Raw genomic sequence first — 57,671 nt, 5'->3', positions numbered from 1 at the left:
GAGAGATGAGGTGTTTGAATATTTAAATTCTGTAGATGAATTATTATTCGTATTGAATGCGGATTCACCTTTTACTGACAAAGAACGTGACATTCTATTAAGTATCCAAGAACATACACCAAATCTACAAGTTCATTTTTTATTAAATAAAATTGATAACATTTACAATGAAGCAGAAGCAAAAAGAGTTATACAAGATACGCAAGTGAGAATTAACACATATTTCCCTAATGCAAGAGTTTTCCCTTATTCTTCGTTATATACAAATAGTAAACAACTAAACGATTTAACTGAGTTTATTCATTTTAACTTTAACTATAAAAATATCGATGCAGAACGTACTGAAAAGCTATTGTTTTTCATTCGAAAAACAATTACATATCTTTTGGATAAACGCGTCGAGAGGGAAAAAGATCTAGTGGATTCTATTAATTGGAATGAAGATATGTTAGTTAAACTTAATGGTTGTATTAATAACCTTACTGCTTTTGAGAAGGAAAAAATTCATTTAATTACAGAATCATATCGTACGATGAAAAGCGAAATTACTAATGATCTTAAAGAACATATTCCGAAACTATTGCAGAGTTGTTCCGATTTAATTAGTGAAGAAAGCGATTTTAGTCACATTGATATTGAACTAAACACAGCGATGAATGGAAGAGTGCAACAATATCTAGAACAAACTGTATTACCTAATCTTGCTCGCTCTATGCAGAATTGGATTGCGACTTCTAATAACGAGCTCCTTCAAAGTCAATTGTACTTAGCAGAAACCAGTGAAGGACTTAATTCTTTATTTGGAGAAAATCGAATACAGTTAGAATGTGACTTTAAAGTAATTGATGATTGGCGCAGAGATACTGATAGAATGACAACTAGAATACAAATGGAAGAAGTAAATATTTTACGCCGATTTACACCAGCGCAATTTTTACTGAAAAGTGCCGGTAAATTATTTGGAGTTCTTCCTAAAAATAAAGCTATGCTATATAACAAATACAAACAGTATTTAGAAAATGAAGATTATACCGATGTAACGACTTCTATTATGAAGAAGTTTTTCTTGCAATTTGAGCTGTTTGAAAACACACAAGAGCGGGATATTAATATGTTCTTTAGAAATCCATTTGGTGCGTTGGAACAAGCTATAGAAAACACTCATTTAGAAATAAAAGAAAAACAAGATAAATTGCATAAAATGAAATCAAACCCTGAAGTTTACCATGATCCTATAAAGCTCTTTGAATTGAGATTACGTCAATGTGAAGTAATTTTAAATATAGGTGATGATAATACCTATACAGATGTAACTTTAGAAACAAGCGTAGAATAAAAGTAAAATATATCAGGTTTTTTATATAAAATTGCACCATGTGTTATAAGAAAGTAAAAAAGGAGCAACTTTTAATAAGTTGCTCCTTTGCCATATAGATTATTTTTCAGTCTCTTTAATTTTAGTTTTTACTTCGCCAGTTTTAATTTTATTACTTTCTGAGAAGCGTAATAAATCACCTTCAATAATTTTGTCAGACATTCGTAACTCATTTTGTGCACGGTTAATGAGTGCTTGTGCTTCTTTTTTTGGTAAATCTACAATTTCACCTGTTATGCGGTCATAGAAAGTATTGTTTTTGTATGCATACTTGTCTGTAATAAAGCTACCATCACGTAAAACAACAAAACCGGTATATTCATCTGAAAACATATCATGGCCAAAACGGATATCGTTAGTAGTATCAACCCCTAATAAATTTAGAATCGTAGGTTTCATATCGATTTGTCCCGTAGGCTTTGAGATAGTTTGACCTTCTGTTTGGCCAGGGATATGAATATATAAAGGTGTGCGTTGTAAATTTAAAGTATCAAATTCTGTTATTTGATCTTTTTCTAAAAACTGTGCCATTGCGCGATTATGTTTTTCAGAAATGCCGTAATGATCACCGTATAACACAATAATAGAATCATCATACATTCCCTCGGCTTTTAAACGCTCAATAAATTTTTTAATTGATTCGTCTAAGTAACGTGCTGTTACGATGTAACGATCAAATACGCCATTACCAGAGTTGTATGGTTCAATGAATTTTGTATCTTCATCATACGTAAATGGATAATGGTTTGTTAAAGTAAGGAAACGAGCGTAAAATGGTTGATCAACAGTTTTTAATATATCTACTGATTGATCAAAGTATTCGATATCTTTTAATCCCCAATTTAAATTTGTTTCTGGCGTAACCTTGTAATCAAGTTCATTGTAGTAACGATCATAACCAAGAGCAGAGTACATGATATTACGATTCCAAAATGTTGCATTATTCGCATGGAATACAGTAGTGAAATAGCCTTGCTGACGTAAAATTTCTGGAGTCGCAGTATAATCGTTGTTACCGTGCGTGAAGAATACAGCTCCTCGATTTAATGGATACAACGATGTATCTATTAGAAATTCAGAATCTGATGTTTTTCCTTGACCAGTTTGGTGGAAAAAGTTATCAAAGTAATAGCTTTCATTTATGAATTCATTCAAGAACGGTGTAACTTCTTGACCATTGACGGATGCACCTATTAAAAAGGTTTGCAAGGATTCAAGAGTAACGACAATTACGTTTTTTCCTTTCGCTGCACCAAACATATTAGGATTTGGTTCACTTTGGTTTGCTTTTACGTAGTTTTCAGTTTCTTGTAATTTACTACTATCAGCAAGAGCCTTTTGTGATCCTGCTTTTACTTGCAGTGTTAAATCATATACTTGATGAGTATATAGTCCTAAATTTTTAACAAGCATTACGCGGTCGAAGGATCTCGTTAATAATTCAGGTCGCTCTTTTTCTGCAAGATGTAGATTCGCAAAAAATACAGCAATCGTTAAGAGAAAATATAACAAGCGTGCAGAATGAGTTACACGTCCTGTTTTAAAGACTATGGATTTCTTCTTTAACAAAATAAAGAAGAAAATAATGTCTAAGAATGCGAGTATAATTTTGTAGTTTAATATTTCTTTAATACTGCCGCCTAACTGTGTAAAGTTAGATGTTTGTCCAAGTACTGGCAACGTAACAAAATCACTATAAAAATCATAGAACATTACATTTCCAACGAGAACTATAGTTAATAAGACATTAATACATAGCGCTATATAATTTCGTTTTTCACCAGTTGCAAATAATGCTAATCCAACAAATGCTAACGATGCAGCGAGAGGGCTAATAAACAAAATAAGTTCTTGTGTAGAAGACTCAATTTTCAAATCAAAACTGAATCGCGTAATAAGGTATGTTTTTAACCATACTGCTAAAGCAATTATTATAACAAAGCTTATATTTTGCATTTGTAAATTTATTTTATTCTTCATTTTTACACCTTCTTTATATGGATTATTTAACCAATGTTATATATTATATTTTTATAACTATTAGAGTGTGGTGAACCATTTAGATTATATTTTCCTAAAGGTAATAATTTGAAGTATTCATATACATATAATGGAGAATTTTAAAGCGAAGTAACATAAATCCAATTTTTTTAGAAACGGAGCAGAAAAAGTCATAGTTGTAGTAAAAAATACTTATAGACATCCTAACATATTAAACACTACGGCGATGTTACAAAATATCGAACAAATAAAAGTGAAAATGAATAGAGACTTGTAAAACTATTGACATTCAATTTGTTAGAATTGAATGTCAATAGTTTTACATACATGGTTATATTAAATATGTATCTTGTAAAATCCCGATTTTTTGTGGGTTAATCAGTAGCACGGGAAGGATTTCATTCATGCTATTACTACATAATAAAGTACTGGTGAAACTCAAAATGTTTGATTGGTATCTAAATTATAGCAATTAAATGTCAGACAAGTATTTTCCAACATACAGGCCACTTGCAGCTGCTTGAGATAATGAATGAGTGACGCCTGAACAATCTCCAATTAAAAATAGCCCATTCATACTTGTTTCAAAATGGTTATTGATTTTTATTGTAGGAGCGTAGAACTTGCCATCAATTCCATATAATAAAGTATCTTGATCGATAGGTTCTTGGATAAATTGTTCTAAACGTAATAAAAATTTTTTGAGTCCTTCAATATATAGTGGAGGAATTTCTTTATTCAAGTCTCCATAATCTCCGTGTAGTGTAGGCTGTATACGATTATGTTTCATGTTGTTCTCCGCTGTAGGTTGTTTCTTTATTAAGTCCTCTAAACGCTGTATAACAATCCGATCTCGTCCTTGGTTAATGTTTTTAATAATTGAACTTGCGTATACATTTGCTTCTTTGAGAGTTGGAAAATAGCGCGGGATAAATAAAGTGAAATTTAAGTTAGAAGTGCCAGTTTCTTGCTCTCGGAAATTTTGACCGTCAGGCATAATCAAGCCGTCTTCGTACTTTCGAATAATGCGTCCTTTTGGATTCATACAGTAAGTAGTAGCCGTGAAAAGTTCATGCTCATAAGAAAGTTTCGTCTCAAATGTATTTTTTAATATAGAACGTAATTGGTGTTCTTTCATCTCTACTCTAATACCTAAATCTACACGAGTTTGCTCTTGAGAAATATTTAGAGAAGTGCACATTTCTTTTAACCAATCCGCCCCGGAACGTCCTGTTGCAAATACGAGTTGCTTAGATTGAACTATCCCTTGATTTGTATCTATTTTAAAATGATCTTTCTGCCTTATGATATGTTCTACATCTATATGGAATCGGATATTTATTTTCGTAAGTAAAAATTCGTAGAGCTGCTGAAAAATATTACTTGAAAGTGTAGTGCCAAGATGCCTTACTTCTGTTGTGAGCATTTGTAAACCACACGTTTCAGCTCTCTTATTAAGAGTTGGATTTTCTGTAGAATATTTTGAAACAGAATTTCCTCCGAACTGACATAGAATCTCATCTACTTCAGCCATAAGTTGTAAAAAGCCTTCTTTACCGACTTTTTGCTCAAGTTCTCCGCCAAATCCGTTTGTATAATTAAATTTCCCTTCAGATTTTCCTAAACCACCAAACCCGAAATATTTATCACATGTAGTACAATTACACACTTTTCGTTGGTCTAAAGGACAATGGCGATCTTCTAGCGCTTTACCTTTATCAAGAATTAAAACCTTTTTATTACTTTTAGCTAGTGAATAAGCCATAAAAATGCTACTCACTCCAGCCCCGATAATTGTAACATCATACATATTCTTTCACCTGCTAACGAATAGTTTGTTTTTTATTTTCTTAGTGTATAACACTTTTATGAAGTTAAGAAATAGCTTGTATTAATAAAGTCAGAGTTGTGGATTTGATACTTTCTCAATTACTCTAAATGATGAATGAGATACAAGAGTTTTTTATTTGAAAAGAGAGATACTTTTAAACAATCATTTTATCATATGGTTAATAAAAAGCTTAAATATAAAAAGAACAGACCTTTTAAGTAAAGAGGTCTGTTAATCATTTGAAATAGTTGTTAAGTGTATAAATTTGAAGGGAATTATAGTTTTATTTAGCGAAGACGTGGTTACCGATTACTGCTACTGTTTGACGTGTCGTAATCCATTTGTTTGTTGAAGTTTTTGGATTGTAAAAATAAAGCCAATCAGAATGTATTCCATTTGTAGAGATAGCCTCTTCTACTGCCATTTTTGCTTCTGCGCTTGCAGGCTGATTAATTCTACCATCGGTAACAGGAGTAAATGCATATCCGCGTTTAATAGGTTCATAAATAACACCTGTTATTGTATTTGGAAATCCTTTTGCATTTACTCGATTTAGGATAACTTTTGCTACAGCTACTTTTCCTTTATATGATTCGCCACCTGCCTCCGCGGTAACTAAGCGTGCCATTAAGTCTTTTTCTTTTTCGGAAATACTGGAATTAATTTTCAAATGTTGTCCTGTATAAAGCTTGTTACCGACTGTGTTGTTAATTTGTTTTATAGATTGAACGGTTACGTTGTAGCGCTTTGCTATCGTTTCTAATGAATCTCCCGGTTGTACTTGGTAAATAATTTGTCCAGAAGTGTTCGTAGTTTTTTCGTTTTGATGAACTGTAACCTCATTTGATTTCATAGATTCTGGAATATGTAACTGTTCTCCAATAAAAGCTTGATCGTTTCCTTTATTATTCGCTTGTTTAATGGCCTGTATGGAAACGCCATATTGCTTACTGATGCCCCAAAGTGTATCATTCTTTTTTACTGTATGTATGGTGGAAGCTTCAGCTGTACTTTGATTACATACGAATGTAAGTGCTACTGCAGATAAAGGAATTATATGTTTTATTTTTAATAATTTCATTGTAAATCCTCCTAATAAAAAATTAAGTTTTAGCTGTTGAATAATGTAGTTCAGAGTATATAAGGTACGTATTTATATTTTAATATAAGTATATTAGCACGTATGGAATAAATAATCATCATAAGTTTTTTATTTATATCATGTAGGACCCAAATATGAAATATTGCATATGAAAGCCCATTGAAGTTTATGTTGTTGATTACTATAATTTATCTAGTAGAAAGGGACTTTAAATTTTCCTAATGCATTGAGAATATGTGAATGTTTTTTTATTAACTACCCTATATTACATTCAATAAGTTTGATATAAAAACAGAAAAAGAGAGGAATAATAATGAGCAATAAGAAATTTTTTTTGAAATTATTCATATGTAGTACTATATTTAGTACATTTGTATTTGCTTTAAATGATAAGCAAGTAGTTGCAGCTAGCTCTATTAATGAACTTGAAAATTGGTCAAGATGGATGCAACCTATACCCGATAACATACCGTTAGCACGAATTTCAATTCCAGGAACACATGATAGTGGAACGTTCAAGTTGCAAAATCCGATAAAGCAAGTATGGGGAATGACGCAAGAATATAATTTTCGTTACCAAATGGATCACGGAGCTAGAATTTTTGATATTAGAGGGCGTTTAACAGATGATAATACGATAGTTCTTCATCATGGGCCATTATATCTTTATGTAACATTGCATGAATTTATAAATGAAGCGAAACAATTTTTAAAAGATAATCCAAGTGAAACGATTATTATGTCTTTAAAAAAAGAGTATGAGGATATGAAAGGGGCAGAAGATTCATTTAGTAGTACGTTTGAAAAAAATTATTTTCTTGATCCTATCTTTTTAAAAACAGAAGGGAATATAAGACTTGGAGATGCTCGAGGGAAAATTGTGCTACTAAAAAGATACAGTGGTAGTAATGAATCTGGAGGATATAATAATTTTTATTGGTCAGATAATGACACGTTTACGACAACTGTAAATCAAAATGTAAATGTAACAGTACAAGATAAATATAAAGTGAGTTATGATGAGAAAGTAACATCTATTAAAGATACTATAAATGAAACGATTAACAACAGTGAAGATTGTAATCATCTATATATTAATTTTACAAGCTTGTCTTCTGGTGGTACAGCATGGAATAGTCCATATTATTATGCGTCCTACATAAATCCTGAAATTGCAAGCTATATAAAGCAAAAGAATTCTACGAGAGTGGGCTGGGTAATTCAAGATTATATAAATGAAAAATGGTCCCCAATACTTTATCAAGAAGTTATAAGAGCGAATAAGTCACTTGTAAAAGAGTAAAGATTGTCATAGTAAGAAGCGATGAAATACGTCGCTTCTTTTTTGTTTTCTAAAAATTAACATCAAATATAGTTTTACATATCGTACGTTCATGATAGAAAAAAATCGAAACTTAAGCTATAATTACTACATATAAAATTTGTACCTATAAATTTTATATGTAGTAATGAATTTGATTTGTTGTAATGAAACGGAGGTATATATTATGAAGTTTCCACATGATTTTTTATTCGGGGCTGCTTCAGCTTCTTATCAAGTAGAAGGTGCATGGAATGAGGATGGAAAAGGTGTTACGAATTGGGATGAGTTTTCAAAAATTCCTGGCAAAACATACGATGGAACAAATGGTGATGTAGCGGTTGATCATTATCATCGATATAAGGAAGATGTTCGTTTAATGGCTGAGATGGGATTGGAATCGTATCGTTTTTCGATTTCTTGGGCGAGAATATTGCCGACTGGAGATGGAGAGGTAAATGAAAAAGGAATTGAATTTTATAACAATTTAATTGATGAATGTTTAAAGTACGGGATTGTACCGTTTGCCACTTTATATCATTGGGATCTACCATTACCGTTAGAAAAAGATGGTGGGTGGACGAATAAACGAACAGCAGAGGCTTTTGTAAAGTATGCAGAAATTTGCTTTAATGCATTTGGTGATAGAGTGAAACATTGGATTACTTTCAATGAAACAGTAATGTTTTGTGGATTAGGCTATTTAAAAGGTGCACATCCACCAGGAATACAAAATGATGTTCCAAAGTATTTTCAAGCGACTCATTATGTATTTTATGCGCATGCGAAAACAGTTGCGGTGTACAAGCAGCTGAAACAGTATGGGGAGATTGGGATTACACATGTTTTCTTACCTGCTTATAGTGTGGATGATCAAAAAGAAAATATACTAGCAGCAACTCATGCGAATGAATATGAAACGTATTGGTACTACGATCCAGTTTTAAAAGGTGAGTATCCGTCTTATGTTGTACAACAATTAAAGGAAAATGGGTGGACTCCTAATTGGACGGTTGAAGAATTAGAAATCATTAAACAAAATGCCGAAAAAAATGATTTTATCGGCTTGAATTATTATCAGCCAATACGAGTAGAAAGATATGATATGGATATAAAGAGCGAGGAGCATTCTCGAGAAAACTCAACACTTGCTCCAGGTAATCCTTCTTTTGATGGTTTTTATCGAACAGTAAAAATGGATGATAAAACATATACCAAATGGGGTTGGGAAATATCTCCCGAAGGTTTCTTAGATGGATTGCATATGTTGAAAGCGCGTTACGGTGACATAAAGATGTATGTAACGGAAAATGGACTTGGTGATGAAGATCCAATCATTGACGGAGAAATTGTAGATGTTCCGCGAATTAAATTTATTGAAGAGCATTTAAAAGTAATGAAGCGTGCAATTCAAGAGGGAATTAATTTAAAAGGTTATTATGCATGGTCAGTTATTGATTTGTTAAGTTGGTTAAATGGATATAAAAAGCAATATGGCTTTATTTTTGTCGATCATAATGATAACTTAAAACGTAAGAAGAAACTTTCGTTTTATTGGTATAAACATGTGATCGAAACGAGAGGAGAAGAGTTATAACAGATAAAAGAGTATTTTAGGAGAAAGTGTATGAGTGCAAAGTATAAACAAATTGCAGATGTGTTAGAGCAAAACATTCGAGATGGGCTTTTTAATGAAACGAAAAAATTACCTACAGAAGAAGCGTTGATGAATCGATTTGAAGTAAGCCGTAATACGATACGTAAAGTAATTAGTCAACTTGTGAATAGAGGTTATATTTTTCAAGTGCAAGGTAGTGGTATGTTTTTACGTGAAACTTCTGTAACAGATTACATTAATTTAGGAAGTTTACGTGGATTAACGAAAAATCTCGTTTCACAAAATATTGAAACGAAAGTGCTAGAGATTGAAGTAATAGAGGCAAATGAAGAGATAGTAGAACGGATGCAATGTGAGATTGGAACTAGGCTATATTTTTTGAAGCGCTTAAGAATTGTAGATGGTAAGCCATTCTCTATTGAAGTAAGTTATTTCAAAAAAGATATCATCCCATATTTGAATGAAGAAATAGCATTAAGTTCTGTATACAGTTATTTCATTGAGGATTTACGATTAAATATTGGCTTTGCCGATAAAGTTATTAGTTGTGAAAAAATAAATAAAGAAAATGCAAAGCTTTTAGAACTAAATGAAGGTGATCCAGCGCTTCTTATTGAAAATACAGTTTATCTTGTAAATGGAACAATTTTCGAGCTATCTCAATCAATGTTTCATTATGAAAAGACTAAACTTTTAAATCGGATTAATTTTAATTGAAAATGAATATAAGTAGCCTTGTAAAAAAGCAACTGGTCCTAAGTGAGCAGTTGCTTTTTATTTTTAAAGTGGATGAGCAAAAAAACACAAAAGTGGTTGGTCCGTTTTTTATAAACTTCTATTATGATAAGAGAAGAAAGGTAGTATTTTATTCATGCTTTAAAATAGACTGGCCTTAGAGAGGTGGAAGACAATGAGTTTTGCGATTTCACTAGTTGTTATTATTGTAGTTGTATCACTGTTTGGGACCGTACTAGTCGCACGAAATGTAGAGGAGAATTACGGTAAGTCTACAAAGAGGAATGTGAAAAACTTATCCGCTATCTATATCATTCTTCTTTTAGTGCTTCTTGTAGGAGTTACTTGGTATGCGGTCGTTATTTTATAAAGTTTGTATATGATGAAGGAGTTAATATATTGATGAAAAATGAGCGCCACGTTTTAGTTGTTTTCCCGCATCCGGATGATGAGTCGTATTGCGTGGCTGGAACAATTTTGGCTTATACTGAGCAGAAAGTCCCTCTTACTTATGTTTGCTTAACGTTAGGTGAAATGGGGAGAGCGATGGGAAATCCTCCTTTTGCAACACGTGAATCCTTATATGCTATAAGAGAGAAAGAACTAAAGAGCGCTACTAATATTTTAGGGATTAAAGATTTACGTATGATGGGATATCGTGATAAAACGCTTGAATTTGAAACTCCTGGAGAATTAAGAAGTGTAATACAAAAATATGTGGAAGAATTGAATCCTTCGTTAGTCATTTCTTTTTATCCGGGATATGCAGTGCATCCAGATCATGATGCAACAGGAGAAGCGGTAGCCGGGGCGTTAGCTAATATTCCAGAAAATAAAAGGCCAACATTTTATGCTGTAGCTTTTTCAAATAATCATGAAGCAGAAATAGGACCTCCAAGTTTTAAAAATGAAGTAAAAGAATATGTTCCAAAAAAGCTCGAGGCATTGCAAGCACATGCATCACAAGTTGCGACTAAGGTAACGGAACTGAAAAGAGAGTATGAAGATGGTGTTCCAGAAACAGTTGAGTGGTTAGAGAGAGAGCCGTTTTGGATATATCCATTTAAAGATAAGAACATGTGATGCTACATCTGAAGGTGATGAATATGTATTTTGAATATAAGAATCGAAAGGTTTTTTACAATATAGAAGGATCGGGGCCTGTCATATTGTTTTTACACGGTCTTGGAGGGAATTCGAATAATTGGTTATATCAAAGAAAATACTTCAAGAAGACATGGACCGTAATCTCACTCGATTTACCTGGGCATGGGAAATCCGAAGGGATGGAAATTAGTTTTAAAGAATATTCAAATGTTTTATATGAGTTATGTAATCATTTAAAGCTAAAATCAGTAACAATTTGTGGTCTTTCAAAAGGAGCTAGAGTGGGTATCGATTTTGCTATTCAATATCCACGTTTTGTTTCTAGCTTAATTGTTGTAAATGCATTTCCCTATTTAGAACAGGCAGATCGTAAAGAAAGACTTGAAGTATATGATTTACTTAGCTTACAGGATAAAGGGAAAACTTGGGCGGATACGTTATTGAGAGCAATGGGAGTAGAAGATAATGATGCAATTGTCCGAGGATTTCATCAATCCCTACAAACGATTCATCCGATTCATATTCAAAGGTTATTTGCTGAATTAGTTGATTACGATCAAAGACCATACCTGTCTAACATTGCATGTCCTGCATTAATAATACGAGGAGAGAATGATTATTTTGTTCCGGAAAAGTATGTGAGAGAATTTGAAAAACACCTGAGAAACGTGACTTTCGTTGAGTTGAAAAATAGTGGGCACTTACCTTATTTAGAACAGCCTACTAGCTTTAATGTGACGGTAGAGGCATTTTTAAATCATGCGCTTGATTAATACCATTTTTACAGTGAATACTGTTATTAATGAGTTCAGGACACCAGCTTGGAGAGGAGGGAACTAAATGGAATGGCAACCGAATCGTGAAGATAAGATACCAGTTTATAAACAAATTGCTGATTACATTGAAAGAGGCATTTCTACCGGTGAATTCCCTTCTGATAGAAAATTACCTTCCGAGCGTATGTTAGCACAGAATTTACAAGTGAACCGGAGTACGGTCGTAGCTGCTTATGAAGAATTGAAATCACTTGGGGTAGTAGAACGGAAAAAAGGAAGCGGCACCCGGGTGAATACAGATATATGGGGTGTGTCACATAAACGAATACCGAACTGGGGTAGGTACGTTGAGGATGGATCATTCTTACCTAATGTACCACTTGTTCAGCAAATTCGAACGGAAACACAAAAAGATGATTTAATCAATTTAGCGAGTGGTGAATTGTCATCAGATTTAATTCCGAGTGATAGATTTCGAACAATTTTGTCGGAGAAAACATTTATGGGAAATCTCGGTTATGACCATCCGCTTGGAAATGAAATGTTGCGAAAAACCATTGCGGCACATGTCGAGCAATATAAACAAATAGAAGCAGATTCAAGCTCTATTCTTATTACATCTGGAGCTCAGCAAGCACTTAATCTTATCGTTCAATGTTTGTTAAAGCCTGGAGATGCGATTGCAATTGAGGATCCCTCCTATTGTTATTCACTCCCGATGTTTAAATCAGCAGGTTTAAAAATATTCCGTTTACCAGTTGATCAGCATGGTATGAATCCAGATGACTTAATCGATTTGCACAAAAAGCATCGCATTCGTATGGTGTTTTTAAATCCGGATTATCAAAATCCAACTGGAACGGTACTTTCATTGGCAAGACGTAAAAAGGTTTTAGAACTATCTTCTGAATTTGGTATACCGATTGTAGAAGATGATCCGTATAGTTTGACTTCTTTTAATGGAGAAGTGAATCCAACATTGAAATCGATGGATCAAAATGGGAATGTTCTTTATGTGAGCTCATTATCAAAAATTGTTGCATCAGGATTACGTATTGGTTGGGTAATTGGCCCCACGCGCGTAATTGAGAGATTGGCAGATGCGAAGCAGCAAGTTGATTTCGGTCATAGTGTATTTACACAGTGGGTAGCGAACCAATTTTTAGAATCTGAGGATTTTCATACGCATATTACGATGCTTCGTGGACAACTGAAACAAAGAAGAGATGAGTTAATTAGAAAGCTTGAAGAAATATTAGGGGACCAGATTGAATTTTTTGTTCCTGAGGGTGGAATACATTTATGGTGCAAAGTGCAAGGAACGTTTGATGAATATCATTTACTAGGTGAATCTATACAAAATGGTGTAGCATTTGTCCCAGGAAGCGTCCTAGGTTCGAAAAGTGAATATATCCGATTTACTTTTGGCAGAGCGAATGTAGAACAAATTCAGCTTGGAGTTACAAGGTTTGCGGAAACATTAAATGAGATTTCATAATAGTGAAGCGTAATATGGAAATGAGGGAAAGAAATGAAGTACGTGACGCTTTTACTTCAAGTAGGCGTGCTATATGTGTTTAGCTTAGCTGGTACGTGGATTCAAGGAGTATTCCATCTATCTATGCCAGGAAGTTTAATAGGGATGTTAATATTGTTCCTACTCCTTTCTACTCGTATTTTGCCATTAAAGTGGTTTGAGGTAGGTGCAGAAAAGTTAATAGTATTTTTACCCTTATTTCTAATTCCTTCGACAACAGGATTAATGGAATATGGATCTTTTCTTTTAAGTAAGGGGAGTATTATATTCCTTTTAGTAGTTGCAAGTACGGTAGTAACATTGATTGTTTCAGGGTATGTAAGTCAATTATTAGTAACATCAAAAAAATAAAATCGACAAGGTGCGCTATTCAAATGGTCTTAATTTTTATTACTGTAGTAATTTATTTATTGGCGACAAAGCTATATAAAAAATTTGCGTTTCCATTTACGTTACCGGTATTAACAGTTACAGCAATTATGATTTGTTTATTTTTGATATTTGGTATTTCTCATCATGAGTATAAGGAAAATGGGGGAGACATTCTTTCAGGCTTTTTGAGTCCTGCAATTGTAGCGTTAGCCATACCTCTATTTAAAGAGCGAAAGATACTTATGAAAAACTTTTTAGCGATACTAATCGGCGTAGTGATAGGTATAGTGGCTTTAACGAGTATGAATGTAGTGATTGGTGGAATTTTAAATATAGATAAGGAACTCATATTAACAACTTTACCACAATTAGCGACAATGCCCATTGCCATTTCATTAGCGGATCAAATTGGTGGCATTCCATCTATGACTTCTAGTTTTGTAGTTGTTGCAGGAATAACAGGTGCTATTATCGGACCGACAGTACTTAAGTTTTTCCGTATAACAAGTACGATTGGAAAAGGAGTTGGAATGGGCTGTGCATCACATATTATCGGTGTGAGTCGTCTAGTGAAGGAAGGCGAGAAAGAAGCAACTATCGGTTCGGTAACGATGATTGTAACAGGGATACTTATTAGTATATTAGTACCTTATGGAGTGAAAATTTTATTTTGAAAATTAATGAATCGTAATAAAGAGTATAACACTACTCATTTTAGAGCGTAATGGAGATGATTAAAATGACAACATGGTTTATAGTTACATTATTTATTTTTGGTGCTCTTAAAGTACTAGTTTCTAGTATGCCAACTTCTGTTGTAGAATCAATTATTAGTAGATTTGAGTTACACCAAAAACTTGATGAGGAAAATACTACTGTAACGGTAGATGGGGAAAGTATAGAAGGAGAAATGAAACTTCAAGTTATTCATGAATTTAACGAGGCTTTATTTTTAGATAAGCATTATTTTCCACCGCAAGGGAATGGAACACCGATAGTCATGGAGACGAAGAAAGGAAAAAGAGAGATTAGATTTTCTATATATAGCTACGAGGAACACGTTGATGTGGTAAAGCAATATAAGAAGAAAGTAGTTGCATATCGTTTGCGGTCAAAAAGCCTTCAAAGTCGTTCAGTAGCAGTAACTGAAGATTATGCTTAAGGAGAGACCGTTATTATAACGGTCTCTTTATTTTTGCATCCAAGTATATAATTTCCAAATAAGAGAAAAGAAAATGATATATCCAAACAAAGAATAAGCATGATGCCAATTCCCGTTATGTACAAATAAACCTAACCTCTCAGCAACTTGTTCAAAAATACTAGCACAAAGCCCTATTAAAATAATAAATAGAGTTCTAGAAACTGCAGATAATGTTTTTGAAATTTGTATGAAAATGATTGTTAAAATTGGTAGCACAAACAACGTAAAGCCTATGTTAACTGAAAATATAGATGAGAAAGGTCTAACTGGAAAGGAATATATTTGTGTATGCACAAAGAAAGCATCTAAGCAAGTTCCAATAATAGAAGAAAGTAAGACTGTAACTAATAATGCTAAAAAATCATTCTTCTTCTCGAAGGAGGACATTTTTCTTTGCGAGAATTGCGAGTTCAATTTTTTCGAGTGTTTTGCAGTAATCTTCTGTAATTTGTCCATTTATATTTTCCTCCTTATCAACTAAATAATTTACAACTTGCCAATCGTTAAACCAATCTTCATTTTCAACTTCTTCATGTTTCATATCCCGCCATGCATAGATGAGTGCAGGGCTGTATATACGATACGCGTCACTACGTAACTGGCATTTCTTTATTCGGCGTTTATAAAACTCACGCGAAAAAGATTCATTTACACTAGAAAATAAATGAGGCCAGTAATCTTTTCTTGAGCCTGTATGTGGATGGTGATCGACCCAGTTTATTATTTGAGATAAAATATGTGTATCCCGAAATAACAATGAATACAACCGTTTTCCAAGTGAAATTCGTTCATGCAAAGAAGTGAAATGTTTCATTGTATCACCAAATAGTAATACTTTTTGCTTTTTATCATTTTCGTAAAATGGGAAAAGGATATGATTAAACTGAAAAAAATCAAAGAGTTTAAATCCAATACTATTTAATACAGTCTTTTTAAAGTGTGCATTTTGAATAACTCTTTTTTCTAAGTAGTTTTGTTCATTAACAATAGTTGCGATCGCTAATGTTTTTTTGTTACCTGTTTTCCAAAAATCGTTCCACATTGTTTCCATAAATGTAGAAACATTTAAGTGAGTGAGAAGGTGAAATAGCTTTTTTGATTTTTTTACACTTTGCTCATATAGTAAAAATTGAGGATATACATCTTGGAAAATGAGCCAATTTCCTCTTTCTAAAAAAGAGAAAAATGTAATTTGATCTTTCTCGGATAAAAGCCTCGTATATAAATCTCCCTTTAAATCTGTCATATTCCAGCCACCGTTACGTGATACGATATGCCCAAGTAGTGCCCAATGTATTTCTGGATATTGAATGTAAAATTGGTAGTATGCACGTGTTCTTGTGACGTTATTTTTATTTAGTTCTTTTGTCTGAGCTTTAATTTTATCGATGATAAGTTGCTCTTCTTTCGTTAATTTATATATGGTAACAGAAGAGATGAGATCGCTTTTTTGTTGTAACTCGTTTTTCACGTCGAATAGGGAGAGAGGGAGTGCTTTTGAGAATTCTTTAGATGTATTGTTTGAATTGCTTTGGTACATTCCATTACCTCCCTTTGCTATGAGTTTAAATGTGGTATTGGTTATGAATCATTCCATTTATCCCGCTATTAACGAGCAGTAAGACTCCCATCTTAAAAGTCGGCTAAAGCAAAGAAGTTAGGTGAGGGTGGGGCTGCTCGTAAAAGCCCGATTGATTCAACTAATAATCAGTGGGGGATGGACAAAATCCTCACTAATTAAAGTTTCACTTTATTTTATTACGAGTATAAGAAATAAATGAGCGGTGTTTTTTAAACCAGTAATATAGTTATCATTCAAACAGTATAAAGAAAATCTAATTGCTAAGAAGTGAAATGAAAAACAGAAACTATTAAAAAATAGTTTCTGTTTTTTTATTTTGTCAATTAAATGTAACAAACGACGATTATGATTTGAATCAATTGAAAATAATTCAATAACCTTAATAAATACAATTTAAATTGAAATGTATGGTAGGAGGAAAAGGAATGCTTAATAAAATAATTTTAATTACTGGTGGTACAGGTTCGTGGGGACATGAACTTATAAAACAACTATTAGAAAAATCACCGAAAGAAATTAGAGTTTTTTCAAGGAATGAAACGGTTCAGTTTGAAATGCAGCAACAGTTTATAAATGAAGAGAGATTAAAATTTATTATTGGAGATATTCGTGATAAAGAGCAACTAGTATATGCTTGCCAAGATGTACATTATGTATTTCATCTTGCAGCTTTAAAGCATGTTCCAGTATGTGAATATTATCCTTATGAAGCTATAAAAACAAATATACATGGTACGCAAAATGTAATTGAAGCATCTATCCAGAATCAAGTTGAGAAAGTTATATATGTTTCAACTGATAAAGCGGCCGATCCATCAAATACGTATGGGATGACAAAAGCAATTGGTGAAAAATTAATGGTTCATGCGAATGTGCAAACGAAGAAAACAAAATTTATTTGTGTTCGTGGCGGAAATGTTTTAGGAACGAGTGGAAGTGTGGTACCACTTTTTAAAAAGCAAATTAAGCAATCTTCAAAAGTAGGGATTACGGATGCAAATATGACTAGATTTTTCTTAACCATTGAAGATGCTGTTGGATTGTTATTTAAAGCAGCATCTGAAGGAAGAGGAGGAGAAATCTTTGTTATGAAAATGCCAGCATGTAAAATAACGGATTTAGCAAAATTATTGATTGAAGATTCAAAAAAAGAAAACGTGAAGATAAAAGAGGTAGGGATAAGACCTGGTGAAAAATTAAGTGAAATGCTTTTATCTGAGGTAGAGAGTAAAACAAGTATTAGTTTTGATCAAAATTATTTTGTGGTACTACCGACTATACCTATAGAAGGGCTTCAAGAATATTATGCTAGTTATCCGCTTGTGGATGTGAAGAGTTTTAGTTCTCAACAAGACTTACTTACAAAACATGAGGTGAAACAAATGTTAGAAAAAGGAGGGTTTTTACGATGAAAAGAAATGCGAGCCTTTTAATAACTGGTGCAAATGGCTTCACAGGACGTCATGCTTGCCAATATTTTTTAGAGCAGGGCTTTCATGTAATTCCTATGTTTCAAAATCGTTCACATAGAGAAAAAATCGAAAATGGTATTACTTGTGATTTAACAAATAAGAGTGAAGTAATGAAGGTAATTAAACAAATAAAACCAGACTATGTATTGCATTTAGCAGGAAGAAACTCAGTTAATGAGTCTTGGACAGCTTCTCTGGAATATATAGAGATTAACGTAATAGGGACTTTATATTTATTAGAAGCCATTAAGCAGGAAGCCTCGCATTGTAAAACATTAGTTATAGGATCTGCATTGCAAGCAGATAGTATGAAAAACATAAAAGTTTCAAATCCATATAGTTTAAGTAAAACTATGCAAGTCATTATTGCAGAGGCTTGGGGCGGATTAATGGATTCAAATATTATCATTGCAAAGCCCTCAAATTTAATTGGTCCAGGAGTATCGAATGGCATTTGTTCTATTCTTGCAAAAAAAATGATAGATATACAGTTGGGGAAAAGTGAACCAATTATTGAAATAAACAGTTTGAAAGATAGTAGGGACTTTCTGGATGTACGTGATGCAGTTAAAGCGTATCATATGTTATTACGTGATGGTATAAATGGAAAACAATATAATATTGGATCAGGAGTAAACCGTTCTTTATTAGATGTATTGGAACAATATAAAGGATTAACACAGTTGAATTTTACTATAAAAGAAACAGAGAATAGTGAGAGCGGTTCAAATGAAAGTTTAGTATTAGAGGATATAAAAAAGTTAGGTTGGGTTCCAGAAATTCCATTTCAGCAATCATTAAAAGATGTACTTGAGTATGCGAAGTATAGTGAAATCTGCATTCAATAAAAATATAAAAGGATGTAACAAATATATGAATTGTTATGAAGCGATAGATAATCAAAGTACGCTATTTCTTTCGATTGTTGATACGTTGGATTGGAAAGATGAAGAAGCGCATGTGTTGCACCTCTATGAGGCAATAAATCAATATCGAGCGTATGTGGAAGAAAAAAAGGTTGATCGAATAAAGCCAGCACTAGAGACTAGAACTAGGCATGTGATTCAAGTTTTTGCTCAGTATGAGTGTAGTGAGTATGGAAATGATTTTTATGAACTCATCAAAGATCTCTTACAAGATATAGGACTTGAATTAAAGATTAATATAAAGCTAGATTTTTAATGATAAAGGTGGATATAAGTTATGAATAAAAAGATTCTCTTTACTGGGGGCGGTACAGCCGGACACGTAATGATTAATATGGTATTGATTCCTAAATTTATAGAAAAAGGATGGGGAGTTGAGTATATTGGATCTCAAAATGGAATTGAAAAATTATTAGTTCAAAATGTTAAGTATAATAGTATTTCAACAGGAAAACTTAGGAGATATTGGGATTGGGAGAACTTTAAAGATCCTTTTAAAATTATAAACGGTTGTTTACAAAGTTATAAATTAATTAAGAAAATGAAGCCTGACGTTATCTTTTCGGCAGGAGGATTTGTTTCAGTTCCTGTAGTTATAGGGGCATGGTTAAATCGTGTACCTATAATAATACGTGAACCAGATAGTACGTTAGGGTTGGCAAATAAAATAGCATTACCTTTTTCTAAAAAACTATGCACAACATTTCCTCAAACAGGGGGTAATGTAAGTACTGAGAAGAAGGTTTATGTAGGGCCAATTGTAAGGGAAGAAATTGAGAGAGGTAACGTATTACGAGGAAGAAGCTATTGTAAATTTCAGCAAGATAAACCGGTATTGTTAATAATGGGTGGGAGTCAAGGTGCTAAGTGGATAAATGATATGGTAAGGAAAAGTTTAGATACATTATTATTAAATTTTAATATTGTTCATATGTGTGGTAAAGGGAAGGTGGACCCAGCTATTGGAATGGAAGGTTATATGCAATTTGAATATATAGGGGAAGAGTTACCGCATATACTGAATATGGCAAGTGTTGTAGTTTCCAGGGCTGGTTCTACTGCTATTTCTGAATTGTTATTTTTGAAGAAACCGATGTTGCTTATTCCGTTAACTAATGGTTCCAGTAGAGGGGATCAAGTTTTAAATGCTGACCATTTTGCACGACAAGGATATGCGGAAGTTTTACTTCAAGATAGAGTAAACAGTAGTACATTTACACATGCAGTAAATAAGTTGTATACAAATAAGAAGAGATATATTCAAAACATGAATGGATATATGAAAACAAATGATGAGGGGATTCATCAATTAATAGATATAATAAATGAAGTGGTGAAGTAATAGAAATTTAAATAGAAATACAAAAGGAAAGAAGGTATCTTCTTTCCTTTTTACTATAGTTGCTCAAATTCATTATTACTTATACCGATTAGTTATGTACTATTGGTGAATACCGATTTCTAATAGCTCAGTAAATGCATTAGTATGAATAGGTTTACTGTAATAGTAACCTTGAATAAACTGACATTTATTTTTTTGAAGGAAATTTACGTGTTCTTTCGTTTCTACGCCTTCAGCAATGACAGACATTCCTAATGTATTTGCTAATGTGATGATTGTTTTAATGATTTCCATTCCATCTTCACACGTTTCAGACATTGTAATAAATTCTCTTGGGATTTTTAACGTATCGATTGGATATAAAGGTAAGTAGGCTAGGGAAGAATAGCCTGTACCAAAGTCGTCGATTGAAATGTGAATCCCTAAACTTTTTAGTGTACGCAGTTTTATCAATGTTTCTCTCTCATCCATCATTGCAATTCGTTCTGTTAATTCTAGATCAAGGGAACTTGCTGGTAAGCCTGTAGTTGCTAAAGCAGAAGAAATAGATTTTACAAAGCCGTCTTGTTCAAATTCTTTAGCAGATAAATTTACCCCTATTTTTAAATGCGAATATCCGAGTGCGTGCCAACGTTTCATTTGCTCACAAGCCTGCTGTAATGTCCATTTTCCTATTGGAATAATTTGTAGTGTTTCTTCTGCAATCGGAATAAACTCGTATGGAGAAATAACACCTAATTCAGGATGATTCCACCTGATTAAAGCTTCTGCACCGATAATTTTATTAGATTCACTATCAACTTGAGGTTGATACAAAAGGAACAATTCTTCATTTTGTATTGCGTTTGGTAAATCTTTTTCTAATCGTAATCGTCTTTCGATTTTTTTAGCGATTACATCGTCATAAATAGAGACAGAGTTGAGCTCTTTTGCCTTTGCATCATACATTGCAACATTAGCGTTTTTCAGAAGTGTAGCGGTATCGATTCCGGAATGTGGATAAATGGAGATACCGATACTCAGTGATAAAGTTAATTTATGCTCATGTATGACAAATGACTTTTCCATGCTTTCAAATAATTGGTTACATAACTCGAATAAGGAATCTTCGTCAGTATAGTTTTCAATTAAGATTGTAAACTCATCACCACCGATTCTTGACAGATGAGTATGTGATGGAAGACATGATTGGAAACGTTTTGCTACTTCTTCTAATATGTAATCACCTGACGAATGTCCAAGTGTATCGTTAATTACTTTAAAGCGATCTAAATCTAAATATAATAATGCAAACTCACTTTGTGTTGTTTGAGCATTTTTTATAAATTTTCTTAGCTTCCTATGGAAAAAGGATCGATTCCCAATTTTCGTTACAGTATCGTGGAATGCTAAATATTTTATTTCTTCTTGTTGTTTTTTTAGTGCGGTAATATCCTTTACCATAATATAGCTTCCTGAAATTTGTCCATCTATCATAATAGGAACGATGGTAACGTATAAAAAATAAGTAAAGCCATCTTTATATTGAGAACTAAGTTGTAAGGATGCTGATTCTTGTTGTTTAACTTTTTCTAATGCAGATATCAGTTTATGTTTATCTGCATCTAAAATAATAGAAAAACATGTCTCACCAAGTAACTCGTTCGTTGGTGCTCCAAGTAGTATGCTTCCTGCTTTATTTACATTTAAGAATATTCCATTTAAATCAATCGTAAAAATGGGATCAGGATGATATTCATATAATGATTTGAATTTTTGTTGTTTCTGAGATAGGGCCTCTGATTTATGGACTAAATCAGAAGTTCTTAAAGTAACTTTTTCTTCTAGTTGAGCATTAAATACTTGTAAACGTTTTGTTAGGGTGTCGTTTTGCATACGCACAATAGAATGGCGAATAAGTACGAAAACAAAAGCGATACAATTTCCTGTAATGAGAGTTGAAGATGATGTTTGTTCTTTTAACGTAAACCCGATTAGTATTGCAACAGCAAGATAGGGAAATACGACTAAAACTTTCTTTCCTAGTATAGGGTTTACAATGAAATAATTTTTATGGCTATTATCATCTTCTGAAATAGACCCAGCTATTGCGATAAGCAATATAGGTATTCTATATAAAAGACGTAAAAATGTTATAGTGTCAGTTGATAAATGGGTATTTAAGTAAAAATAAATATAGTTAAAAGTTGCAGAACTAATTAATACAAAAATAAAGATATAAATTTTCCGCTTGGACTTAAAAATTGTTGGGCGGAAAAAGAGACTAACACCTAGTAGAAGAAATAATAGATCTGCAATTGGATATAGAAATGAAAGGAAAATATCTGCGAGTGAAAGTGAGAATATATTTAAATTTGGCTGATTAAATAAATACCATTCTAATGTGAATATGGAAGTAAGTACTATACATATATCACAAATAAAGAAAGCTTTTTCCCATTTATTGCATTCTTTTAAGATCTTATAGCAAAAAGCGATAAGGCAGAAGAATAGAAAAAACATGTAAAATACATCAGAAATAGTAAAATGATGTATTGGAAGTTCGAAAAAGGTATCTTGATACGTATATACTACTTTTCCTAATAAAAAACTACCAATTGCAATTGTAATACATATCCAAAAAGGATTTGAACTAACTTTTTTAGAGTATATAGAGTAAATTAGCGATATAAATGTAATGACTTCAACGATGAGTGAAGCGAAGCGTACATTGAAATTTGAAAAATTAGTAGGGAATAGAAAGAAAAACATAAAATAGATTGAATAGCATATTAATGTTGTGATTAATATACATAGCTGTAAATTTTTATTTAATTTCAAAAAAATCACCTTCTTTAAGTATGTACTATATTCGTAATATCTATACATAATAATATTACTTAAGGATTGTATCAGATTTCCTTATAAAAAGCATGCTTATAAGGAAAAAATGAAGAATGTAATACTTCTTAAAATTGAAAAAGTATTGAGTTCAATGATTTTTCAATTTATAAGGAATGCAGATAGAATTTGTATATTTAGTCATCCTTTAGATTTTAAAGGTTTTTTAGTGATTTGCAAGCGGAGATGTAAAATTGCATATAAAGTGATGGGAACTTCTCTCTAGATGAGGGGAGTTTTTCGTTATTAAAGTGTATTAAGTAAAACCTTTGTATGTACCTATTCTCATACTAATGAGGGATTAAAGAAACGTGTTGATTATATACAATAATATGTAATACAGTAATTGATTTTTAATATGGGGGGAAAATCACGATGAAATGGGTGAAGTTTAGAATAGCACGTCCAACTGATAAATTTGAAGAGGTTATTGCATTCTATGAAGAAGGATTAGGTTTAAAACGTATAGGTGAGTTTTATGATCATGATGGTTATGATGGAGTCATGTTTGGTCTACCGGATGAAGAATATCATTTAGAATTTACAAGACATATAGATGGAAGCCCATGTCCAGCCCCAACAAAAGATAATTTACTTGTGTTTTATATAAGAGAATATAATGAAATAGAAAAAGTGAGTAAAAGGCTGCATGCAATGGGATACGATGAAGTAGAACCAGAAAATCCATATTGGAAAGAAAAGGGGATTACTATAGAGGACCCAGATGGTTGGAGAATTGTATTGATGCAAATAGAAGAATGAGGCTAGAGAAATTTCGAATTTTGATAGAGTTAGTGGATTATTGTTAGTATGTCCTGTTGTTGTAGCGCAACGAGAAAAAAGGCTTCTCCCAGATAAACAGGTAATTGTAAGAGAGGAAGAATTTTTAAATACGCTTACTTCAACCGAAAGGGAAGAATTTTGTGAGTTAGCAGTGGTTGCGAATGAGTATACATATAAGCGTTTCAAAGAAGAAATTAAGCCAGGGCTAGATATTGCTAATGATGGGTTTATTGAAAGATTACAAAAGAATTACTCTCTTACTTTGGACTTCCAGCATAAAAAATATGAGAAACCCGTTCTTTTATTAGCTGGAAGACAAGATACATCGGTAGGTTATCAAGATATTGTAGGAATCATTGAAGATTACCCAAGAGCGACATTAGCGGTATTAGATATGGCGGGACATAATTTACAAATCGAACAGCCTGAATTATTTGAGAGTTTAGTTTCGGAGTGGGTTAGACGAACTGCTCAGCAGAGTTCATAAAAAAGAATAAATTAATATTTTGATTGTATTCAAGTTTTGATACAGAAAAGATTAAAGTAAGTAATTAACTTATAAAAATTTTCAAGGAGGAATTATGAATACATATATCTATATGGTTAGGCATGGTGAATCACCAAAATTAGAAGGAGATGAAAGAACACGTGGATTAACTGAGAAGGGAATTTTAGATGCTCATAGAGTAACTGAGATATTAGAAACAGAGGGAATTGATACTTTCATTTCAAGTCCGTATAAGAGGGTTATGTTAACGATAGAAAGGTCAGCTAATTACTATGAAAAAGAAATAGTAGTATATGAAAATCTCAAAGAGTGTAGGTTTTTAAGTGAGGATAAGATTATATCAGATAAGGAAGTGTATCCACTCGTAAAGAAGATGTTCTCTAATCCAGATTTCACACTAACTGGAGGAGAATCGTATGTGGATTGTCAGAGAAGAGTAGTGAAAATATTAAAAGAAATATTAATGGATTTTCAAGGACATAAAATTGTAGTTGGTACACATGGGCTTGTAATGACATTGATGATGAACTATTTTGATAATCAATATGGACTTGAATTTTTAATGAATACATCCAAACCGGATATATATAAGCTAGAATTTAAAGAAGAGCAATTAATGAATGTAGAGAGATTATGGAGAGAAGAATGAAATGGGGTATATGGAGTGTGTTTTAAAAATTACTTTTAAAACACACTCTTTTGCATTAAGTTGAGTTTTAAATATTTTCACTAATACGTTCTTTGTTTTTGTTATTTAAAGTATGTAAGAGTTTTTGAAATACCTTAAATGAATGCTGGAATATTGGACTTTGAATAAAAGTGTATAGAAAAGTTACGATAAAAACAGGACCTCCTAGCATATATCCAATAACTAGTACAACGCATTCTACAATAATTCGAGCACGACTAATAGATAACCCAGTTTTGTCAGAAATGGTAAGCATGAATCCATCGCGGGGTCCAGCACCAATGCCAGCCGCAACGTACATGCCGCCCCCAATGCCTGTAATTGCAATACCAGAAAATAAAATGAGTAAGTTTATCCATAAATAATCACTAGCGTTTGGAAGGATTTTTGATTGTAAGAAAAAGTCCATAATAGGACCGATAAGTAGTGCATTTAAAAATGTGCCCACGTTTATATATTTTCGATCTACTAGTAAAGAGATAAGAACGAGACATAATCCACATATGACACTCCAAGTGCCAATTGTCCACCCAAATCGTTGGTAGAGAGCCATATTTAAAACTTCCCAAGGGTGTAAACCGAGGAATTTAACTTTGACTGCGAGAGCATTTCCAAGTCCAAAAAAAATTAATCCTAGGAAAAATAGAAAATAGCGAAAGAGAGTTAGCCTCATCTTTAAAACCTCCCAATATATAATGATGTATATTACATGTTTGAATTTAAATGTACAAATGTTATGTCTTTTTATGATTTATTAAAAATGTAAATGGATATATATTTTCACAGTCAAAAAAGTTAAAATATTTCGTTATAAGGATTATAATAGAGAGAGAACTATAAAAGGAGTGAACGAATTTGAAACAAGAACTTATTGAAAGATTTACGAGATATGTAAAGATTGATACACAATCAAATGAAGAAAGTCATACAGTGCCTACAACACCAGGGCAAATTGAGTTTGGTAAGTTATTAGTGGAAGAGTTGAAAGAGATTGGGTTATCAGAAGTGACGATGGATGATAATGGTTACGTAATGGCAACACTGCCTGCTAATACAGATAAGGATGTTCCTGTAATCGGCTTTTTAGCTCATTTAGACACAGCAACAGATTTCACGGGGAAAAACGTAAAACCACAAATTTATGAAAATTTTGATGGAAAAGCAATTACGTTAAATGAAGAGTTAAATGTTGTGTTAACACCTGAACAGTTCCCAGAATTGCCATCATATAAAGGCCACACAATCATTACAACTGATGGTACAACACTTCTAGGAGCTGATGATAAAGCTGGTCTAACAGAAATCATGGTAGCAATGAACTATTTAATACATAATCCGCAAATTAAACATGGGAAAATAAGAGTAGCATTCACACCAGATGAAGAGATTGGCCGTGGACCATCGCATTTTGATGTAGAAGAGTTTGGTGCATCCTTTGCCTATACGATGGACGGAGGTCCATTAGGTGGTTTAGAATATGAAAGTTTTAACGCTGCAAGCGCTAAGTTAACTTTTAAAGGGACAAATACACATCCTGGAACAGCGAAAAACAAAATGCGCAACGCAAGTAAACTTGCTATGGAATTTGATAGATACTTGCCAGTAGAAGAGGCACCAGAATATACAGAGGGATATGAAGGGTTTTATCATTTACTTTCTTTAAATGGTGATGTTGAGCAAAGTAAAGCTTACTATATTATTCGAGATTTTGAACGTAATCATTTTGAAGCGCGTAAAAATACCATTAAAGATATTGTGAAAAACATGCAAGAGAAGTACGGCGAAGAGGCAATCGTTTTAGAGATGAATGATCAATATTATAATATGCTTGAAAAAATTGAACCGGTGAGAGAAATTGTTGATATTGCTTATGAGGCAATGAAAAGTTTAAATATTGAACCAAATATTCATCCGATTCGCGGCGGGACAGATGGATCTCAATTATCATATATGGGATTACCAACACCAAACATTTTTACTGGCGGTGAAAACTACCATGGTAAATTTGAATATGTTTCGGTAGATACTATGGAAAAAGCTGTTCAAGTTATTGTAGAAATCGCAAGACGCTTTGAAGAACAAGCTTAAAAAGAGAACCAAGTAGTAATGAAGTGCTACTTGGTTCTTTTCTATAGTAAAACATACAAAGTGAAACTTGTTACAAGACGTTTGTAAAAGGGGGAAATGTTATGAGTGAAAATCAGTATCATGGTTATATAGGGACATATACAAAAGCAGAGAGTAAGGGGATTTATAAATTTATACTTGATACGAACATCGGAGAACTTAAAGGGATTGAATTAGCAGCTCATATAGGAAGTCCGACATATGTAACAATTAGTCATAACAACGAGTACCTTTATTCTGTTGCGAAAGATAATGGGTTAGGTGGAATTGCTAGTTTTTCCATTCATAATAAATCCGGTAATCTAAATTCGATTAACATGCAAGTTTTAGAAGGGGTATCGCCGTGCTATGTAAGTGTGAATCGGGAGAATAGTATAGTAGTAGCAGCGAATTATCATAAAGGAACAGTTGAATCTTATATAGTGAAAAAGGGTAGTGGAAGTATAAATACTGCTACGACAATTGTAGAACATAAAGGTTCAGGACTGAATAAGGAAAGACAAGAAAAGGCGCATGCTCATTATGCGAATTTTACTCCTGATGAAAAATATGTAGTAGCAGTTGATTTAGGAATAGACAAGGTGATTACATATAAAGAAAGTGACGGAGGATTAATGGAAGCTGCTTGTTTATCTGTTAAACCTGGTAGCGGTCCGAGACATCTTGTATTCCATCCCAATAAACATCTTGCATACGTTATGACGGAACTAAGTTCAGAGATTATTGTACTGCAATATGATGCACATAGTGGTAGTTTTAAAGAAAAACAATATATCTCTACATTACCTGAAGATTATGGTGAAGAAAGTTATGGAAGTGCAATTTATATCTCTTCAGATGGCAAATTTGTTTACGCAGCAAATAGAGGGCATAATAGTATCGCAGTTTTCCGAGTAAATGAGCATAATGGAGAGCTAACTTTTATTGAAACAGTATCGACAGAAGGAGATTGGCCACGGGACTTTTCTTTAGATCCGACAGAAAGATTTTTAATTGCTGCGAATGAAAAATCTAATACATTGACTTTATTCTCTAGAAATGAATTAACGGGGAAATTAGTGCTCTTACAGGATGGAATAAGTGCGCCAGAACCGGTATGTGTGAAGTTTTTGCATGTGAAAAAGTAGATAGGAGAACATTTATGAATTTCAAAGATTATAAGGTCTGTCATATATATGGACAACAAATGTGGCATGATCAAGCTATTATTATTGGAAATAAAGAAGGGTTAGAGCAATTAAGGGATATGATTGATTTGGCAATAAATGAAAATCAAAGTGAAGAAGTTTTCTTTCCAGTTGATTTCGAAGGATATACTTTAAAAGTCATGTGTGTAGAAGACGATGAGAAGTTAGAACACTTATCTTTACCATATCATGATGAAAACTATTATACAAAAAGCGATGATGAAATATCACCTGAAAATATATTAAAAAAAAGCACTTAAAAATGCTTTTTTTTAATATAGAACACGCCACAAATAAAAAGTCGCGTAAGACTCCCAATGTATCCAATTTACTGCAAATTCTTTTATTTCATTTTTAGTCGGTTTCTTTTCGGAACCTGTTATAAATTTAATTGCATTATGCAAACCAACATCATCAATTGGAAAAGCTGAAGGGAATCGTAAACAACGCATCAAAACATAGTGAGCTGTCCATGGCCCTATACCGCGAATGCTAGTTAATTGTTTTTCAGCTTGCTTCACATCTTGTATTTGTAATAGAGATTCTTTTGATAATTTACCTTCTGTAATGAGCTGCGCGACGTCAATTAAGTATTCGCACTTTCTTGTAGTCATTTTTAACATTGCGAGATCTTCTACACGTAGATTTGCTATTACTTCAGGTGAGGGGAATATCCAATGTTTTCTATCGTTCCAATCTACATAATCGCCAAAATTTTCGACTAATCTTCTTTTTAGAGTATAGGCATATGTGAGGTTGATTTGTTGACCTAGAATCCCCCAGCATAGTGCTTCAAATAAATCCGGAATTCCCAAAGTACGAAGACCGTAAAATTCTTTAATGGGTTTTTGAAGGAGTGGGTCGTGTTTAGCTAATTTATAGAAGGGAGCTAAATCAGTAGTTAAATCAAACCACTCTTTTACATAGTTAGATACGGCATCGTGTGCCCATTTTTCAGAGACATATGATTCTCCTAAAAAACGTATTTGAATATTACTATCGGCATTCAAACCAATTTCAACTAATGGATTTATGTTTTGAACAGGAATGACTTTATAGATTTTATTGTTTTCAATATGAAACATATATTCATTTTTAGAACGCGATAGATAGCGTAAGTTTTCTTGAAAACTAAATTCTTTTGGAACGACTAAAGACAATATTTCATTACAGCCCTCTGTCATATTTACTCCTCCCGAAGCGCTTCTAATTTGAGCAATTCTTTTTTCATTTCTAAACCACCTCTAAAACCGGTAAGTTTACCATTTTTCCCAATAACGCGGTGACAAGGAATAGTGATAAGCAGAGGATTTGCCCCAACGGCAGTCCCAACTGCACGTACAGCGTTAGGTTTTTGAATTCTTTCCGCAATCTTTGAATAAGAATGTGCCTCCCCATAAGGAATTTCACGTACTGTATTCCAAACAGCTAATTGAAATGCAGTTCCGTAAACATCGATAGGAATTGTAAAGGTTTCTAGTTTGGTTTCCAAATACTCGATAAGTTCTTTTGTATATGTTTGCAGATGATCTGGATTTTGGATGAATGTATGTTGTGGCAGTTTTTTGCTAGCCCACGTATTTAGTTCTTCAAAAGTTTCATTTTGCGATCCGATGAAGCATAATCCATTTGAAGTAGCTGCAATATGCATACGCCAATGTTTATGAATAAGCAATGTCCAATATATAGTTTTATTTTCATATGGTTTCATTATTTCATACCTCTTTTATTCCGTTCTTTTTTCGATATTCAGTAGGGGTAAATCCTGTCTTCTTTTTAAATAAAGTCGCGAAATACTCCGGATTTTCTATCCCGACATCAGTACTAATTTCCATAATGGATTGATTTGTATGTGAAAGGTATTCTGTCGCTTTTTTAATTCTGAATTGCTGTATATATTCTATTGGACTAATCCCTACAATTTTCTTGAAAGTGCGTTGTAGATGATAAGGGCTACCATGGCATATTTCTGCGAGTAAGTCGAGGGTTAACACGTCACAATAATGTTTTTGGATATATTCTTTAATTTGCTCTACCCATTCTTCATTAGGTAAAGTTAGCCCGTTTGGTTTACAACGTTTACACGGACGAAAATTTTCATGTAATGCTTGCTCTGCCTTAAGAAAAATACGTACATTGTTTTTATTCGGTATTCTCGATTTACATGATGGTCGGCAAAAAATACCGGTTGATTTTACAGCGTAAAAGAATTTGTCATCATATGTGGAGTCATTATGAATAATTGCTTGCCAATACTCATTTGTTACTGTGAACTCTTCATTATGCACAGAACATCACCTCTGGCATTAGTATAACCTGAATAAAGTACGTATGTACGTATTTACGAATGTAAGAGCAAGATTACAAAGATGAAACTATGATAGGGTATCTATTTTGTGTTAGCATGAAAATTGAAAATGCACATCAAGAGGAGGAACATAGATGAAGTTGATTTCATGGAATGTAAATGGTTTGCGAGCAGTTATTGCAAAAGGTGGATTTCTAGAATATCTAGAAGAATCTAATGCAGATATATTTTGTTTACAGGAAATTAAATTACAAAGTGGACAAATTGATTTAAATCCCGAGGGATATTATACATATTGGAATTATGCTGTGAAAAAAGGCTACTCAGGAACGGCTATTTTCACGAAAAAAGAACCGATTTCTGTTACATATGGTTTAGGGATTGAAGAGCATGATCAAGAAGGGCGAGTTATTACGTTAGAATTTGATGATTTTTATATGATAACGCTGTATACACCAAATTCTAAACGAGGATTAGAACGTTTAGATTACAGAATGGAATGGGAAGATGATTTCAGGGCCTATATTAAGCGATTAGATGAAAAGAAACCAGTTATTTTTTGTGGAGATTTAAATGTTGCCCATAAAGAAGTAGATTTAAAAAATCCGAAAAGTAATCGGAAAAATCCTGGTTTTTCGGATGAAGAAAGAGAGAAATTTACATGTGTTTTAGAGGCGGGATTCATTGATACGTATCGCTATCTTTATCCCGATCAAGAAGGAGCGTACTCATGGTGGTCATACCGTATGGGTGCAAGAGCGAAAAATATCGGTTGGCGTTTAGACTACTTTGTGATTTCTGAAAGGCTAAAACATAAAATTACCGATGCGAAAATTAATAGTGAAGTGATGGGATCGGACCATTGTCCAGTTGAATTACATATAGATTTCTAAAAAAAGAAGTATCTTCCTGAAAAAAGGAGATACTTCTTTTTTGTTCAGTTTGTTAAAATTTTTCAAATCATTCTTGAAATAATCTGATATTAAATATATACTTAATAACGATAATCATTATCACTGATAGTGATTATCGTGGGATGAGGGTTGTAAAGAATTTAATACTAGGGGAAGTGAACGAGAATGGCTCTCCATTTTACGTAGATTTATTAATGATGTGAAATATAGATGAGGATTATGTTTCATATAATTAAGTTTCATTGTTGAAATAATATATTTGAAGATTTCGAGAGGAGATATATAAAGATGAACAAGAAGTTATTTACATTAGGGATGGTTACAGTTTTAAGTGTTGGTTTAGCAGCATGTAATAGTGCAGACAAAACTTCTGGGGAACAAAAACAACAGACAAAGGCTACGGAAACGAAAAAAGACGAAAAGCGAAAGATTACATATTTAGGTAAAGAATATACAGTACCAGCAAAAGTAGATAAAATTGCGACAGCTAGTTTAGAGTCAATGGAAGATGCGGCAGTACTTGGAATTAAACCGGTAGGTGCAATTACGGTTGGTGGGAAATTACCAGGGAACGTTGCAAAAGATTTAGAAGGTGCGAAATCTGTCGGTGAGAAAATGGAACCCAACTTTGAAACATTACTTCAATTAAAACCTGATGTTATTACATCAAGTACGAAATTCCCAGCAGAAGCGGCTGAGAAATTTACGAAGGTAGCTCCAACAATCCCAATATCACATGTTTCTACAGATTGGGAAGAAAACTTAAAATTAATGGGAGAACTATCTGGTAAAAAAGACAAGGCAGAAAAAATTATTAAGGATTATAAAGCAGACGCTGAAAAAGCGAAAGCAAAAATTGGAGATAAGTTAAAAGATAAAAAGGTACTTGTAATAAGATTAAGAGCGAATACATTATTCGTTTATCCAGAAGGAGTATACTTTAACCCTGTAATTTATAAAGACCTTGGATTAACTGCTCCAGAACAACTTAAAAATGTAAAAGCGCAAGAGAAACTCTCTTTAGAACAACTGGCTCAAATAAATCCAGATTACGTATTTTTACAATATGAAGCAAGTGAAAATAATAAACCAAAAGTACTAGAAGAAATAGAAAGTAATCCAATTTGGCAAAGTGTAAATGCTGTAAAAGAGAAGAAAGTATTTGTAAATACTGTAGATCCTATTGCACAAGGTGGTACTGCTTGGAGTAAAACAGTATTTTTAAAAGAAGCAGTGAAAAATTTGACTAAATAATAAAATTAGTAAGGTGCGTTGAATGATATGCGGAAAATAAATTCACTTCCAATGATAATTTTATGCTTAGCACCCATATGTATTTTACTTACTGTTATTTTATCTATCTTATATGGGACAAAAAATATCGATTTTGAAACGACGTGGAATGCATTGTTTCATTTTGATTCGAGTAATGTAAATCATAATATTATTGTTACATCTCGTTTACCAAGGGTAATTGGAGCTCTTTTAGTTGGAGCTTTTCTAGCCATATCAGGAGCACTTATGCAGGGGATGACAAGGAATTATCTTGCATCCCCTTCTATTATGGGTGTGACGGATGGTTCTGCTTTTGTTATTACAATGTGTATGGTATTCCTTCCGGGAATGTCTTCAGTCAACATGATTTTATGTTCTATGCTGGGTTCAGCATTAGGTGCGGGAATTGTTTTTGGATTTGGTTCACTGCTTAGAAACGGATTGTCACCTGTAAGATTAGCAATTATAGGAACCGTGATAGGGACATTCTTAAGTAGTCTTTCTGCCGCAATTGCTTCTTATTTTCAAGTCTCTCAAAATATTAGTTTTTGGTACAACGCGAAATTAGATCAAGTAGATCCCAATATACTTAAATTAGCAATTCCTTTTGGTATAGTTGGTATTATTTTAGCACTTCTCATTTCAAAATCTATTACAATCCTTTCACTGGGAGAAGAAGTGTCTATTAATTTAGGGCAGCGTACGAAAATTATAAAAGTGACTGCAATTTTATCTGTTGTATTTCTGACTGGTACAGCAGTTGCTTTAGTAGGGAAAATAGGTTTTGTAGGACTAATTATTCCTCATATTACCCGCTTTTTAATCGGTGTAGATTATAAATGGATTGTGCCTTGTGCTGGAGTAATTGGTGGTGTGTTTCTTGCTTTATGTGATGTGTTAAGCAGATTTGTAAACTATCCATTTGAAACACCAATAGGCGTTGTTACGTCTCTAATTGGAATTCCTTTCTTCCTTTATTTAATTCGTACAAGAGGGGGAGAGAGACATGCTTAAAGGCTCAAATCAGCGTTTTGTAATGACTATGGGGACTATGATACTTTTAATTTTATGTATCATTTATATTAGCTTAACGAATGGTACATTTGATATTACAATTATGGACGTCTTTCGAACAATTTTTCGGATTGATCCAGTCCCAGAACATGATTTAGTTATATTTGATTTTAGACTGCCGCGAATCATAATTGCTGGCCTAGTAGGATTAGGTCTAGGGATAGCTGGCGCTGTTATTCAAGGGATTACGAGAAATGGTTTAGCAGATCCGGGTATTTTAGGAGTAAATGCTGGTGCAGGAACTGCAATTGTAATTTTTATGTTCTTTTTCCAAGGACAAATAAAGAGTACGGATTGGATTTCTATAATGATGATGCCGATGTTTGGCTTAGTGGGAGGGTTAGGCGCGGCTATATTAATTTATATATTTTCTTGGCGAAATGGAAAGTTAGATTCACAGCGTCTGTTACTAACAGGGATCGCAATAGGGTCAGGTTTCGGAGCGTTTTCTATGTATTTATCATTGAAAATGAAAGCAACTGACTTTGAAATGGCAGCTGTCTGGGTTTCAGGTAGCATATATAATGCAAACTGGAAATACATTATTGCAATGTTGCCATGGCTTATTATATTAATTCCAATTATAAAAAAGAAAGCTTATTTGCTAGATTTATTTCAATTGGAAGAAACGAGTATTACAAGTCTAGGTGTTTCAGTAGAAAGAGAGAAGTCTATTCTATTATTAAGCAGTATTGGACTTGTAAGTGCATGTGTTGCTGTTTCAGGAAGTATTGGATTTATTGGTCTAATGGCGCCACATATAGCCAAAAGACTTGTTGGCATTCAACATAAATATGTAATTCCTACATGCGGAGTAATTGGGATGTTACTTGTAATTGCTTCAGATTTTATCGCAAAAACAATTTTTATGCCTGCAGAATTGCCTGTAGGGATTGTTATTGCTATTGTCGGTGTACCGTATTTCTTATATTTACTTTATAAGGCGAAAGCGTAAGAGGAGGAAACATAAGTGAATATTTTAAGTGCAAAAAACTTGGAAGCAAATTATGAAAAACTTACAGTGTTTCGCGATTTAAATGTGGAAATACAAAAGGGAAAAGTAACGACAATTATAGGTCCAAATGGATGCGGAAAATCGACATTATTAAAAACGATGGGAAGAATTTTAAAACAAAAAAGCGGTAAAGTATATTTACAAGGACAAGATTTAAATACGATTTCAACGAAAGAAATCGCGAAACAGTTAGCTTTGCTTCCGCAAAACCCGATTGCCCCGGGAGAGATTAAGGTAGAAGAGTTGGTTTCTTATGGGCGTTATCCACATCGTAATAACGTGAATAAGTTAACTTCAAAAGATAAAGAAATGATTGATTGGGCATTAGATATTACCAAAACATCAGCGTTTCGAACGAGACAAATTGCGAATTTATCAGGTGGACAAAGACAAAAAGTATGGCTAGCAATGGCCTTAGCGCAAGAGACGGAAGTTTTATTATTAGATGAGCCAACGACATACCTTGATATGTCACACCAATTAGATGTACTGCAAATCGTTGAGAAACTGAATAAAGAACATAATTGTACGGTCGTAATGGTATTACATGATATTAACCACGCAGCTAGATTTTCAGATAAAATTATCGCAATGAAAGAAGGAAACATTATTACAACTGGTAGTCCTATAGAAATTATTACAAACGAGGTGCTAAAAGAGGTATTTCATATCGATGCGCGTGTCATGATAGATCCATATAACGGAGCTCCCGTTTGCTTCGGTTATGATAGTGTATTTCAAGAGGAAAAAGTAGAGATGTATGTAACGAGTTAAGGGGGGATGTGCATAATGAATACTGCTATTGAAAAACAACAAATTATTGTATCTAATACCGAACAGTGGAAAATGTATTCGAAATTAGAGAATCGTGAGTGTCAAATTCATATTTCAAAACCGAAGCAGCCAGCACCGGATTCTGGTTATCCTATTATATATGTATTAGATGGGAACGCCTTTTTCCAAACGTTCCATGAAGCTATTAAAATACAATCGGTAAGAGCAGAAAAAACAGGTGTGTCACCAGCAATTATAGTAGGTATTGGTTATCCAATTGAAGGCGCATTTTCAGGAGAAGAAAGATGTTATGATTTTACACCTTCTGTAGTTTCAAAAGATGCACCTTTAAAACCAGATGGTAAACCGTGGCCTAAAACAGGGGGAGCACATAATTTCTTTACTTTTATTGAAGAAGAATTGAAACCACAAATTGAAAAAAAATTTGAGATTGATAAAGGAAAGCAAACGTTATTTGGACATTCTTTAGGTGGTCTATTTGCTTTACATATACTATTCACAAACGTAAATGCCTTTCAAAATTATTTTATAAGTAGTCCATCTATTTGGTGGAATAACCAATCCGTGCTTGAAAAAGAAAAGAATCTTATAAATGAATTAAACAATGCTAAGGTTGAAACGGGAGTATTCCTTACAGTTGGGTCATTGGAACGAGAGCATATGGTTGTAGGTGCAAACGAATTATCAGAGCGCCTTCTCCAAGTAAAACACGATCAGTTTAGATTTATGTTTTATGAAGCTGAAGGGGAGAATCATGCATCTGTTGTGCCGACTTCTTTAAGTAAAGGATTGAGATTTATTAGTCAAGTGTAGAAGATGTATATGAAAAAAGGTAAGCAATTGCTTACCTTTTTTCATTATTGTTTTATTGCTACGTATCCATCAATTAAAAGGCTTGTGAAAAAGCGATTGATTTGAGTAAATCCACATTCCTCCATGATAGCTAGTAGATTCGTTTCGGAAATAGGAAATATTTCTGTTTCAAAAGAATTTTCAAATCGGTTCCAATCTTCTAATGGAATTTTATTTTGCATCATGTGGTTGCGCCAAGCATTCAATTATGCAGAAAACATACTTGTATGGGGTACACCATTTATTGTAGAGAGAAAGAATGGAGCACCAGGTTTTAAGCGACTACTAATTTCATTAAGAAGCTCTTTTTTCTCCTTAATAGTTGGGATGAAATGAAGAACAAGCATACAAGTAGCAGCGTCAAATAATGGATTGGTTAATAATGAATGGACAGTTCCATGTACAAAGTGAATTTGATTTTGTATGCCTTCGCTTTCAATTCTTTTTTTAGCTAGCTGTAGCATGCTTTCAGATGGATCAACACCTGTAAAAGATAAGTTGCTATTTTGTTTGCCTATTGAGAGAATTTCTTGTCCACCACCAGCACCTATAACTAGTAAATTTGGATTCATATTTTCTTTAGGGAGTGTAGTAAACAAGAAATGATTCATCATTTCATATAGGTTGTAGTAGCCTGGGATTTTACATGGAATTCTTTGTTCATATGAATTTACGGTAGTATCATTCCAATTCATTTTTAACCTCCTAAGTATGTGTATTATAGGTTTATTATGGAATGAAATTATGAAGGGAAACAATCCCGTAAATCTGGGGGGAAGAGGATGTATGAAAAAATAACGAAAGAAATTACAATGGTAGCGAATCGTATAAGTTCTATAAGGACATTTCAAGAGTCATTTCTCCACTTAATACGTAAAGTCATTGATTTTGACGCCGCTTGTTTTACAGCTATAGACCCAATTTCTTTTTTATCTACTGGGGCATTTACGGATGAAAGTGTTGAAAAGATTCATCCACAATTGTTTATGAATGAATTTCTAGAAGATGATTTTAATAAATTTAAATATTTATCAGAACATTATCCTCATGTTGCTTCTCTTAGTATGGTGACAAATGGTGAACAAAAGAAAAGCTCTAGATACCGAAATATTTTAAAACCAGCAAGTTTTGGAGATGAATTAAGGGGCGTTTGTATGAGTAAGGGGAACTGTTTTGGGCATCTTAGTTTATTTCGAGGGAGTACAAGTCCCGCTTTTCATATAGATGATTGTAAGTATTTGGCAACGATAGTCCCAATTGCTGGAGAGGTTTTAAAAAAGGCATTTCCTAAACCTTTTTCAGAAGAGAAGGTAATAGGGACAGGCACGATTATATTAAGTGAGGATTTTAATTTATTATATTGGAATCAAGATGGCAGCGATTGGCTCTCAAATCTTAGAAATTATGAACAGTTAAATATAAAAGAAATACCAAGGCCAATACGTGCGGTTTGTTCGAAAGTAAAGGCTAACGAATATAATGTAGGTTGTATGAATAGAGAAGAAAAAGTTTGTATACCTTTAGCCTATGGACATTTTTTAATCATTCGGGCCAGTAAGTTAGAACGTACAAGTAGTTTTCAGGGTGGTTATGTTGTTCTATTCGAAAGAGCAAGACCGGAAGAAATCTTTCCGCTTATTACGGAAGCGTATAGTTTTACAACACGTGAGAAGCAAGTAATAAGTAAAATTCTTACAGGTATGTCGACAAAGGAATTAGCCTATGAATTTTGTATATCTATATACACGGTACAAGATCATTTAAAATCCATTTTTGAAAAGACTGGGGTAAGTAGTAGAAATGAACTCGTGTGGGAGGTTTTTTCAAGATTTTGTTTTGATGTTGATGAATAAAAATAAAATAAGTCTACAAAAATCACATGAAGTACGGTGGATGAGTTGTAGAATAGGGCTGAAAAAAGGTTATGGATGAAACATTCCATAACCTTTTTTATAAGTAGAATTGTCCTTTTTGAAAGTTTTGTTTCAACTTTTCGTCTAAACAGACAAAAAGTTGTCACAATTCGGTCACAATTAGCATAAACATAAAATAGACGAAATGAACTTACTTCCAAAAGGGCTTGGTTAATTCAATTTATGATTAGTAAAGCTGAAAAAGCGCGGATTTAAAGTTCACTATATTCTCAAGGAGGTAGATCGTATGAAAACTATTCTTGCTATCGCTGGGCTTATTTGGGTTTTATCACATGGCATTCCAATTTATGAAGGAGAACAAATTCGCAGTGCTCTAAATAAAAATTTTAATGAATATCATATCATTGATCGGCAAGATAATGTTGTGACAGTTCGAGTAAATGACTGTTTTCATACGGTAACCGTTGAAGGAACTTCAGTAGTGAATGATACAAAAGTATGTGACCAGCAATAATTATATATAGGAAGAAAAAAGCCTCGATTTAAATGTGTGAAGATTGAGGCTTTTATATTTGTGGGCGAATAATAAGTGGGGAATGGACAATCCCCGCTTATTATTGTTTCATTTTATCCCGCATTAGCTACCCGTAAAAGCTCGATTGGTGAGGGGTGATTAAAGTTTCACCTTATTGAGTTTTGATGGGAGATGAAATGTTTTTTTGAAAAAAAGAAAGGGTATCATATTAATTGAGATTGAGAAGCTAATGATGTGTTAAGAATAATCATAAAGCGAAAATATACTCATATGGGGTATCCTACATAGATATTTGATGATATAATTGGTATACTCATAAAAGCAATTGTTTTATTGGATGAAGAGAAACTTTAAGAAGGTGATAATATGGATCATAAGGACCATGAATCAGTAACACATAGATCAGAAAAAGAAAAAGAACAAATTATAAATAGATTAAAGAGAATTGAAGGCCAAGTCCGTGGTATTCAAAATATGATTGAAAATGATCGTTATTGCGTGGATATTTTAGTTCAAATTTCTGCGATAAATGCAGCGATGAAAAAAGTAGGAATGGGTGTCTTAAAAAATCATACGAGTCATTGTGTTTCAGGAGCTATTAAAAATGGTAATGGTGACGAAGCAATTGAAGAATTAATGACAGTATTTGAACGTTTTTCAAAAGCATAAAAGCCAAGCTAGTATTTGACTAGCTTGGCTTTTGTTTATATAGGAGAAGATATATAAATTCATAATTGGAGCAAAAAAATAAAGATTTCAGAAAAGAATTAAAATCATGATACAAAACCATTGATTACCTTAGGGGGGTATGGTAAGATGTAGTTGTGATTAACAAACAATGAAGAAACAAGAGGAGGATTTTAAATGGAACAGTTAACATTACAAGTTGAAGGTATGTCTTGTGGACATTGTGTAAATTCTATCGAAGGCAGCGTGAAAGAACTAAACGGTGTTGAACAAGTGAAAGTTCAATTATCAGAAGGAACTGTTGAAGTTACTATCGACTCATCAGTTGTAACGTTAAAAGATATCGTTGCTGTAATTGAAGATCAAGGATACGATGTTCAATAATTATTTTTAGATACGGAAATAAATCGTACTTTAAACGAAGTACGATTTATTTTGCTAATAATTATACCTTATAAGGGTATATAGAGGTGAGAGACATGAATGAACAAAAAGAGGCCAATCTTCAAATATCAGGAATGACATGTGCAGCATGTGCAAATAGAATTGAAAAAGGTCTTAAAAAAGTAGAAGGTGTTCAAGATGCAAATGTAAATTTTGCACTTGAAAAAACAAAAATTATATACGATCCAACTAAAACTAATCCGCAACAATTTAAAGAAAAAGTTGAATCGTTAGGATATGGAATTGTAAGTGATAAAGCTGAGTTTACTGTTTCGGGAATGACATGTGCAGCATGTGCGAATAGAGTAGAAAAACGTTTGAATAAGCTAGAAGGTGTGAATAAAGCAACAGTAAATTTTGCTTTAGAATCGGCTACAGTTGACTTTAATCCTGATGAAATTAATGTAAATGAAATGAAGAGCGCGATTACAAAGTTAGGATATAAATTAGAAGTAAAATCAGATGAGCAAGATTCATCAACAGATCACCGCTTAAAAGAAATTGAGCGACAAAAGAAGAAATTTATTATTTCGTTTATTTTATCATTTCCGTTATTGTGGGCAATGGTGAGTCATTTTTCATTTACATCTTTTATTTATTTACCTGATATGCTTATGAACCCTTGGGTGCAGCTAGCTCTTGCAACTCCAGTTCAGTTTATCATTGGTGGGCAGTTTTATGTTGGAGCTTATAAAGCGTTACGTAATAAAAGCGCCAATATGGATGTTCTCGTGGCACTTGGAACGTCTGCAGCATATTTCTACAGTGTGTATTTAAGTATTAGGTCGATTGGTTCTTCGGAACATATGACAGACTTGTATTTTGAAACGAGTGCAGTACTTATTACATTAATTATTTTAGGTAAATTATTTGAGGCGAAAGCAAAAGGACGCTCGTCAGAAGCAATTAAAAAATTAATGGGACTACAGGCGAAAACCGCTACTGTTGTACGAGATGGAACAGAAATAAAAATTTTAATCGAAGAAGTGGTAGCCGGTGATATCGTTTATGTGAAACCAGGGGAAAAAATCCCGGTAGACGGGGAAATTGTAGAAGGAAAGTCAGCAATAGATGAATCGATGTTAACAGGCGAGAGTATTCCGGTTGATAAAACAATTGGGGATGTAGTAATCGGTTCTACAATAAATAAAAATGGCTTTTTAAAAGTGAAAGCAACTAAGGTAGGAAGAGATACTGCATTAGCTCAAATTATTAAAGTAGTAGAAGAGGCTCAAGGTTCAAAAGCTCCTATTCAAAGGGTAGCAGATCAAATTTCAGGTATTTTCGTACCGGTTGTAGTTGTGATTGCTATTATCACATTTGCAGTGTGGATGCTATTTGTTACACCTGGTGATTTTGGCGGAGCACTTGAGAAAATGATAGCAGTACTTGTTATCGCTTGTCCGTGTGCTTTAGGTCTTGCGACACCTACATCTATTATGGCTGGATCAGGAAGATCAGCTGAATACGGTATTTTATTTAAAGGTGGAGAGCATTTAGAAGCAACGCATCGATTAGATACGATTATTTTAGATAAAACGGGTACAGTGACAAATGGAAAGCCGGTATTAACGGATATAATTGTAGCAGATGGATTTGAAGAGAAGGAAATATTAAAATTAGTCGGTGCAGCAGAAAAAAATTCTGAACACCCACTTGCAGAAGCGATTGTAGAAGGAATTAAAGAAAAGAAAATTGTTATCCCAAGTTCAGAAACATTTGAAGCGATTCCGGGATTCGGCATCGAATCAGTTGTAGAAGGGAAACAATTATTAATTGGTACACGTCGATTAATGAAGAAATTCGATATTGATATTGAAGAAGTTTCTAAATCGATGGAAGCGCTAGAACGAGAAGGAAAAACAGCAATGCTTATTGCGATTAATAAAGAATATGCTGGTATAGTGGCTGTTGCGGATACTGTAAAAGATACTTCAAAAGCAGCTATCGCAAGACTTAAGAAAATGGGTCTAGACGTTGTTATGATTACAGGAGATAATACACAAACTGCTCAGGCAATCGCTAAGCAAGTTGGTATTGATCACGTAATTGCAGAAGTATTACCAGAAGGAAAAGCAGAAGAAGTGAAAAAACTGCAAGCGCAAGGTAAGAAAGTAGCAATGGTTGGAGATGGAATAAATGATGCTCCTGCACTGGCTACGGCGGATATCGGTATGGCAATTGGAACCGGAACGGATGTAGCGATGGAAGCGGCAGATATTACGTTAATCCGTGGTGATTTAAATAGTATTGCTGATGCAATTTTTATGAGTAAAATGACGATTAGAAATATTAAGCAAAATCTATTCTGGGCGTTAGCTTATAACGGCCTAGGAATTCCAATTGCGGCGCTCGGTTTCTTAGCACCTTGGGTTGCAGGTGCAGCAATGGCATTTAGCTCTGTATCAGTCGTATTAAATGCATTAAGATTACAAAGAGTTAAATTGAAATCTTAAACACTTTTAGCTATAAAGCGAATTTAATATGCTTTTTTACAATAAACAATACTTTGTATAAGTATTGTTTATTGTTCGTTTAGAAGGAAAAGTCGATATAATATAGAAAGAGCAGAAGTAGAATCATATATAGTGGAAGAAACTGCTTCGAAAATAAACACGAAATAATTATCCGGATAACCGAAATAAAAGAGTTAGTTTGATAAGGAGTTTTACATATGTTTAAAGATATTAAAATTAGAACATTCCAGAAAGAGGATTTAGAGCAAGTATTACAATTGTTCTATGAAACGGTTCATACGGTGAATGCAAAAGATTATAACGAGTTACAGCTACAGGCGTGGGCCCCAGAGCGACTAGATAGAGAGAGATGGCTACAGTCTTTAGAAAAGAATATTTGTTACGTTGCTGATTATATAGGTGTGATAGTGGGATTTGGGGATTATAATGATGATCATTACGTAGATCGCTTATTTACGCATAAAGATTATCAAGGAAAAAGGATAGCATCATACATACTACAGAAGTTAGAAAAAGAAGCAGTGAACTTGCAGCATAGGGATATATATACAGAGGCGAGTATTACAGCAAAACCTTTCTTTGAAAGCAAAGGTTTTATTTGCATAAAGGAACAAAATAAGCAGCATAATGGTCAGATTTTTATTAATTATGTCATGAAAAAAATAGCCTTCTCATAAATGAGAAGGCTATTTTTCATTATTTTACAGCTTCTTTTAGTTCTTTACCAGCTTTAAAAGCAGGTACTTTAGAAGCTGCGATTTGCATTTCTTCACCCGTTTGTGGGTTACGGCCTGTACGAGCAGCTCTTTCACGAACTTCGAATGTACCGAATCCGATAAGTTGTACTTTTTCGCCAGCAGCTAAAGAGTTAGTGATTGATTCTACTACAGTTTGTAAAACTACAGTAGCTTCTTTTTGAGAAATCTCAGCGTTTTGTGCTACGTTTTTAATTAATTCTGTCTTATTCATGTTTTTCACCTCATATGTAAATAATGCTATTTAAGTTGTTATTATAACGTATAAAACATTCGAGAACAAGTGTACGTACATATATTCGCAAAAAAAATGAAATTTGTAATATTTTTTAGGACCAATTTATAGACATTCAATTTAAGCGGATACAGATTTTTTCTTTAATGCAGTTTGCTCTTTATTGGAAGGTAGTTTCTTATTATAAGACATGAAATAAGGTAATGCTACAAATAACATACCCCCTACTAAGTTTCCGAAGAAAACAAAAATGAAGTTTGGAAAATATTCAACCCAAGTTAAATGACCAGAAAAAATTGCAGCTGGGATGACAAACATATTGGCTACAACGTGTTGAAATCCAATCGCAACAAAAGTCATAACAGGGAACCAAATACCGACAATCTTTCCGATAAATTCTTTACTTCCCATACTGAGCCAAACCGCTAAACAAACGAGCCAATTACACCCGATTGCAGAAATGAAGGCTTGCAGTGGTGTATCTTGTAGTTTAGCTTGTGCAATAGAAACTGTTTTTGCTAAAAAAGCTCCCTCCGTTAAGCCGACGATATGACCAAAAAAATAAGCGACGAATATAGCACCTATGAAGTTGCTAAACGTAACAATAACTAAATTTCGTATGAAGTGAAATAAGTCGATTTTTTTGTGAAGCCATGCCATTGAAACGGTCATCATGTTGCCAGTTACTAATTCACCGCCTGCAAGGATAACGAGTATAAGACCGATAGGGAATACGGCAGCACCTAAAAAGCTAGTAAATGATCCCCAAGATTTTGGCATTGTTCCGATAACATGGATATCAAGTAAATATCCTAATGCTATGAAAGCACCACCAAAAAAACCGAGAATTAGCATAGGGAGCAATGATAAATGAGCTTTTTTTCTTCCAGAATTAGCAGCAAGTTCCGTAATTTCTTCTGGTGTAAATACAGACATGAATAACCTCTCCTTAATAGAATGATGGAATGAATAGAAGAAACATTTTAAAGAATCTATGTATGATAAAAAAATGATATGACTTCTGTATAAATTTGTCAAAGTGAATGGGGATGAAATTGGATATAACGAACATTGTTCATGTTGTCACATTAATGTAACAATAAGGATTTAAAGTGATTTTAGAGGTGAAAACATGAATACGCATCATGTAAAAAAAGAACGAAAAAAATCAATCGTAAAGATATTTATTATTAGTTTCATAAGTATATTAATGATACCAGTAAGTTTGTATTTCTATGCGACTGAAATAGAAAGAAGACTAGTAACAGTTACGTGGAATGAAATAGAAGCTCCTACAATTCCTAAAGAGTTTAATAATAAAAAAATATTGCAGTTCTCAGATTTACATTTAGGACCAGATTTTACATTGAAACAACTAGAAAATTTGGTGGAGAAGATGAATGAATTACATCCAGATATAGTAGTTTTTACAGGAGATTTAATAGATAAGTTTGGATCCTATAGTGCGGAAAGAGAAGAAGCAAAGGTTATTTTGCAGAAAATTAAAGCTCCCCTAGGAAAATATGCTGTGTTTGGGAATCATGATAGAGGTGGGGGCGGTAGTTTATTTTACAAAAAGTATATGGAGGAAGCTGGTTTTTCTGTGTTAGTAAATGAAGTGCAGAAAATTAAAGGGGAAAACGGCAAGTATATTACAATATCAGGTTTGGATGATTTTTTATTAGGGAAGCCACAAATAGACTCGACTTTAAAAAACTTAAGACAACAAGATTTCAATATGCTATTAATACATGAGCCGGATGTTGTAGATAAAGTATCTCGTTATCCAGTCGATTTTCAAATGTCAGGACATAGTCACGGAGGACAAGTTCAAATTCCTTTTGTAGGTCCTTTAATTACTACAAAACTAGCTGAGAGTCATGTTGAAGGTATGTATGAATTAGAAGGGAAGAGTAAGCTGTTACATTTATACGTAAATCGTGGTATTGGGACAACCCGAATGCCTGTTAGATTTTTGAGTGTACCGGAACTTTCACTATTTGTATTGAAGCAAAGTAGTGACTGAAGTAGAACGTTTAATATTTTGAAGAATTAAGAGTACTTTTAAAGAAAGTTCTCTTTTTTTATTGATTAAATACAGAATATTATGTATTTTTTTATTTAAACTGTTAAAAAGAAAGGGGAATTTCTATGATAGAAACATGGCATAAAGAATTGGAAAGTTTATATAATCAAATGGTTTCGTGGCGAAGAGATTTTCATCAATACCCAGAGCTATCGTTTCAAGAAATAGAAACACCGAAAAAAATAGCTGAAATTTTAAAAAGTTTTCATATTGATGTGAAAACAGATGTCGGGGGAAGAGGGGTAATCGGCGTAATTGAAGGTGGAATACCTGGGAAGACGATGGCGCTACGTGCTGATTTTGATGCACTACCTATTCAAGATGAAAAGAAAGTTTCATATAAATCAAAGGTTCCTGGTGTAATGCACGCTTGTGGCCATGATGGACATACAGCAACACTTTTAGGAGTTGCAAAAATATTAAGTGATAACAGAGACCAACTTTCAGGAAAAATAGTCCTTATTCATCAACATGCAGAAGAGAAAGAGCCTGGCGGAGCAATTGCCATGATTGAGGATGGTTGTTTAGAAGGAGTAGATGTTGTTTTTGGTACACATTTATCTTCTCAGATGCCTTTAGGAATTGTTGGAACGAAAGCTGGAGCAATGATGGCGGCAGCTGATACTTTTGAAGTGAAGATTCAAGGGCGAGGTGGTCACGGCGGTATGCCACATCATACTGTAGATGCTATTATCGTTGCAACACAAGTTATTAATCAGTTGCAACTTTTAGTGAGTAGAAAAGTCGATCCACTTCAATCAGCAGTTTTAACAGTTGGTACATTCCATGCCGGGCAAGCCGATAATATTATTGCGGATACTGCTACGTTTACAGGAACCATTCGAACGTTAGATCCTGAAGTGAGAGAATATATGGAGAAGGAATTTAGACGAGTTGTTGAGGGGATTTGTCAGTCCCTTCATGCTGAAGTTAATATTCAATATAAACGAGGCTATCCAATATTAATAAATCATGTAGCTGAAACACGTCATTTTATGACGGTTGCGGAACACGATCTTGGCAAAGAAAGGGTCATGGAAGTACCACCTATTATGGGCGGAGAAGATTTTGCATACTACTTAGAACATGTTCCAGGAGCATTTTTCTTCACAGGTGCCGGTAATGAAGAAATAGGGGCAACATATCCACACCATCATCCTCAATTCGATTTTGATGAACGTGCGATGTTGGTTGGTGGGAAGTTGCTTTTAAGTCTTGTGAATAGTTATTCAAGAGATGGAAAAGAATTTCTTCATCATGTAGAAGTGAAAAAGTAATTTACATAAATAAAAAACAACAATAGGTCATATAAAACCTATTGTTGTTTTTTATTATTTTTGCAAGGAAAGACTATCAAAATATGTTCTATAGTTATTAGAGAATTCAAAGTTGTTTTTTGCATCCCAATTAATAGACCAAGACATTAGGCCACGGAATGCAGGATAGCCACTCTGATTTGAAAGTTTATACTTTCCTCCGAAAGGAATTCCTTTAATGATATAATCTAAAGCTTTTTTCATTTCAGTTGGAGAAATATATCCGCCACTTGGAGCGGCCGCTGGTGCTGCAGGAAGTCCAATCATGACTTGATCCGAACGAAGAGGCGGGAAAATGTTATTTGCATTACCACCTACAGGAAAACCATGTAAGAGCATATCTGCCATAGCGACTTCGTAGTCTGCAGTACCTTGATTGTAGTTATTACCGTCCATTCCAATCCCGCTACCAGCGTTGTAGTGTTGAACGTGAATGTATGTTAGTTTGTCTTTCACTCCGTAAATAATCGGTAAATATGCACCCCAGATGCTTCCATATGCGCTATAGCCGCCTTGAACATAAGCTGTTTCAGGAGCCATGCTTAATAGGAAATCTGGACCGTAATGGTCTGAAATCGTTCGAATTGCTGAGATAAGATTCACGATTTGAGGAGTTGTTGGGTTTTTAAAATTAGTGTCATTACCGTTTAAGTAAATACCTGATTCAAGGTCAATATCTATTCCATCAAAACCGTATTTATCGATTAGAGATTGTATGGAATTAATAAAACGTTGTTTAGCAGCATTGTCAGGAAGTAAAACGACCCCATTTTGTCCACCTATTGAAAGAACTACTTTTTTTCCTTTACTTTTTAAATAGGAAATATCAGATTTGAATTCTGCATCTGTACCATACACAGGGGAAAATTCAACAGTGGAACGATCACCACCAGTTTCACCGAAAGATACATTTATTACATCCCATTTTGGTGAAACATCTTTTAATTTAATAATGCCAGTACCGTTATCAAAGTTATGCCAATATCCAACGAGTAATTTTGACCCTAAATTGTTTGCTGCTTGTGCTTGAAAGGGAGCTAGCGGTAGCAGTAAGAAAATTACTAAAGTACAACAAATGAATTTAAACTTGTTTAACATATCAACACTCCTATACAAAAAGTTGTCTAGATGTATAATCTTGTTTATTTAATAATATCTGAAAATTCATTCTTTTGTAAGGTGACTATAATTTTCTCAACAATTGTGTATGGGAAATTATTAAACCTAATGAAATAATTTTTGAAGGAGGTCGAATTACGATTGTTAAATTCAGAATATTTTGATATATTTTAAAGTATAGGATAAGATTTTTCGCATAATACTCTTACATAAATTTCAAAATTAAGTTTGGAAGGGGATGTACAAGAGTTGGATAAAAATCTTAAGAAAGACCTCAAAATACGCCACATTACAATGATTTCCATTGGTGGCGTAATAGGAGCTGGTTTGTTTGTTGGAAGTGGTGCGGTTGTGCATTCAGCAGGTCCAGGTTCTATCGTTTCATATGCATTAGCAGGACTTCTAGTTATTTTCGTTATGAGAATGCTAGGAGAAATGGCAGCTATTAATCCGACAAGTGGTTCATTTGCAACATATGCAAGAGAGGCAATTGGTCCATGGGCAGGTTATACAATTGGGTGGCTATATTGGTTTTTCTGGGTAATTGTTATTGCAATAGAAGCTACAGCAGGTGCTGGTATTATTCAATACTGGATTCCAGAAATCCCACTCTGGTTATTAAGCTTAATATTAACGATTTTATTAACGTTGACGAATGTTTTCTCGGTGAAATCATTTGGAGAATTTGAATATTGGTTTTCATTTATTAAAGTAATAAGTATTGTTTTGTTCCTTTGTCTTGGACTAGCTGTTATTTTAGGATTTGTACCAGGAACGGAAGCGCCTGGCACTTCGAATCTGGTAGGTCAAGGAGGATTTATGCCAAATGGTATAAGTTCGGTGTTACTTGGAATCACCGTCGTTATATTTTCATTTATGGGATCTGAGATTGTTGCAGTGGCCGCTGGAGAGTCTGCCGAACCTGTAAAGGCAGTCAAAACAGCAACAAATAGTGTAATTTGGCGTATTCTCGTATTTTTCATTGGATCGATCGCTGTAGTTGTTACACTCCTTCCTTGGAATTCGGCGAACATACTAAAAAGCCCATTTGTAGCGGTACTGGAACATATAGGGATACCAGCGGCAGCGCAAATTATGAATTTTATCGTTTTAACAGCTGTACTTTCTTGTTTAAATTCGGGTTTATATACGAACTCAAGAATGCTTTTTTCAATGGCAGAAAGAGGAGATGCGCCAAAGGCATTTTTGAAATTGAATAGTAGTGGTGTTCCAGTTCGGGCGGTTTTATTTGGAACTTTCTTTGCTTACATTGGAGTTGTTTTTAGTTACATATCTCCAGATAAAGTATTTTTATTTTTAGTGAATGCATCTGGCGGGATTGCGTTACTCGTTTATCTCGTTATAGCAGTTTCACATTTCAAGATACGTAAAAAAATGGGGAAAGCGGAACAACAAAATTTGAAAGTGAAAATGTGGCTTTTTCCATATGTAACATATGTTACAATTGCTGCGATTATAGCAGTTTTAGTTGTCATGCTCGCAATTGAATCTTTACGTTCACAAGCGCTTTTAACAATGCTTGTTACTGTTCTTATAATAATTTCTTATTTTATTTTTAATAGAAACAAAAATAGTACATTGTTGAATCCTAAAAGTAAGAATGAGGAATCTGTTCGATTCTAATTTCTTGTTTTAGAAGAGAGTTACACCCAATCATTGCTATAAAAGAATCATATATAATCATAGAAACAAGTAATTACTATTGTCATAGTGAATATAAACTTTTTTCTTGACTTTTTATATAAAGGCGAGCAAAATGGTAAAAAAGGAAGGGGGGATGACGATGGAAGAGTACGTATTAGAGCTGTATAACTTTTTATATACGACAGAATGGCAAGATATTGTTTCATTTCTAGGAATAATGTTTTGTATGAAAATTGTAATTGTATATATGGAAGAGCAAGGTATGTTCTATTCCTTCTCATCTCCGTTCGATGTGCAGCGCGAGCCGTTGCCAAACTATGCCAAGGTAAATTACGAACAATTTCCTTTTGTGATTTTCTTTATGATTCGATTTATAACAGCAATTGTAAAGAAAAAGGAAAGTGACGATGAAGAGTGCCACTCAACTTGTAATATAGCGACTGCTTTTTAAGCTAAATACAAGGAGGAGATTTATATGTGGTTTCGATTTCTTATGATTGGTTTCTTTTCATTAACGGCAATTTCATTAATGGGATATCAAGTGTCTGAAATATATCAAGCGTATAGCAGTACGTTTTTTAACAAAAACTAATCGCATTGCTATTTGAATAATAAAGCGATAAAATCCCTCTTAAGAAGTATTGTTAAGAAGGATTTTTTCTTTGCCCTGTCTTACTGTGTCAAACTATTGTCACATTTACACCGTGAATAATATGTTAAAATAGTGAGGTTAATTATACATATTTGAAAGAAGAGGAGTGACCAATTTGGTGGATCAATCAACGAATCAGAAAAGCTATGCTCCTATTGTGATAACGCTTTCTGTAATTGTAAATGCGATTATTTTGTTTTTGTTCTTTGGACCTGTTGGCTATGAAGGGGAAGTACATTTTGATGTAACTATCTTACCAATGTTAAACGCAATTTTTAATAGTTTTACGTTTGTATTTTTATTAGCAGCTTTATACTCTATTATTAAAAAGAATGTAAAGATGCACCGTGGTTTTATTCTTGCAGCATTTACAACGACTTTATTATTTTGTGTGTCATATTTATCGTACCATTACTTGGCACCGGCAACACATTTCGGTGGAGAAGGATTCATTAAATATGTGTATTTCATCATTTTAATTACACATATTATCCTTGCGGCGATTATTGTACCCCTTGCATTGTTCGCACTTGTATTTGGTTTTACGAATCAATTAACACGTCACCGTAAAATTGTACGTTGGACGATGCCGATTTGGTTATATGTAAGTTTATCTGGTGTTATTGTTTACTTAATGATCTCACCTTATTATCAATAAAAAAATCTCAGCCTGTAGGCTGAGATTTTTTATTAGGCAAATATTTTTGTGAAATGAAAAAATTGTGGTATACCAAAGTATAGTTGCTTTTTATATAGAAGGGATGGTAAAGGTATATGCAAAATTTTGTATTTCGTAATCCGACAAAACTTATTTTTGGTAAAGGACAGTTAGAGCAGTTAAAAACGGAAATTCCACAGTTCGGTAAAAAAGTTCTTCTCGTGTATGGAGGAGGCAGCATTAAAAGAAATGGTATTTATGATAATGTAATTTCTATTTTAAAGGATATAAATGCGGAAGTATTTGAATTGACAGGTGTTGAACCAAATCCACGTGTATCAACTGTAAAGAAAGGGATTCAAATTTGTAAAGATAATGGTATTGAATTTATTTTAGCAGTTGGTGGGGGAAGTGTAATTGACTGTACGAAAGCAATTGCAGCTGGTAGTAAGTACGATGGAGATGTATGGGATATTGTAACGAAAAAAGCATTTGCTAGCGAGGCGTTACCATTTGGTACTGTGCTTACGCTTGCAGCAACAGGATCTGAAATGAATGCAGGATCTGTAATTACAAACTGGGAAACGAATGAAAAGTACGGCTGGGGCAGTCCAGTTACATTCCCTCAGTTTTCAATTTTAGATCCACTACATACTTCGTCTGTGCCGAGAGATCAAACGATTTATGGTATGGTCGATATTATGTCGCACGTATTAGAGCAATATTTCCATCACGGCATGAATACAGAATTACAAGATCGTTATTGTGAATCTGTTTTAAGAACAGTAATTGAAACAGCTCCTAAGCTTTTAAGTGATCTAGAAAATTATGAGCATAGGGAAACAATTTTATATTGCGGTACTATGGCGTTAAACGGCATTTTAGCGATGGGAGTAAAAGGAGACTGGGCAACTCATAATATTGAGCATGCAGTTTCTGCTGTTCATGACATACCGCATGGGGGCGGACTCGCGATTCTATTCCCAAATTGGATGAAGCATGTTATAGATGAAAATGTGAGTCGCTTTAAACAGTTCGCTATTCGTGTATTCGATGTAGAAACAGATGGGAAGACAGATAAAGAGGTTGCATTAGAGGGAATTGAGGTGTTACGTCAATTTTGGACTTCAATTGAAGCTCCAGTAACATTAGCTGATTACGCTATTAGAGAAAGTGAAATTGACTTAATGGCGGATAAAGCGATGGCTTATGGTGAATTCGGTAACTTTAAAAAATTAAATAAAGACGATGTTTTAAGTATATATAAAGCTTCTTTATAAGTGAATCGAAAAAAGAAACCCATTTGATATAACAATCAAATGGGTTTCTTTTTTGTTGTCTATAACCGTTTGTGACTGGTTTTGATTATTTATGAATGTTTATGGTTGATTTTTGTGATCGTTTTCATTATACTGTAATCAAAGAAGAGGTGAATAAAATGTTAACTCCTGAACGTCATCAAATGATATTGCAACTTGTAAAAGAGCAGAAGGTTGTTAAATTACAGCAATTAGTGGAAAGAACAGAAAGCTCTGAATCAACAATTCGTCGTGATTTAGCGCAATTGGAAAAGCAAAGGTTATTAAAAAGAGTTCATGGTGGTGCCTCTGTTTTAACAGGAAAAGGACAAGAGCCAACGATGGTTGAAAAATCATCCAAAAACATTCAAATAAAACAACAAATTGCCAAGTATGCCGCTAGCATTGTTGAACAAGGTGATTGCGTTTATTTAGATGCAGGAAGTACAACATTTGAAATGATTCCATTTTTAATAAACAAAGATGTTACTGTCGTAACGAATGGACTTATGCATATTGAAGCTTTAGTTGAAAATAATATTCGTGCGTATTTACTAGGCGGGATGATGAAGAGTAGGACGAAAGCTTTAATTGGTGCTATGGCACAGGAAAGTATGCAGAAGTATCGCTTCGATAAATCTTTTTTAGGAGCGAATGGTGTACACGAACAGCTTGGTTTTACAACACCAGATCCAGAAGAAGCGCTCTTGAAGCAACTGGCATTAACATTAGCAAATGAAGGATATTTCTTAATTGATGAAAGTAAGTTTTCAGAAGTTGCATTTGCAAAAATTGCAAATGTTGAAGATGCAAGTATTATTACAAACCATTTAGAAATTGATTTAGAAAAATATAGAAGACAAACAAATGTGATTGAGGCTGATAAACAATGATCTATACAGTTACTTTAAACCCATCTATTGATTATGTAGTACAAGTTAATTCTTTCGATTTAGGAACAGTAAATCGAGCAGAGAAAGATATGAAGTTTCCTGGAGGGAAAGGGATTAATGTTTCTCGCGTTCTTCATCGTTTAGGTGTCGAAAATGTAGCGCTTGGATTTACGGGTGGATTTACCGGTCAATTTATTAAAGGTGTATTACATGATGAAGGTGTAACAACAAACTTCGTCCAAGTAGGTGGAGATTCTCGAATTAATGTGAAAATAAAAGGGCAAGAAGAAACGGAGTTAAATGGACAGGGTCCTATTGTGACAAATGAGCAATTTGAACAATTGATGAAAAAAATCGAAAGTATGCAATCTGGAGATTGTGTTGTACTAGCTGGAAGTGTACCAGCTTCTATTCCAAATACCTTTTATGAATCAATCGCAGCGTTTGGAGCCGAAAAAGGTATTCGTGTAGTAGTAGATGCAAGTGGAAGTGCACTGCAGCATGTAACTAAAAATAAGCCATTTTTAATAAAGCCAAATCATCATGAACTTGGTGAGTTATTCGGAGTGGAGCTTTCAACAGTAGAAGACATTTTACCGTATGGAAGAAAATTAATCGAACAAGGTGTAGAGCACGTTATCGTATCAATGGCAGGAGATGGAGCTTTATTATTTACGGCAGAAGGTATATATGAAGCAACTGTTCCAAAAGGTGTTGTTATTAATTCGGTTGGGGCAGGAGATTCTCTCGTTGCTGGATTTGTAGGTAAATATGAACAGACAAAAGATATTGAAAAAGCATTTCAATATGGTGTTGCAACAGGAAGTGCAACAGCATTTTCGGCGGATTTATGTACAAAGGAAAAAGTAGAAGAATTATTGTCGCAAGTAATTGTAGCTAAGCGATAGGGGGAAGCAACATATGAAAATTACAGAACTATTAAAAAGGGATACAGTCATTATGGATTTGACAGCTTCAAATAAAGAAGCTGTCATAGATGAATTAGTTGAGAAATTAAATGGTGCTAATCGTCTAAATAGTAAAGCTGAATTTAAAGAAGCTATTCTAAAGCGGGAGTCACAAAGTACAACTGGAATTGGTGAAGGTATTGCTATACCTCATGCGAAGACGAATGCCGTTAAACAACCATCGATTTGTTTTGGTAGAAGTGTAAGCGGTATCAACTATGAGTCGCTTGATGGACAGCCTGCACATCTGTTTTTTATGATTGCTGCAAGCGAAGGCGCGAATAATACGCATTTAGAAACGTTGTCTCGTCTTTCTACATTATTAATGGATGAAGGGTTTCGTAAGCAATTATTAGAAGCAAAGGATGAAGAGGAGCTACTTCGTTTATTTGATGAAAAAGAGAATGAAAAAGAAGACGAAGTTGAAGTAGCAAAGCCGGAAGGGAATGAGCCATACGTATTAGCTGTTACAGCTTGTCCAACTGGTATCGCTCACACATATATGGCTGCGGATAGTTTAAAAGCAAAAGCAGCAGAGTTAGGAATAGCGATTAAAGTTGAAACGAATGGATCAACAGGTGTTAAAAACGATTTAACGAAAGAGGACATTGAACGCGCAACGGCTATTATTGTAGCTGCAGATAAACAAGTAGAAATGAATCGTTTTGCTGGGAAGCATGTCATTCAAGTACCAGTCGCCGACGGGATTAGAAAAACTGAAATCCTTCTTAATCGAGCTATAAAACAAGATGCACCAATCTTTAAAGGTGTAAAAGAGGATGGGAAGGCAGAAAATGTAGAGAAAGAAAAAGGGCTAGGAATTTATAAGCATTTAATGAGCGGTGTAAGTAATATGCTTCCATTCGTTGTTGGTGGCGGAATTTTAATTGCATTAGCATTTATGTTCGGTGGAATTAAGGCGGAAGGTCCTATTGCTGAAATATTAATGAATATTGGCGGTGGAGAAAAAGGAGCCTTTTTATTCCTTGTACCAATCTTAGCTGGATTTATTGCGAGTTCTATTGCTGATCGACCTGGTTTTATGCCTGGCGTTGTTGGTGGATTTTTAGCAGCACATGCGAATGCTGGATTTTTAGGTGGATTAATTGCTGGTTTCTTAGCTGGATATGTTGTTTTAGGATTGAAAAGATTATTTTCAGGATTACCAGTACAGTTAGAAGGAATTAAACCTGTTTTGTTATATCCAGTCTTTGGATTATTGATTACAGGAGTTGTAATGCAAAAAGTAGTAAACCCGCCTGTAGTAGCATTAAATGAAATGTTAACAGGATGGTTAAATGGTTTGAACGGTACGAATGCTATATTATTAGGTCTTATTTTAGGTGGTATGATGGCAATTGATATGGGTGGTCCAATTAATAAAGCGGCATTTACATTTGGTATTGCTGCAATAGAAGCACAGAATTTTGGAGTGCACTCAGCAGTTATGGCTGGTGGTATGGTACCGCCACTTGCGATTGCATTCGCAACCACATTCTTTAAAACAAAATTTACAGAAGCAGAACGTAAATCTGGTTTAACAAATTATATTATGGGAGCATCGTTTATTACAGAAGGTGCGATTCCATTTGCAGCTGCCGATCCGGTTCGAGTAATAGTAAGTTGTGTTGTTGGTTCAAGTATCGCGGGTGCCTTATCTATGTTATTCCAAATTACATTGCCGGCACCGCATGGTGGATTGTTTGTTATCGCATTAGTGAATAAACCGTTGCTATACATTTTCTCTATATTAATTGGGACGATTGTTTCAGCTATTATGATAGGTGTTTGGAAGAAGAAAGTTAAATAAAAGATAAAAAGGGACAGCTAATAGGAGTTGTTCCTTTTTCGTTACAAAAAGTAATTTAATAATTGGATTATGATGGATTTTGGTAAAAGATGTAATGAAAAGTGATTTTTTTGTAACAAAAAAGTAATACTGTAATTTTTTCTGGAAAAAAATTCTTATGCTAATTTGTGAGAAATATATGAAAACTATTGCTGATTTTGGTAGAAATACAATTCTTTAATATGGAAATTTATGTTACAAATCATTAATCGTTTATTACGAATGCTTTGTAATTGTGTGATTTTCGAAATTCTACAAAAAACTGTTGCTATAATGAGAACACGAAAACAAAGCAAATGGAGGCTATTCATGAAAAAATTATTAGGTATAGCAACAGCAGCAGTTTTTGGTCTTGGGATTTTTGCAGGTTCTGCTAAAGCGGAAACGATTGTAACAACAGATGTATTAAACGTTAGAGAAAACCCAACTGTAGAATCAAAACTTGTAGGTAAAATGTTAAGTGGAAATAAATTAGATGTTATAAATACAGAAAACGGATGGTCCAAAATTAAATTAGATGGTAAAGAAGCTTTTGTAAGTGCCGAGTTTACGAAAAGTTCTTATTATGTAACAGCAAACGTATTAAACATTCGTGCTGGAGCGAATACTGATTCAGAAATTCTTGGCACGCTTAAAAAAGATGACTTGATTGAAACGACAAATCAAGTACAAAACGAATGGTTACAATTCGAATATGGCGGGAAAGCGGTGTATGTTCACATACCATTTTTAACAGGTACAGCACCTGTTATTGAAAGAAAAGAAGTTCCAGCTCAAGATGAAGCGCCAACTAAGGTGAAAACGGCGGTTAAAAATGATACATCAGTTAAGGAGAAAGCGCTGGCTAAAAATGATACGGCAGTTAATGGAAAAGAATCAGTTAAAAGTGGAGCATCAAGTAAACCAGTAGCGCAAGCGAAGCCGGCAACTAAGCCAGTGGCGAAATCTACTGAAACAAGTGAACCTGCTGGTCGTGAAATAACAGTAGAAGCGACAGCTTACACAGCTCACCCGAGTGAAAATGGCACATATGGTGGTCGTGTGTTAACAGCGATGGGGCATGATTTAACAGCGAATCCAAATATGAAAGTTATTGCTGTTGATCCGAAAGTAATTCCTCTCGGATCAAAAGTGTGGGTGGAAGGATATGGAGAAGCGATTGCTGGAGATACTGGTGGCGCGATTAAAGGAAACCGTATTGATGTTTTAGTTGGTTCAGATAGCACTGCTGATAGTTGGGGTCGTAAATCCGTTAAAGTGAAAGTTATAAAATAATTTATTAAAATAAAAAACGGCTGCTTGAAATGAACTGTACCCTATAAAATGGACAGTTTAATAAAAAAGCCCTGAAAAATCAAGCACTTAAAAGGTGGTTCCGATATTCGATCGGAGCCATCTTTTTTAATGTCCACTGATAACGATTATAATTATACTCCTCCATATAATCCTTTAT

56 protein-coding genes and 2 pseudogenes (1 of these 58 running past the window's edge) are annotated in these 57,671 nt (G+C 33.8%); 43 read left to right on the top strand and 15 right to left on the bottom strand.

Annotated elements, in window-relative coordinates; genetic code table 11:
* On the top strand, positions 1–1,336 hold the 3' end of the coding sequence (locus AC1DKZ_RS00290) for a dynamin family protein (protein ID WP_476995501.1). The gene continues 1,448 nt to the left of window position 1, outside the view; the window shows 1,336 of its 2,784 coding nt (coding positions 1,449–2,784); its start codon lies beyond the left edge, outside the window; its stop codon occupies positions 1,334–1,336.
* A gap of 99 nt (positions 1,337–1,435) precedes the next feature.
* On the opposite strand, the gene AC1DKZ_RS00285 is transcribed toward AC1DKZ_RS00290, so the two are convergent.
* The 3 genes from AC1DKZ_RS00285 to AC1DKZ_RS00275 all read right to left on the bottom strand — a co-directional run bounded on the left by AC1DKZ_RS00285 (position 1,436) and on the right by AC1DKZ_RS00275 (position 6,288).
* The gene (locus tag AC1DKZ_RS00285; RefSeq protein WP_476995500.1) at positions 1,436–3,355 is read right to left on the bottom strand and encodes an LTA synthase family protein; all 1,920 of its coding nucleotides are present in this window, start codon (positions 3,353–3,355) and stop codon (positions 1,436–1,438) included.
* A 493-nt stretch (positions 3,356–3,848) separates the two neighbouring features.
* Positions 3,849–5,186, bottom strand: coding sequence for an NAD(P)/FAD-dependent oxidoreductase (locus tag AC1DKZ_RS00280; RefSeq protein ID WP_476995499.1), 1,338 nt, complete (start codon positions 5,184–5,186; stop codon positions 3,849–3,851).
* 304 nt (positions 5,187–5,490) lie between these two features.
* Positions 5,491–6,288 carry a cell wall hydrolase gene (locus AC1DKZ_RS00275; RefSeq protein ID WP_431183007.1) on the bottom strand — a complete coding sequence of 266 codons (798 nt, stop codon included), beginning with the start codon at positions 6,286–6,288 and terminating at the stop codon, positions 5,491–5,493.
* A 334-nt stretch (positions 6,289–6,622) separates the two neighbouring features.
* Between AC1DKZ_RS00275 and AC1DKZ_RS00270 the strand changes: the two genes are divergently transcribed.
* The 10 genes from AC1DKZ_RS00270 (at position 6,623) to AC1DKZ_RS00225 (ending at position 14,937) form a co-directional block, all read left to right on the top strand.
* Positions 6,623–7,612: a phosphatidylinositol-specific phospholipase C gene (locus AC1DKZ_RS00270; RefSeq protein WP_431183006.1), complete on the top strand. Its 990-nt coding sequence runs from the start codon at positions 6,623–6,625 to the stop codon at positions 7,610–7,612.
* 205 nt (positions 7,613–7,817) lie between these two features.
* Complete coding sequence (locus tag AC1DKZ_RS00265) at positions 7,818–9,227, top strand: glycoside hydrolase family 1 protein (protein ID WP_476995498.1); 1,410 nt, start codon at positions 7,818–7,820, stop codon at positions 9,225–9,227.
* 30 nt (positions 9,228–9,257) lie between these two features.
* Complete coding sequence (locus tag AC1DKZ_RS00260) at positions 9,258–9,965, top strand: GntR family transcriptional regulator (protein WP_002033710.1); 708 nt, start codon at positions 9,258–9,260, stop codon at positions 9,963–9,965.
* Between the two features lie 193 nt (positions 9,966–10,158).
* Positions 10,159–10,353: a hypothetical protein gene (locus AC1DKZ_RS00255; RefSeq protein ID WP_002066705.1), complete on the top strand. Its 195-nt coding sequence runs from the start codon at positions 10,159–10,161 to the stop codon at positions 10,351–10,353.
* Positions 10,354–10,385: 32 nt separating this feature from the next.
* Positions 10,386–11,066, top strand: a complete 681-nt coding sequence (gene bshB2, locus AC1DKZ_RS00250) for a bacillithiol biosynthesis deacetylase BshB2 (RefSeq protein WP_476995716.1) — start codon at positions 10,386–10,388, stop codon at positions 11,064–11,066.
* Positions 11,066–11,863 (top strand): alpha/beta fold hydrolase, encoded by a 798-nt coding sequence (locus AC1DKZ_RS00245; RefSeq protein ID WP_404491798.1) that lies wholly within the window; start codon positions 11,066–11,068, stop codon positions 11,861–11,863. The genes bshB2 and AC1DKZ_RS00245 overlap by 1 nt, the downstream gene beginning before the upstream one ends.
* A gap of 67 nt (positions 11,864–11,930) precedes the next feature.
* Complete coding sequence (gene pdxR, locus AC1DKZ_RS00240; RefSeq protein ID WP_002088019.1) at positions 11,931–13,364, top strand: MocR-like pyridoxine biosynthesis transcription factor PdxR; 1,434 nt, start codon at positions 11,931–11,933, stop codon at positions 13,362–13,364.
* A gap of 33 nt (positions 13,365–13,397) precedes the next feature.
* Positions 13,398–13,754, top strand: coding sequence for a CidA/LrgA family holin-like protein (locus AC1DKZ_RS00235; protein ID WP_002088017.1), 357 nt, complete (start codon positions 13,398–13,400; stop codon positions 13,752–13,754).
* Between the two features lie 23 nt (positions 13,755–13,777).
* A complete protein-coding gene (locus AC1DKZ_RS00230; RefSeq protein WP_476995497.1) occupies positions 13,778–14,449 on the top strand; it encodes an LrgB family protein in 672 nt (223 codons plus the stop codon).
* Between the two features lie 65 nt (positions 14,450–14,514).
* The gene (locus AC1DKZ_RS00225; protein ID WP_002088014.1) at positions 14,515–14,937 is read left to right on the top strand and encodes a YfmQ family protein; all 423 of its coding nucleotides are present in this window, start codon (positions 14,515–14,517) and stop codon (positions 14,935–14,937) included.
* A gap of 27 nt (positions 14,938–14,964) precedes the next feature.
* On the opposite strand, the gene AC1DKZ_RS00220 is transcribed toward AC1DKZ_RS00225, so the two are convergent.
* Together AC1DKZ_RS00220 and AC1DKZ_RS00215 are read right to left on the bottom strand one after the other, a co-directional pair.
* Positions 14,965–15,366 (bottom strand): CBO0543 family protein, encoded by a 402-nt coding sequence (locus AC1DKZ_RS00220; protein WP_044442960.1) that lies wholly within the window; start codon positions 15,364–15,366, stop codon positions 14,965–14,967.
* The gene (locus AC1DKZ_RS00215) at positions 15,341–16,519 is read right to left on the bottom strand and encodes a DUF2515 domain-containing protein (protein ID WP_219303385.1); all 1,179 of its coding nucleotides are present in this window, start codon (positions 16,517–16,519) and stop codon (positions 15,341–15,343) included. The genes AC1DKZ_RS00220 and AC1DKZ_RS00215 overlap by 26 nt, the downstream gene beginning before the upstream one ends.
* Positions 16,520–16,986: 467 nt before the next feature.
* On the opposite strand from AC1DKZ_RS00215, the gene AC1DKZ_RS00210 reads away from it, so the two are divergent.
* From AC1DKZ_RS00210 to AC1DKZ_RS00195, 4 genes are read left to right on the top strand one after another with little or no spacing between them, the layout of a single operon-like run.
* A complete protein-coding gene (locus tag AC1DKZ_RS00210) occupies positions 16,987–17,973 on the top strand; it encodes a UDP-N-acetylglucosamine 4,6-dehydratase family protein (RefSeq protein ID WP_476995496.1) in 987 nt (328 codons plus the stop codon).
* Positions 17,970–18,881 carry an NAD-dependent epimerase/dehydratase family protein gene (locus AC1DKZ_RS00205; RefSeq protein WP_476995495.1) on the top strand — a complete coding sequence of 304 codons (912 nt, stop codon included), beginning with the start codon at positions 17,970–17,972 and terminating at the stop codon, positions 18,879–18,881. The genes AC1DKZ_RS00210 and AC1DKZ_RS00205 overlap by 4 nt, the downstream gene beginning before the upstream one ends.
* A 25-nt stretch (positions 18,882–18,906) precedes the next feature.
* Complete coding sequence (locus tag AC1DKZ_RS00200) at positions 18,907–19,215, top strand: DUF6572 domain-containing protein (RefSeq protein WP_060752180.1); 309 nt, start codon at positions 18,907–18,909, stop codon at positions 19,213–19,215.
* Positions 19,216–19,236: 21 nt separating this feature from the next.
* Positions 19,237–20,301, top strand: a complete 1,065-nt coding sequence (locus AC1DKZ_RS00195) for an undecaprenyldiphospho-muramoylpentapeptide beta-N-acetylglucosaminyltransferase (RefSeq protein ID WP_476995494.1) — start codon at positions 19,237–19,239, stop codon at positions 20,299–20,301.
* Between the two features lie 99 nt (positions 20,302–20,400).
* Here AC1DKZ_RS00195 and AC1DKZ_RS00190 read toward each other — a convergent pair whose 3' ends face one another.
* Positions 20,401–23,121, bottom strand: a complete 2,721-nt coding sequence (locus AC1DKZ_RS00190) for a putative bifunctional diguanylate cyclase/phosphodiesterase (protein ID WP_476995493.1) — start codon at positions 23,119–23,121, stop codon at positions 20,401–20,403.
* Positions 23,122–23,556: 435 nt separating this feature from the next.
* On the opposite strand from AC1DKZ_RS00190, the gene AC1DKZ_RS00185 reads away from it, so the two are divergent.
* From AC1DKZ_RS00185 to AC1DKZ_RS00175, 3 genes and pseudogenes are all read left to right on the top strand, one after another.
* The gene (locus AC1DKZ_RS00185; protein WP_113936867.1) at positions 23,557–23,943 is read left to right on the top strand and encodes a VOC family protein; all 387 of its coding nucleotides are present in this window, start codon (positions 23,557–23,559) and stop codon (positions 23,941–23,943) included.
* A 19-nt stretch (positions 23,944–23,962) separates the two neighbouring features.
* A pseudogene (locus tag AC1DKZ_RS00180) lies at positions 23,963–24,451 on the top strand (alpha/beta hydrolase); the annotation flags it as partial.
* A gap of 94 nt (positions 24,452–24,545) precedes the next feature.
* The gene (locus tag AC1DKZ_RS00175) at positions 24,546–25,121 is read left to right on the top strand and encodes a histidine phosphatase family protein (RefSeq protein WP_476995492.1); all 576 of its coding nucleotides are present in this window, start codon (positions 24,546–24,548) and stop codon (positions 25,119–25,121) included.
* Positions 25,122–25,188: 67 nt separating this feature from the next.
* Here the strand turns inward: AC1DKZ_RS00175 and AC1DKZ_RS00170 are convergent, their stop codons facing one another.
* A complete protein-coding gene (locus AC1DKZ_RS00170) occupies positions 25,189–25,833 on the bottom strand; it encodes a YczE/YyaS/YitT family protein (protein WP_476995491.1) in 645 nt (214 codons plus the stop codon).
* A 182-nt stretch (positions 25,834–26,015) separates the two neighbouring features.
* On the opposite strand from AC1DKZ_RS00170, the gene pepT reads away from it, so the two are divergent.
* The 3 genes from pepT to AC1DKZ_RS00155 all read left to right on the top strand — a co-directional run bounded on the left by pepT (position 26,016) and on the right by AC1DKZ_RS00155 (position 28,734).
* Positions 26,016–27,248 carry a peptidase T gene (pepT, locus tag AC1DKZ_RS00165; protein WP_404457369.1) on the top strand — a complete coding sequence of 411 codons (1,233 nt, stop codon included), beginning with the start codon at positions 26,016–26,018 and terminating at the stop codon, positions 27,246–27,248.
* 101 nt (positions 27,249–27,349) lie between these two features.
* On the top strand, positions 27,350–28,414 hold the full coding sequence (locus tag AC1DKZ_RS00160) for a lactonase family protein (protein ID WP_476995490.1): 1,065 nt from the start codon (positions 27,350–27,352) through the stop codon (positions 28,412–28,414).
* A 14-nt stretch (positions 28,415–28,428) separates the two neighbouring features.
* Positions 28,429–28,734: a hypothetical protein gene (locus AC1DKZ_RS00155; protein ID WP_016362105.1), complete on the top strand. Its 306-nt coding sequence runs from the start codon at positions 28,429–28,431 to the stop codon at positions 28,732–28,734.
* 12 nt (positions 28,735–28,746) lie between these two features.
* Here AC1DKZ_RS00155 and AC1DKZ_RS00150 read toward each other — a convergent pair whose 3' ends face one another.
* From AC1DKZ_RS00150 to AC1DKZ_RS00140, 3 genes are read right to left on the bottom strand one after another with little or no spacing between them, the layout of a single operon-like run.
* Positions 28,747–29,658: a DNA-3-methyladenine glycosylase 2 gene (locus tag AC1DKZ_RS00150; protein WP_476995489.1), complete on the bottom strand. Its 912-nt coding sequence runs from the start codon at positions 29,656–29,658 to the stop codon at positions 28,747–28,749.
* Positions 29,659–29,660: 2 nt separating this feature from the next.
* On the bottom strand, positions 29,661–30,185 hold the full coding sequence (locus AC1DKZ_RS00145; RefSeq protein WP_476995488.1) for a methylated-DNA--[protein]-cysteine S-methyltransferase: 525 nt from the start codon (positions 30,183–30,185) through the stop codon (positions 29,661–29,663).
* Between the two features lie 4 nt (positions 30,186–30,189).
* Complete coding sequence (locus tag AC1DKZ_RS00140; RefSeq protein WP_002014656.1) at positions 30,190–30,762, bottom strand: bifunctional transcriptional activator/DNA repair enzyme AdaA; 573 nt, start codon at positions 30,760–30,762, stop codon at positions 30,190–30,192.
* A gap of 154 nt (positions 30,763–30,916) precedes the next feature.
* On the opposite strand from AC1DKZ_RS00140, the gene AC1DKZ_RS00135 reads away from it, so the two are divergent.
* From AC1DKZ_RS00135 to AC1DKZ_RS00110, 6 genes are all read left to right on the top strand, one after another.
* Positions 30,917–31,675, top strand: coding sequence for an exodeoxyribonuclease III (locus tag AC1DKZ_RS00135; RefSeq protein ID WP_193665083.1), 759 nt, complete (start codon positions 30,917–30,919; stop codon positions 31,673–31,675).
* A 309-nt stretch (positions 31,676–31,984) separates the two neighbouring features.
* Complete coding sequence (locus AC1DKZ_RS00130; RefSeq protein WP_002087985.1) at positions 31,985–32,950, top strand: iron-hydroxamate ABC transporter substrate-binding protein; 966 nt, start codon at positions 31,985–31,987, stop codon at positions 32,948–32,950.
* 27 nt (positions 32,951–32,977) lie between these two features.
* Entirely contained in the window at positions 32,978–33,985 is a 1,008-nt protein-coding gene (locus tag AC1DKZ_RS00125; protein WP_002087983.1) for a FecCD family ABC transporter permease, read from the top strand.
* Positions 33,978–35,000 (top strand): FecCD family ABC transporter permease, encoded by a 1,023-nt coding sequence (locus AC1DKZ_RS00120; RefSeq protein ID WP_476995487.1) that lies wholly within the window; start codon positions 33,978–33,980, stop codon positions 34,998–35,000. Before AC1DKZ_RS00125 ends, AC1DKZ_RS00120 begins: the two co-directional genes overlap by 8 nt.
* 15 nt (positions 35,001–35,015) lie before the next feature.
* Complete coding sequence (locus AC1DKZ_RS00115; RefSeq protein ID WP_219303370.1) at positions 35,016–35,834, top strand: ABC transporter ATP-binding protein; 819 nt, start codon at positions 35,016–35,018, stop codon at positions 35,832–35,834.
* A 15-nt stretch (positions 35,835–35,849) separates the two neighbouring features.
* Positions 35,850–36,668 (top strand): alpha/beta hydrolase, encoded by an 819-nt coding sequence (locus AC1DKZ_RS00110; protein WP_476995486.1) that lies wholly within the window; start codon positions 35,850–35,852, stop codon positions 36,666–36,668.
* A gap of 44 nt (positions 36,669–36,712) precedes the next feature.
* Here AC1DKZ_RS00110 and AC1DKZ_RS00105 read toward each other — a convergent pair.
* A pseudogene (locus AC1DKZ_RS00105) lies at positions 36,713–37,402 on the bottom strand (class I SAM-dependent methyltransferase).
* A gap of 87 nt (positions 37,403–37,489) precedes the next feature.
* Between AC1DKZ_RS00105 and AC1DKZ_RS00100 the strand changes: the two are divergent.
* The 6 genes from AC1DKZ_RS00100 to AC1DKZ_RS00075 all read left to right on the top strand — a co-directional run bounded on the left by AC1DKZ_RS00100 (position 37,490) and on the right by AC1DKZ_RS00075 (position 43,401).
* Positions 37,490–38,560, top strand: a complete 1,071-nt coding sequence (locus AC1DKZ_RS00100; protein ID WP_476995485.1) for a helix-turn-helix transcriptional regulator — start codon at positions 37,490–37,492, stop codon at positions 38,558–38,560.
* Positions 38,561–38,867: 307 nt separating this feature from the next.
* Positions 38,868–39,095 carry a hypothetical protein gene (locus AC1DKZ_RS00095; RefSeq protein WP_000849103.1) on the top strand — a complete coding sequence of 76 codons (228 nt, stop codon included), beginning with the start codon at positions 38,868–38,870 and terminating at the stop codon, positions 39,093–39,095.
* A 387-nt stretch (positions 39,096–39,482) separates the two neighbouring features.
* Positions 39,483–39,785: a metal-sensing transcriptional repressor gene (locus tag AC1DKZ_RS00090; protein ID WP_002014668.1), complete on the top strand. Its 303-nt coding sequence runs from the start codon at positions 39,483–39,485 to the stop codon at positions 39,783–39,785.
* A gap of 195 nt (positions 39,786–39,980) precedes the next feature.
* Positions 39,981–40,187, top strand: a complete 207-nt coding sequence (gene copZ / locus AC1DKZ_RS00085) for a copper chaperone CopZ (RefSeq protein WP_002066751.1) — start codon at positions 39,981–39,983, stop codon at positions 40,185–40,187.
* A 95-nt stretch (positions 40,188–40,282) separates the two neighbouring features.
* Positions 40,283–42,703, top strand: coding sequence for a heavy metal translocating P-type ATPase (locus AC1DKZ_RS00080; RefSeq protein ID WP_476995484.1), 2,421 nt, complete (start codon positions 40,283–40,285; stop codon positions 42,701–42,703).
* A 218-nt stretch (positions 42,704–42,921) separates the two neighbouring features.
* Complete coding sequence (locus AC1DKZ_RS00075) at positions 42,922–43,401, top strand: GNAT family N-acetyltransferase (RefSeq protein WP_476995483.1); 480 nt, start codon at positions 42,922–42,924, stop codon at positions 43,399–43,401.
* Between the two features lie 19 nt (positions 43,402–43,420).
* Here AC1DKZ_RS00075 and AC1DKZ_RS00070 read toward each other — a convergent pair whose 3' ends face one another.
* Positions 43,421–43,693 carry an HU family DNA-binding protein gene (locus AC1DKZ_RS00070; protein WP_002033657.1) on the bottom strand — a complete coding sequence of 91 codons (273 nt, stop codon included), beginning with the start codon at positions 43,691–43,693 and terminating at the stop codon, positions 43,421–43,423.
* Positions 43,694–43,834: 141 nt separating this feature from the next.
* Positions 43,835–44,650: a formate/nitrite transporter family protein gene (locus tag AC1DKZ_RS00065; protein WP_476995482.1), complete on the bottom strand. Its 816-nt coding sequence runs from the start codon at positions 44,648–44,650 to the stop codon at positions 43,835–43,837.
* 196 nt (positions 44,651–44,846) lie between these two features.
* On the opposite strand from AC1DKZ_RS00065, the gene AC1DKZ_RS00060 reads away from it, so the two are divergent.
* Positions 44,847–45,740: a metallophosphoesterase gene (locus AC1DKZ_RS00060; protein WP_002087972.1), complete on the top strand. Its 894-nt coding sequence runs from the start codon at positions 44,847–44,849 to the stop codon at positions 45,738–45,740.
* 125 nt (positions 45,741–45,865) lie between these two features.
* Complete coding sequence (locus tag AC1DKZ_RS00055) at positions 45,866–47,077, top strand: M20 metallopeptidase family protein (RefSeq protein ID WP_002167780.1); 1,212 nt, start codon at positions 45,866–45,868, stop codon at positions 47,075–47,077.
* Between the two features lie 54 nt (positions 47,078–47,131).
* Here AC1DKZ_RS00055 and AC1DKZ_RS00050 read toward each other — a convergent pair whose 3' ends face one another.
* On the bottom strand, positions 47,132–48,214 hold the full coding sequence (locus AC1DKZ_RS00050) for a chitinase (RefSeq protein WP_002087965.1): 1,083 nt from the start codon (positions 48,212–48,214) through the stop codon (positions 47,132–47,134).
* 270 nt (positions 48,215–48,484) lie between these two features.
* Here AC1DKZ_RS00050 and gabP point away from each other — a divergent pair, with 270 nt between their 5' ends.
* From gabP to AC1DKZ_RS00010, 8 genes are all read left to right on the top strand, one after another.
* Positions 48,485–49,879 (top strand): GABA permease, encoded by a 1,395-nt coding sequence (gene gabP / locus AC1DKZ_RS00045; RefSeq protein ID WP_404448084.1) that lies wholly within the window; start codon positions 48,485–48,487, stop codon positions 49,877–49,879.
* 133 nt (positions 49,880–50,012) lie between these two features.
* Positions 50,013–50,351 (top strand): hypothetical protein, encoded by a 339-nt coding sequence (locus tag AC1DKZ_RS00040; RefSeq protein WP_078175321.1) that lies wholly within the window; start codon positions 50,013–50,015, stop codon positions 50,349–50,351.
* Between the two features lie 316 nt (positions 50,352–50,667).
* Positions 50,668–51,210 carry a DUF420 domain-containing protein gene (locus tag AC1DKZ_RS00035; protein ID WP_000228316.1) on the top strand — a complete coding sequence of 181 codons (543 nt, stop codon included), beginning with the start codon at positions 50,668–50,670 and terminating at the stop codon, positions 51,208–51,210.
* A gap of 116 nt (positions 51,211–51,326) precedes the next feature.
* Positions 51,327–52,490 carry an iron-containing alcohol dehydrogenase gene (locus AC1DKZ_RS00030; protein ID WP_219303364.1) on the top strand — a complete coding sequence of 388 codons (1,164 nt, stop codon included), beginning with the start codon at positions 51,327–51,329 and terminating at the stop codon, positions 52,488–52,490.
* 158 nt (positions 52,491–52,648) lie between these two features.
* A complete protein-coding gene (locus tag AC1DKZ_RS00025; RefSeq protein ID WP_219303363.1) occupies positions 52,649–53,401 on the top strand; it encodes a DeoR/GlpR family DNA-binding transcription regulator in 753 nt (250 codons plus the stop codon).
* Complete coding sequence (pfkB, locus tag AC1DKZ_RS00020; RefSeq protein ID WP_219303362.1) at positions 53,398–54,309, top strand: 1-phosphofructokinase; 912 nt, start codon at positions 53,398–53,400, stop codon at positions 54,307–54,309. The genes AC1DKZ_RS00025 and pfkB overlap by 4 nt, the downstream gene beginning before the upstream one ends.
* Positions 54,310–54,322: 13 nt before the next feature.
* Positions 54,323–56,179 carry a PTS fructose transporter subunit IIABC gene (locus tag AC1DKZ_RS00015; protein WP_476995481.1) on the top strand — a complete coding sequence of 619 codons (1,857 nt, stop codon included), beginning with the start codon at positions 54,323–54,325 and terminating at the stop codon, positions 56,177–56,179.
* Positions 56,180–56,527: 348 nt separating this feature from the next.
* Positions 56,528–57,493, top strand: a complete 966-nt coding sequence (locus AC1DKZ_RS00010) for an SH3 domain-containing protein (RefSeq protein WP_476995480.1) — start codon at positions 56,528–56,530, stop codon at positions 57,491–57,493.
* Positions 57,494–57,572: 79 nt separating this feature from the next.
* Here AC1DKZ_RS00010 and AC1DKZ_RS00005 read toward each other — a convergent pair whose 3' ends face one another.
* Positions 57,573–57,659 carry an IS3 family transposase gene (locus tag AC1DKZ_RS00005; protein ID WP_078030485.1) on the bottom strand — a complete coding sequence of 29 codons (87 nt, stop codon included), beginning with the start codon at positions 57,657–57,659 and terminating at the stop codon, positions 57,573–57,575.
* Positions 57,660–57,671 lie beyond the last annotated feature (12 nt).

It is taken from the genome of Bacillus sp. 05T21, from assembly GCF_056396785.1.
Note: the sequence above shows the minus strand (reverse complement) of the source record. Positions and strands in the feature narration are given on the sequence as shown.

What these genes read in the sequence shown, in the direction of transcription:
- AC1DKZ_RS00285 (WP_476995500.1), bottom strand. Translation starts at nt 3,355, where the DNA reads ATGAAGAATAAAATAAATTTACAAATGCAAAATATAAGCTTTGTTATA.
- AC1DKZ_RS00280 (WP_476995499.1), bottom strand. Translation starts at nt 5,186, where the DNA reads ATGTATGATGTTACAATTATCGGGGCTGGAGTGAGTAGCATTTTTATG.
- AC1DKZ_RS00275 (WP_431183007.1), bottom strand. Translation starts at nt 6,288, where the DNA reads ATGAAATTATTAAAAATAAAACATATAATTCCTTTATCTGCAGTAGCA.
- AC1DKZ_RS00270 (WP_431183006.1), top strand. Translation starts at nt 6,623, where the DNA reads ATGAGCAATAAGAAATTTTTTTTGAAATTATTCATATGTAGTACTATA.
- AC1DKZ_RS00265 (WP_476995498.1), top strand. Translation starts at nt 7,818, where the DNA reads ATGAAGTTTCCACATGATTTTTTATTCGGGGCTGCTTCAGCTTCTTAT.
- AC1DKZ_RS00260 (WP_002033710.1), top strand. Translation starts at nt 9,258, where the DNA reads ATGAGTGCAAAGTATAAACAAATTGCAGATGTGTTAGAGCAAAACATT.
- AC1DKZ_RS00255 (WP_002066705.1), top strand. Translation starts at nt 10,159, where the DNA reads ATGAGTTTTGCGATTTCACTAGTTGTTATTATTGTAGTTGTATCACTG.
- bshB2 (WP_476995716.1), top strand. Translation starts at nt 10,386, where the DNA reads ATGAAAAATGAGCGCCACGTTTTAGTTGTTTTCCCGCATCCGGATGAT.
- AC1DKZ_RS00245 (WP_404491798.1), top strand. Translation starts at nt 11,066, where the DNA reads ATGCTACATCTGAAGGTGATGAATATGTATTTTGAATATAAGAATCGA.
- pdxR (WP_002088019.1), top strand. Translation starts at nt 11,931, where the DNA reads ATGGAATGGCAACCGAATCGTGAAGATAAGATACCAGTTTATAAACAA.
- AC1DKZ_RS00235 (WP_002088017.1), top strand. Translation starts at nt 13,398, where the DNA reads ATGAAGTACGTGACGCTTTTACTTCAAGTAGGCGTGCTATATGTGTTT.
- AC1DKZ_RS00230 (WP_476995497.1), top strand. Translation starts at nt 13,778, where the DNA reads ATGGTCTTAATTTTTATTACTGTAGTAATTTATTTATTGGCGACAAAG.
- AC1DKZ_RS00225 (WP_002088014.1), top strand. Translation starts at nt 14,515, where the DNA reads ATGACAACATGGTTTATAGTTACATTATTTATTTTTGGTGCTCTTAAA.
- AC1DKZ_RS00220 (WP_044442960.1), bottom strand. Translation starts at nt 15,366, where the DNA reads ATGTCCTCCTTCGAGAAGAAGAATGATTTTTTAGCATTATTAGTTACA.
- AC1DKZ_RS00215 (WP_219303385.1), bottom strand. Translation starts at nt 16,519, where the DNA reads ATGTACCAAAGCAATTCAAACAATACATCTAAAGAATTCTCAAAAGCA.
- AC1DKZ_RS00210 (WP_476995496.1), top strand. Translation starts at nt 16,987, where the DNA reads ATGCTTAATAAAATAATTTTAATTACTGGTGGTACAGGTTCGTGGGGA.
- AC1DKZ_RS00205 (WP_476995495.1), top strand. Translation starts at nt 17,970, where the DNA reads ATGAAAAGAAATGCGAGCCTTTTAATAACTGGTGCAAATGGCTTCACA.
- AC1DKZ_RS00200 (WP_060752180.1), top strand. Translation starts at nt 18,907, where the DNA reads ATGAATTGTTATGAAGCGATAGATAATCAAAGTACGCTATTTCTTTCG.
- AC1DKZ_RS00195 (WP_476995494.1), top strand. Translation starts at nt 19,237, where the DNA reads ATGAATAAAAAGATTCTCTTTACTGGGGGCGGTACAGCCGGACACGTA.
- AC1DKZ_RS00185 (WP_113936867.1), top strand. Translation starts at nt 23,557, where the DNA reads ATGAAATGGGTGAAGTTTAGAATAGCACGTCCAACTGATAAATTTGAA.
- AC1DKZ_RS00175 (WP_476995492.1), top strand. Translation starts at nt 24,546, where the DNA reads ATGAATACATATATCTATATGGTTAGGCATGGTGAATCACCAAAATTA.
- AC1DKZ_RS00170 (WP_476995491.1), bottom strand. Translation starts at nt 25,833, where the DNA reads ATGAGGCTAACTCTCTTTCGCTATTTTCTATTTTTCCTAGGATTAATT.
- AC1DKZ_RS00160 (WP_476995490.1), top strand. Translation starts at nt 27,350, where the DNA reads ATGAGTGAAAATCAGTATCATGGTTATATAGGGACATATACAAAAGCA.
- AC1DKZ_RS00155 (WP_016362105.1), top strand. Translation starts at nt 28,429, where the DNA reads ATGAATTTCAAAGATTATAAGGTCTGTCATATATATGGACAACAAATG.
- AC1DKZ_RS00150 (WP_476995489.1), bottom strand. Translation starts at nt 29,658, where the DNA reads ATGACAGAGGGCTGTAATGAAATATTGTCTTTAGTCGTTCCAAAAGAA.
- AC1DKZ_RS00145 (WP_476995488.1), bottom strand. Translation starts at nt 30,185, where the DNA reads ATGAAACCATATGAAAATAAAACTATATATTGGACATTGCTTATTCAT.
- AC1DKZ_RS00135 (WP_193665083.1), top strand. Translation starts at nt 30,917, where the DNA reads ATGAAGTTGATTTCATGGAATGTAAATGGTTTGCGAGCAGTTATTGCA.
- AC1DKZ_RS00130 (WP_002087985.1), top strand. Translation starts at nt 31,985, where the DNA reads ATGAACAAGAAGTTATTTACATTAGGGATGGTTACAGTTTTAAGTGTT.
- AC1DKZ_RS00125 (WP_002087983.1), top strand. Translation starts at nt 32,978, where the DNA reads ATGCGGAAAATAAATTCACTTCCAATGATAATTTTATGCTTAGCACCC.
- AC1DKZ_RS00120 (WP_476995487.1), top strand. Translation starts at nt 33,978, where the DNA reads ATGCTTAAAGGCTCAAATCAGCGTTTTGTAATGACTATGGGGACTATG.
- AC1DKZ_RS00110 (WP_476995486.1), top strand. Translation starts at nt 35,850, where the DNA reads ATGAATACTGCTATTGAAAAACAACAAATTATTGTATCTAATACCGAA.
- AC1DKZ_RS00100 (WP_476995485.1), top strand. Translation starts at nt 37,490, where the DNA reads ATGTATGAAAAAATAACGAAAGAAATTACAATGGTAGCGAATCGTATA.
- AC1DKZ_RS00095 (WP_000849103.1), top strand. Translation starts at nt 38,868, where the DNA reads ATGAAAACTATTCTTGCTATCGCTGGGCTTATTTGGGTTTTATCACAT.
- AC1DKZ_RS00090 (WP_002014668.1), top strand. Translation starts at nt 39,483, where the DNA reads ATGGATCATAAGGACCATGAATCAGTAACACATAGATCAGAAAAAGAA.
- copZ (WP_002066751.1), top strand. Translation starts at nt 39,981, where the DNA reads ATGGAACAGTTAACATTACAAGTTGAAGGTATGTCTTGTGGACATTGT.
- AC1DKZ_RS00080 (WP_476995484.1), top strand. Translation starts at nt 40,283, where the DNA reads ATGAATGAACAAAAAGAGGCCAATCTTCAAATATCAGGAATGACATGT.
- AC1DKZ_RS00075 (WP_476995483.1), top strand. Translation starts at nt 42,922, where the DNA reads ATGTTTAAAGATATTAAAATTAGAACATTCCAGAAAGAGGATTTAGAG.
- AC1DKZ_RS00070 (WP_002033657.1), bottom strand. Translation starts at nt 43,693, where the DNA reads ATGAATAAGACAGAATTAATTAAAAACGTAGCACAAAACGCTGAGATT.
- AC1DKZ_RS00065 (WP_476995482.1), bottom strand. Translation starts at nt 44,650, where the DNA reads ATGTCTGTATTTACACCAGAAGAAATTACGGAACTTGCTGCTAATTCT.
- AC1DKZ_RS00060 (WP_002087972.1), top strand. Translation starts at nt 44,847, where the DNA reads ATGAATACGCATCATGTAAAAAAAGAACGAAAAAAATCAATCGTAAAG.
- AC1DKZ_RS00055 (WP_002167780.1), top strand. Translation starts at nt 45,866, where the DNA reads ATGATAGAAACATGGCATAAAGAATTGGAAAGTTTATATAATCAAATG.
- AC1DKZ_RS00050 (WP_002087965.1), bottom strand. Translation starts at nt 48,214, where the DNA reads ATGTTAAACAAGTTTAAATTCATTTGTTGTACTTTAGTAATTTTCTTA.
- AC1DKZ_RS00040 (WP_078175321.1), top strand. Translation starts at nt 50,013, where the DNA reads ATGGTAAAAAAGGAAGGGGGGATGACGATGGAAGAGTACGTATTAGAG.
- AC1DKZ_RS00030 (WP_219303364.1), top strand. Translation starts at nt 51,327, where the DNA reads ATGCAAAATTTTGTATTTCGTAATCCGACAAAACTTATTTTTGGTAAA.
- AC1DKZ_RS00025 (WP_219303363.1), top strand. Translation starts at nt 52,649, where the DNA reads ATGTTAACTCCTGAACGTCATCAAATGATATTGCAACTTGTAAAAGAG.
- pfkB (WP_219303362.1), top strand. Translation starts at nt 53,398, where the DNA reads ATGATCTATACAGTTACTTTAAACCCATCTATTGATTATGTAGTACAA.
- AC1DKZ_RS00015 (WP_476995481.1), top strand. Translation starts at nt 54,323, where the DNA reads ATGAAAATTACAGAACTATTAAAAAGGGATACAGTCATTATGGATTTG.
- AC1DKZ_RS00010 (WP_476995480.1), top strand. Translation starts at nt 56,528, where the DNA reads ATGAAAAAATTATTAGGTATAGCAACAGCAGCAGTTTTTGGTCTTGGG.
- AC1DKZ_RS00005 (WP_078030485.1), bottom strand. Translation starts at nt 57,659, where the DNA reads ATGGAGGAGTATAATTATAATCGTTATCAGTGGACATTAAAAAAGATG.